This window comes from Chitinophaga filiformis (assembly GCF_900102545.1).
GTDB lineage: Bacteria > Bacteroidota > Bacteroidia > Chitinophagales > Chitinophagaceae > Chitinophaga > Chitinophaga filiformis.
On record NZ_FNBN01000001.1, the window covers coordinates 898,802 to 956,472 of the forward strand.

Consider the following 57,671-nt stretch of genomic DNA (forward strand, 5'->3'; position numbering starts at 1 on the left):
ATCATCGCAAGACCAGCAACTTTTTTGGTAAGCGGCTTCGCCTGCTGAATGCCGGGCAACAAATCCCGGAACATGAGCAGGAAACAGGCCAGGGCAATCGACAGTAAAATACTTCCCAGGACAGCGATGATATGAAATAAGCTGCTGATGTCATGCCAGAGGTAGCATAGAAACATGGAGGGTAATACAGACGCTGTTAAAGACCATGTAAAACACTTTGTATATCTGTTATCTATCTTCAGATAGTATAATAGCAGAGCGAAGACAGACAAAGAGAAGAAACCATTATATTGTAGGTGTAGATAACTATATATAGCATCCCGGTATAAATATGTCTGCTGCGATTTTGTTGCCATCAGGAATGCCAGCGTAAAAGCACCTGCTGAAGAAAGACACATATAAACGACCGCTCCAATAGAAAGTACTTTTACTGAACTATTCACGGCAGACTTCCTGATGTCTTTAATAAAAATAACAGCGAATGCGTAAGAGGAAAAAATAAACAGGTTTGAAAATAAAATACTATACAACCCATATCCCTGAAACGGAAAGGTAAACAACATGCCATAAGAGGTAATAAGAATAGCCGCCAGCATCCATTTATATACCGTTTTCCCTGCGTGTTCAGATGGTAAAATGGTATAGGCCATCAGTGATAACAGCGCAAGTGTAATCCAACCTCCAAAAGCAAAATGTGAATGGGCATGCAGCAGGTGCCTGAAATCAAAGAAAGGGACGCTGAAAAGGATCTTGCTCCGCAGTATCAATCCCAGTAAGGCCACTACCGCCAGATTTGCTAAGGCTATTTGTATCCAGCATGCAAGGCTGGTATTCGCTACCCGCTGGTTAAGACCGGCTGCTATCTTCCACCACAAACCCGGTTTAAGGTCCGCAGATAACGGCCCCAGCTTCTCATCTCTCGTTCCTGACTTCCTTGATTCCATAGCGATATCAAAATTAGCAAAGTTGTCAATAAAAGACAAATTTATCCTTTTTTATACTCCTTCCGATTTTCTATAAAGTTCTGATGGTAGGTCTGTGTCGTCTAGGCGAAATTTGAAGTTAAGCACAAGCTTCCTTATTTTGCGGTCAAACTTTAAACAACCCACTCCATTCCTATGACATCTCTTAAAATGATCGAAAAGGTCTTTAACACAACGCTTCCCAAATCCTTTACTGAATCCTGGGAAGGTTTGTTGGAAGATAAACTATGCAAATTAAAAGTATATAATTTCGGAGAATTCTACCTCCTGAATGAGGCTGCCATTACAGCATTGAATACAAAAAAGGAACCAGGCGTTACGCTTAGCAGCGCACTGAAAGATGCACGCAAGTTGATTGACAAGTGGCCTTTGCTACATGACTATGTTCCTATAGCTATAGAACATCTGTATATTGATATCTATTGTTTCATTGCTTTTAAGAAAACTAAAGGGGTAATTGCGGATGAAAGCCTGTACTTCGTGTATTCCCTCACAACCGGCATCCCTGAAAATTTCCATTTCAAACAAATCGCTTCAAAATATACTGACATATTAGGAGACGGCCGCTACGCCGAGCTTGCAGCTATTGCTCACGCAAAGGATAGCCAGTTGACTATCACGGCAACCGATCATATTTATAGTCACCTTTTTGAAAGGTATACTTTCTTTGATGGTTACCTGGACACCATTGCTAAACAGTTAAATAAGCTGTTCAGCACTTTTGATGATGTGAAATTTTTTGATGAAGGAGGTCATACTTTGTACTGTGAATCCGGGCGAGTAAAATCAGTCATCTTTGACACAGGAGATAAGGTAATGCAACCTATTGAAAACACCAATATACAGGATCCTGAAAAGGTAATATACAACAATCTGAAACGTGTACTGGCTGGCAAATTGGGACCATACATGTTGTATATATTCCAATGGAGGTTTTTTTCGCGGGAAATCGCAGAAACCGGACTTGGCCTCTCCAAGAATAATAACATTGATCCTTTGATTAGTCAATATGGAATGATGTTAAGATTTTTTGAATAAAAAAGAAGTCTGTACGCTGACGGCGTACAGACTTCTTTACCATCCGCTCTTAATGCGCAACTACTAGCTTCTGTGTCACACTGTTTCCGTGCTGTTCAACCTTCAAAAAATACATCCCTGAACGCAGATCATCTATCGGTAAACTTGCCTTTCCTCCTTCAATATTGATCATCCGCTGTCCGGCAGCCACTCCATTCACATTGAGGATAGTCACCAGGCCATTTCCCTTCCATCCATTTCTGAATTTCAGGATAGCCGTATTAACAGCCGGTTGTGGGTATACCTGTAACAAACCGGACAACTTGCTTTCATCTACCGGCATTGGTGTAATATGCTCCGCTACACCGGGCATTCTCAGCGGACTATTTACAGTGATCGTATCACTGATGATAATATCTTCTATATAGGTTTTAAAATTACCGGTTTCCACCCCATGATCATAAGCGATCATGATACGGTCAACGGTCTTTCCATTCAGCCAGTTTCCAATATTGCAGAAGATACGGCGCCAGTTATTAGCTACTCCATGACCCGCGCCGGGATGCATGGAAATCCCGTTCTGGTCTGTAGCACCTATATCGCGCAGGGTGGTACCATCTGTCATTAGGAGATCTACTGTTACGTAACGGGAAAGGTTGTTGGTAGGATAGGTCCAGAAACTCAGTTTAGTAGCCGCGTTCACCGGGATGTTCACATCAAATGCCCGGAAGTAATAGTAACTACTGCCAGCTGAATTATCTGTGCCACTTACCCGGATGGATGAAGGGCCGGTATGACTGGTCTCTCCGCTCACAACTCCGCACAAAGGTGCACTCACATTTTGTGGAACGGAACTCGGATCGGCGCTGTTTGTCCAGCTTAACATAGCGTCATATCCGTTTTCCACACTGGTACGGAACCAGAGGGGGGCTACGGAATAAGGAATGGTTACATTGGTGGTCAGTGGCTGGGTTCCTTTCAGTACTTGCGTGGCCCTACCGGCAAGGCGCAGGTAAAAGTCAGAACCGATATAGGTACCATCTGCACTACTGGTCAGAAAGTACTGGTTATTGGGCACTGCAAAATAACTGTCGGCCATTTTCACAATGTTGGTGCCTTCATCATATTCATCAAACATAGCGATATAAGCCGTGCTCATTCCCAGGTTCTTGATGTTGTATAACTGGCGCCAGAAGAATTCACCCTTATTACGGGGAATTTCGTTCACAGGGCCTCCGTTCCAGTTGCTCCAGGCAAAACCGGAGAAGATGACAGGCTGATAGTCAATGCTGTGTGAATTACAATAAGCCAGATCAGGCACGAGCTGGTTATTCTTGAAATTATCCGCGCCGGCAAAATCCTTGAAGCGGCCTACCGACCAGGGAGAGATCATATCGAATGCGTCATATACCGTACTATAACCAGCATAGGAGTCATCAGTACCGGTGCGCCAGTGGGTAGGTACCCCTCCGATTACATAATAGCCTTTCCCTTTTAACCAGTTAATAATTGCCAGGCTGTTGCCGGGTGCATTCGGGCGACCGGTCAGGCCAAAGCCCCAGATACAGATCACCGGTTTACCCTCCTGGTGGGCGTAATAAGGCGAATTTTGCACCTGCAGGTCGTTCTCAATATGCAGCCAGTCGCTCTTAAAATAAGTAGTATCATCGGCGCTCATGTCGTACATGATGTAGAAAATGCGCTGGTATTTCTCAGCCGCACGACGAAGACGGGTCGTTACGCTGTCGCGGTTGGTCCGGAATACGCCATCCTTCGTCTCTCCGAGGAAACGTTGCAGAGCTGCACCGTCAATGCCATTATCCTGCATCCATTTAAAATGGCGGTCGATTACTTCCGGAAACCAGGAGGAGAATAACTTCGAAGACTGTCCGTTGTTCAGGTTACCGAGATTAGTCTGAAACAATTGCCCTGCACCATATTCAGTGACGTCAGGGTATGCCTCAAAGGTAATGGCTCCGGGAGCAGGTGAGCCGTTGTTGGTTTGGTACTGTCCGGCGGACCAGTGCCGCCAGCGGGCCACTGGCGAACCATCACCAAACGCGTTAAACCAGGCCTGGTAACCACAGATCACCTTGCCTGTAACAGATTGGGCGGCAGGCGCCACCTGGGCCAACGAAAATAAAGGGCTGCAGCATAGAGCTGCCATCAATAGGAATTGTAACAACATTTTCCGCATATACGTGGAGTTTGGTTGACTACAATTTAATAGGGAGACTCTTAATAAATGGGTTAATAATCCGCTTAATCACGTATTAACTTTTATGATTGCCTGAAAATGTTGTACCGGCGTCATTACTCTCTTATTTTAAATACTTCTATTAAGACTACTCATCATATAAGTGGCTAGTTGCAAAAAATAATTCTAAAGCGAATGAATATTCGTTTATATTTGCACCATGAGAGTTAAAGATGAGAATAAGGAGTTGGCCATCCGGGAAAAGGCGATCGAAATGATTGTAAAGGAAGGATTTGATGGTCTGAGCATGCAGAAACTGGCCAAAGAGGCTAATATTTCTGCTTCAACTATTTACATCTATTTCAAAAACCGCGAGGACTTACTGAACCAGCTTTTCCTGAGCGTCCGGGAGAAATTTGAAAAGGATGCCCTGACCAATTTTTCCCCTGATATGCCGTTTGAGGAGGGGTTATGGCTTCAATGGAAGAACCGTTTCAAAAACATCTGTCTGAATCCACTGGAATACCAGTTTCATGAGCAATTCCGTAATTCTCCGCTTATTAACCACAAAGACATAAAACCGAGTGTTTTCAGAAAGGTGATGAATGACTTTTTTGACAATGCGGTTAAGAGAGGAGAGCTTGTAGATATACCTGCGGAGCAGTACTGGGCTATTGCCTATGGTCCGTTTTATACCCTGGTGAAGTTCCATCTTGAAAGCACTATGGCTGGTAAGCCCTTTACCCTAACAGAACAGAAATTGAAACAAGTGTTCGGCCTGGTAATAAAATCCTTACGTCCATAAAATTTTTTGCCCTCATTAAAGAACGAACATTCATTTATTATTAACATTAACTTTAGAGAAAATGACGATTAACCACCTCAACTTACCTGTATCGAATGTAGCGGAAGCCACCACATTCTTTGAATCTCACTTTGATTTTAAATGCCTGGAGACAAAAGGAGACAATATGATTGCAGTATTGAGAAATCCGGCAGATTTCACCCTTGTGCTGATGTCTTCAAAAATGAACAGGAATGAGAATACAACCTATCCTGATGCATTTCACATTGGATTTATACTTGATAGTACTGAAAAAGTGAATGAAACTTTCTCGAAGTTAAAAGCCGGCGGGATACAACTTGAGCGGGAGCCTCAGAAAATAAGGGATAGCTTTGGTTTCTATTTTTATTTTGGCGAATTATTTATCGAGGTGGCACATTACCTGGATTAATATGCGTCTGTAAGCTGTTATATCTTTCCAAAGAGCCGCCTGAAAAAGGCGCTTAAGATAAGCACCTGTTCAGGCTGCCCACCTGCCATGCGGGCCAAAAATGGCCCACGATACTACGCTTTAAGCATGCCTTTACTATGCCTTTACCATGCCTTTGCTATGCCTTTAGGGTGGAGTTGAAACCAATGTTCAATCTTTATCCATGCACCAATAGCGTACGACTATACTCCGACTATAGTGCGGTTCTATACTTATAGGTTCTTTAGTCCTGCATTACGCCTACCGTTCTATAGCCATCGCTATAGAACAGTGCCTGTAATGCTATAGTACAGAGCCTATAGGTTATAGATCACACACTATTTGTACCGAACTGGTACCGAATACATACCCGGTTAATTATCTGGCTTATAATATACCTGACTGAGACGCTGGCTTATTATGGCAGGCAGTAAACGGCCTTTATAAGGCGATTTAAGGCCATTACAGTAACATAGGCACTTAGTATACATTACTCAATAACTGCGTTAAAATCGCCTCTAAAATAGTATTATGGAGCAGGGGAACCTCAAAATATGCCCACTCCGGCTGCGAATCTTTGCCGCGAGAATCTATAAAAAGCACAAGGAAAGCCTGTCGTCCTGACACCTCTATACATACAGTAGGTTCCCTCTGTATAATGGGCATAAGAACGGATAAACCGTTTTAGCTAAAACGGTCAATTATTAATATTCCGGTAGCGTGCCAGGTTTAATTTTCCCGTGTACTTCTCCTTATGATCAATCGTCTGGTACATTACATTACTATTCGGTAATGACTCAATAAACCGGATAATTTCCTCAATAGTGAATGGAGATTCCAAATGCACTTCCACTGCGGAAGATCCTTCTTTAACGGGTGATATCTCATAATCACCTCCCAGAATGCGCTGTAACTTCAAGACATCCTGTTTGCTGTTGGCTCTAAAGCGATATGTATTTTTCATTGTCCCATCATTGTCCCAGGTATAAGAATATCTGTTTGCAATCGTTACCAAATATAAGGAAACACAAGAAATTGGGAATCAGACTCTGCCATAAGAAAAAGACCTCTGAGACTGCCTTTTAGGGCCAGATACGGTGCTGCCTGAAAGGTGAAAAACCGTTTTAGCAGTATATTGTGGGATATATACTTTTTTCACATGATATCTATTAAGAATATTAGGATTTCGTGTATATCTAAATAAAGTGTGAAATTGACAGGAATATGATAATGTATCGCGAACTGGAAGATTATATTTATGAATATTGCGAGAAATTCCAGACGAAAAATGAATTAATGGCCCGTAAGACGCTTATGTATACGTCCAGCACAACGTCCAGCTCAATGCTTTCTGCAATGCGATCAAGAGGATGGATCAGCGAAGACCCGTTGATTCTTAATATGATAGCAGATGGTCCACATGAACTGAAACGCAGAGTAGTAGAAAGGATCTGGCGGGAGCACAAAGATGAATTACCACTGAATCTCTGCCCTAAATGTAACCTGATTGCCCGGACACCGCTGGCACGCCAGTGCCGTTTTTGCAAACATGACTGGCATTCCAGCGATACAGCAGCAAAATAGTTCATTAATATAATTCCAGTATCCGCTCCACATTGATCTGCTCCAGGAAATACTCATCATGGGACACCACTATAAGTGTGCCTTTATACTCATTCACGGCCACCGTGAGGATCTCTATGTTCTGGATATCCAGATTATTGGTCGGCTCGTCTAATACAATAATATCGGGCGTCTTATCGCTGATAGTCAGACAGCAAAGCATTAAGCGCATTTTCTCGCCACCGCTGAGCGCACTGCAGGGCTTATCCCAGTAATCCCTGGTAAACAGAAAGCGCGTGAGACGGGTCTTTACCTCATGCTCCTGTAAAGCTGCATCATTGAATCGCTGCGCCTGTTCATACACCTGGAGACTATTATCGATCAATGAATAATCCTGGTCAATATATACCGTCCTGTTATCAGCCCTGCTAACCGTTCCTGACATAGGTTCAAAATTCCCCAGAATGATATTGATTAAAGTAGTTTTACCGGAACCGTTCAAACCTTTCAAGGCAATCCGTTCTCCACTGGTAATCTGAAAAGTCAGGGCTTCTTTCCAGAGTAAGCGTTCGCCATACTGGTAATTAATATTATTCGCAGTAAACAATATCTTCCCTTTATGAAGCGTAGAATTATCAAAGCCTAACTTCATTTTATCCATATCTGGCAGCTCCTTTCGCAGCTCGTTCAGCCCCTGGGAAATAGCATCTACCTTTTCTGCATGAACGCCCTTCATACGTGCGGTACTCTTCTCTGCGTTATTCCTGAAAGTGTTCATAGATATAGTAGGAAGACCTGCTTTCTCCTGCTTTTTCTTACCACGGGCATCCAGCTTTTGTTGTCGCTCGGCGGTTTCCCGCTCCGTATCTCTGGCTTTCCGTAATGCTTTTTCCTTGCTTCTGATATCCTGGTCCAGTGCATTACTCTCGATCATTTTCTGTTCACGGTAGAAATCATAGTTGCCGCCGTAAACAGTTATTCCACGCTTACTCAATTCGCAAACAGTATCCAGCAGGTTTAACAATTTCCTGTCATGGCTGACTACAATTAAAGTACAGGAAGTAGATTCAATAAATTCATACAGCAGTGCTCTGCCTGCTCTGTCCAGGTGATTACTTGGCTCGTCCAGCAACACTATCTCAGGCTGATGAATGGCAATCCCTGCCAGGAAGACCTTTGTTTTCTGTCCGCCGCTAAGCGTTTCCATTTTCCGGTAAAGATCCCCTTCTTCCAATCCCCAATGGATCAGGGCATCCTTACTTCTTTCTTCGATAGTCCAGTCGTCATTCAGCATTGTCAGATTCCCGTCTGTTACATTACCATCAAGAATATCCTGTAAGGCCCTCAGTTTATCCTCAATCTGCAAGGCCTGCGCAATGGTGATATCATTGAACTGACCAAAGAGCTGTGGTATGTAATAAGGCACCGTATCAGCTTGCATAGTGCCAGCTGAAGGCTGCAGCACGCCGGCCATAATTTTCAGCAGGGTAGACTTACCTGCACCGTTATTGCCGATAAGGGCAATCTTATCTTGCCTGTTAACAGTCAGATTGATATTGTCGAATAGTAAATCCTTATTGAGATGGGTATACGTGAGATTTTGCAGAAATAACATAATTCCTTTCTTTTTAAAGCCAATAAATCCAGCTCCTCCCTCTGCGGGAAGCACTATTTATCTTTTTTGAAAGAAATTATATCTCACATTGATGGGTATCTTCGTTGATCTCTGCAAACTTAAATACTTTTTTTTATTTTTTTTTATTTCGCGTAAGGGTAATCCATTCTCTGCATTGTCTACCTTCGACTACTAATTTATAAGCGCGAGGCATTTGGAAGCGGTAAAAGCGTCAAAAAAAGACACCAGGCTACTGGAACAGTACTTCTTTGAGTATTTTGAAGTATTGCATACCTATGCCTATACCATACTGAAAGACAATGACGAAGCTAAAGATGTGGTGCAATCTGTCTTTATGCAATTATGGCAGAAAAGAGAGGTACTGACCATCAAACAGTCTGTCCGTTCTTACCTGTATGTCGCTACACACAACCATTGCCTGAATCATATCAAAAGCAGGAAAATACGGCAAAAACATTATGATCAGTTTGCCTCCGACGGCAAGGAGGGCTCAAGCACACAGGAAGAACATATAGAACTGGCAGACCTGAAAAAGGAAGTCCTGGCAGCTATGAAAACGCTACCGGACAAATGCCGGGAAGTATTCTACAAGAGCAGATTTGAAGAGAAAAGCTATGCCGAAATCGCTAAGGAACTCAATATATCTGTTAAAACCGTCGAAGCACAAATGGGCAAAGCACTGCGTATTTTACGGACTATCCTATCCGGCAAGACGTTCTTCTGGCTCATGATAAGCTGTCACTTATTGACTGGAATAAATAAACTTATTCAATAGTTATGGCACAGGGAGCAGAAAATATTATCGTAAACGACGACTTACTGTCAAAATATTTTTCCGGAGAGGCTTCTCCGGAAGAAGCTATCGCCATTGATGAATGGAAGCTCAGCAATGAGATCAATCAGCAGGAGTTTAGCTCACTATGGTCCGTCTGGAATCACGCATCACTGCGCACTCATAAAGTAGGCGACATACAATCTGCATGGCAGGAATTGCAGCCACTCCCCAAAAGGCTGCCATCCAGACGTATTACATTACTCAGATGGGCAGCTGCCGCATCTGTACTCTTCACTGTAGTTATTTCAGCTGCTTTATTATTTAAGATAAACAATAAGACACCTCAGCAAAAGACAGTCACTGCCTCACTACATAAAACAACACAGCAGGTGCTTGCTTGTGGATCGCGGGTGACCATTTTTCCAGGTAGTAGTCTCACTTACCCGCTATCATCTGAAGGGGATGAAAGACATGTAATACTGAATGGCAGTGGTTATTTCGATGTAAAAACTTTGGCTAATAAGCCCTTCATTGTTACTGCGGGTCCTGTAAGGATCAAAGTATTGGGTACGGCTTTTCATGTGTCAGAGACAGATACTGCGATCACGATAAAGGTGGTCAGCGGTAAAATACTCACGTCAGCTGCAGGCCAACAGCTAATCATTTCCGGTGGTGAAACTGGCAAATATCTGAAGAATGAGAAACAGCTGGTGCAGGTACAGGAACAGTACACCTTCCATTTCGATAATGAAAACCTCGCAGTAGTGATCGCGGCATTATCCAGGGCCTATCATAAGAAAATAATCATCAGGGATCCTGAGATTGCCACTCTCAAGATCTCTAGCAATTTTGAAAACAAATCACTTGACTATATACTGGAAGTAATTGCCATCACACTTAATGTAAAATATACTCCCAATCCAAACAATGATGAGATCTATTTCGATAATGCGAATTAACCTTCTTTTGTTCTGTATCCTTTTGTCAGCATTCACCAGTAGCCTATATGCACAACAGTATGAAAAAAACATTGTAAAAATATCACAGACACCCATCGACATTACATCCCTGGCAAAGACAATTGCGAAACAAACCGGATTGCAGTATTCTCTGAATATGCAAAATTCATCGCTGAAAAAGCGTATTACATTAAAAACAGGCAACTGGCTGCTATCCGATATATTAAAGCAGGTGCAACAACAGGCAGGACTTAATCACAGGATTCTTGGCGATCATATCCTTTTCATGGATTATCTGCCACCTGTTAACAAAAGCACCATCACTAATACCGCCACTCCTTTGCCATTACCATCAACCGTTGGCCCACACACATTAAAAGCAGGTAATAATAAGGCTCCTGATGCAATGACGCCATCAATATCAACTGCCAGGCAATTAAAGAGCATTGCTGGTGCTACGGTAAAAAGTGCTACAAAAAATACAGTCGCAGAAAAAATTACAGTCTCAAAAATTCCCTCAACGGTTAAAACAGAAACAGGGACAAACGCAAAGGCGAATCAGATAACAGACAATTACGATACCAGCGTTACCAACAATACGACTAACCCTGCCATAAAGCAGGACTCTACTTATTTTCTGTTACCCGGAAGGAGCGTCACGGGTAGTATGGTCATTGATACTACAGAGAGTTTATTACCACTATCACCCGCATATACAGTTTCCGGCTATACCCAGAAAATGTTTTCATTAACATTGTTTGACAACACAGATAATACCGGCAATAAAACAATGCCAGTTATCAGGAACACCGTTCAACCGCTGATGAAAAAAATCGCCATTACAAAAGAGAAAAGACAAAAGGAAAGTAATGGCCGACAGAGAAACAAATCATTCCGGCCGTCAAAGCTAAGCCCTGATGACGTGGAATGGTATCAGCCAGTCGTCAAAACGGGACTGAGCACAGATGAGATATTATATCTCAACGCGTCGCTAATGGCAGGCATAAAATATGTGTATGGTATCATTTCTTACGGCTATGCCTTTCCCGGAGGCCGTTTTCGCTGGGGTGCAGGTGTTCCCATCAGACTAAATGAAACACAAGAGCTGCATTTCAGTTTTACCACGGGTACATTGAAACGCGGCACCTCACCTGATTCATCCATCGTCTATGGAGTGAAGGAACGGCTAACACGTTATGGCGCAGGATGGTCTACAACAGTCAGTTCACGTATCACTTTCCAGGCACAGCTCCATTACAACATACTCAAAAAAACATCTGATTCCACTTCCATATATGCTCAAACCGCGGCAGGCGACTCTAAGCACTTCAGTTATGGTAAAGTACCCTATACGCTTAGCGAAAGCTACGGCGCTTATTCGTATGGACAAAACTACAGCACAGCCGGCGACTTCAAGCGATGGATCGGTATACAGCTTTCATTATTCTACAAATTATTCTAAGCAATCTTTAATGCCGGAAATGACTTTATAAGGTCATTATCCGGCATGACTACAGGTATTGTCAGGATTTTAGTTTGTTATAGGCATGCATCAGCACCGGCGGCACGAAATCTTTCAGGCCTAATTTTATGCCCTTCTTAAAATCTTCTGTCCGGTGCCTTCTCATCTTAAACAGTGTTGTATGATTTCCTAATGCAGGATCTATTTCCTCTTCCGGCCGGCCATTTGTGTAATAATATAGTGCAATGGATTTTCTTGTGCGGTCTTCAGGACAATTCAATGGATCCGGATGTCCGTGATAAGAATAGGATGTAGTAGAGAAAATGGCCATCCTGTTAAACAGCGGCAATATCTTTACTTCTGCCTTTTCCATATTTCTATCCCACAGTTCAAAATGACCACCATAACTTTCCTCCCAATCCTTATTCAGATATATCAGTACATTTAAACGGCGGTCAAGGTTCGTGATGGGATGCTTGTTGAAATCGGCATGTATCTTCAGTAATCCACCTCTGACAATCTGATGTAAGCCTCCACCTTCCAGGTAAGGATCTGGTATTAAACCTTTTATACCTGTAAGCTCTTCCAGGAAATTAAGGAAAGGGCGGGAGTTCAAAGAATAGATAAAATGTCGCGTGAATGCGCCATAATTACTTTCATCTTTTAATGCCAGCTTCAATTCCTGTGCATTACTGTATCTCTGCCAGTGTGCACCATTCGCTCCGGGAAATTCCTCCAGTACATTATTGAGCGCTTCTTCCGGGAAAACATTGTCCAGGTATATATGCGGAAAAGGATTTCCTTCGGCGTATCTATTCTTGTTGCTACTGGCAAGTGTCTGCAGTTTAGGAACATCTGGTATATAGTAATTCATAGAATGATAGGTTACATTGGTTAGAACAATGTAACCTATACGACAATTCAATTTATCAACCACCCTTACTCAGATGAAATATTTTTTATTTACCTTCGTCAGACTATTTAAAATCCCCATGGCATACAAGAGACGAGGACATCTTACTGTGATAGTAGAATATTGCGTACATCTGCGCAGGTTCATGCATAGAAAATACTGGAAAGCAGAAAGAAAGGCTGGGAAGAAATTGATAAGAAAGGAGCTAACGGAATACAAAAGACCGGCAGCTTAGCTCAACCACTTCCTCAAGGCATTTGATTTCTCCCTGCTCACCACTACTTCTTCTGTTGGAGGAAACAAATCCAGTTTCAGCTTACCATTAAATACCTGGTGGATCTTTTGTATAGAACCGGCAGATACAATGTATTGCCTGGTTGCCCTGAAAAAATCCCTGGGATTCAATTCCTGTTCCAGCTCTTCCAGGGTCTGATCTATCGTATAACGTTCTCCCTGGTTGGTAACGAGATATACCAGTTTGTGCTCGGAAAAGAAATAAGCGATATTAGGCACCATCACCGGTATCAGCATATCCCGGTAAGACACCAGGAAGCGGGAACGATATACCACTTCCCTGTGCTGCATCTTCTTAATCACCTCCAGCAAGTCAGGACCATTTGATTGGTTGACCAGTCCTTTTATTCTTGTAATGCTCTTTTCAAGTTGGGCTTCTTCCAATGGTTTCAACAAATAGTCAATACCATTCACTTCAAAAGCCTTCAGTGCATATTCATCATAAGCTGTAATAAAAATAACATGCGACCGGATCTGCACATGATCAAAGATCTCGAAGCTCAATCCATCTGTCAGTTTAATGTCCATACAGATGATATCAGGATGTTCATGCTTTTCCAGCCATTCTATGCTTGCCTGCACTGTTTGCAGCTCACCAATAATCTCAATATTCCTGTCGATCTGCGATAACATTTTTTTTAATCTCGCCGCATTAGGTAACTCGTCTTCAATGATCAGTATGCTCAGCATGTTCCTTTGCATTTTTTTTCATCAATGGTATCTTCACTTCAAAATAATTGCCGGTGTTGCTAATAACAGGCTTATTGCCGCTTAGCAGTAGATAACGCTGGGTAATATTCTTTAATCCCAACTGTGCCCCTGGTTCCTGTATACGCTTCGGGTTCTTATTGTTACGAACAACAAGCCACTTATTATCTGCAATGTAAATATCGATAATCAGCGGCGAATCATTCGTAAACTGATTATGCTTAATTGCATTTTCAATGAGTAATTGTAAAGTCAGCGGGGCTATATCACTTTGCAGATGATCTACTTCGGGCGATATATTAATGCGGATAGCCTGGCCATACCTGATCTGGTGAAGGAATAGTATGTTCTTGATAAAATCGAGTTCTACCGCTATGGAGATAGTGTTCTGCGTCCGGTTGGTCAGCATATAACGGTAGATGGAAGACAACTTCACCACATAGCTAACAGACAGGGAAGGATTTTCCTCTATCAGGGAAGTGAGCGCGCTTAGGTTATTAAACAGGAAATGCGGGTCCAGTTGCAGCTTCAGTGCGTCCAGCTGTGCCTGTACAGCCAGTTCATTCAATTTAAATGCTTCCAGGCGGGCATTATTCAATTTATTGATAAGATGTTCTGCGGCAAAGATGGAGGTGATCACGAGGCAATAGATCATCCCGGTGATGGAAGACTGGCGGTAAAGCAGCTGGTTAAAAGCGAACTTCTCCGGGAAAGGGACATGGAAAAAGAGGTAAAGCACCAGCAGTATGATACCCATATGGGCAATCAGCTGTGCAATGAAGCGCATTCTCATGTTCCGTTCCCATGGTAACCTGCGGTGTAACAGATAGGTCAGCCATATGCCGGTTTCTATCACCAGCAGGGGGAACAACCATGATACCAGTGTGTTGACAATAAAATCAAATACGGTAAATTGTCTCCAGGCGTTGAAGGTACGCTCGTAGGGGTTAATCAGGAAGAAAATGAGATTGGTAAGCAAACAAAAAATAGGATAGCCATAAAGTCTTAAGAATTTATAGTTGGATGTAGCCATAATATGTGAGACTTTTTATCAGGCTACACTATCCTATTGGTACAATATGTTTATTTGTAAGACACGCGGCGAACAGGTCTTGTCAGCAAATCCCATATTATATATAGTATGCCTAATGATAAAACAGATAAAACGATTTTAATAATACTCAGCAATTTACCTATTTTATACAGCTGTGACGCGTAGTGTAATGTATTTGTCATGACTGTTTCCGTTATTTGACAGCAATTTGGGGCAAATACCAGAAAATTACCGGTCAATCTGACTGAACTTACAAAAATCCCGACTGAACTTAAATTATCGCATACTGAAGTGAAAGCCTCAGTTCAGCATATTATTCCGGTAGGGCGAAAGCCACATATGTATCTCCTGATTTACTGCCTATTTTTCCACCGCCACAAGCAATGACCACATACTGCCTGCCTTTCAGGGAATAAACAGCCGGGGTAGCATACCCTGCAGCCGGCAACTGCCCCTCCCACAACTGGCGACCGGTCTTTTTGTCGAAAACCCTGATCTTTTCGTCCTGCGTAGAGGCGACGAATATCAGCCCACCCTTGGTAACGACCGGCCCACCATACACTTGCGTCCCTGTTGGAGGAATTCCCCTCTTTTTAAGGGCTTCAAACTCGCCCAGGGGTACTTTCCACAATAGCTTACCGGAATTCAGGTCTACGGCATTTAAAGTGCCCCAGGGTGGTTTTATACCGGGGTAACCATCCTTATCCAGGAAACGGACATAGCCCGTCATGGTATAGGGCACCTCATCCAGGATGCTTTTCTTTCCGGAGGTATTGGCGCTTGCCCGGGCACCCGGTTCTTCCTTACCGGCGGTTGCTGTGTGTAACAGGAAGTCAATCAGTGCGGCCCTCTCCTCATCCGGGATCTGTTTAAACGATGGCATCATGTTCCTCCCGCCTGTTATTATTTTCCTGATCTGATCCGCCTGATATTTCCTGCCGATATTTACCAGGGAGGGATAGGAGCTACCATTCCCTTTCAGTTCAGGGCCATGACAACTGATACAGTATTTATTATAGGTATTGTGCCCGGCGGCCTCATTTTTACCTGCTTTAGGTACATCGATCATGGTCAGCGACCAGGGTAGTTCGGTGCTGTTCACATACAGGATCTGCGTTTCAGGGTCAACAGCAGCGCCGCCCCATTCGCCACCGCCATCAAAACCGGGAAATATCCAACTACCTTCCTTTGAAGGTGGCGTAAACATGGTGGCATACTTTACTTTCCGGAACTTCTCCAGCATCTCCTGGTGTGCTTCCGGGCTCAGATCGGTCAGATCTTCCTCACTGAACTGCTGCCGGGCAAAGGGCTCCGGTAATACAGGAACCGGCTGCGTGGGCCAGGGAGTTTCCCCCGGCAACGCTTCCTGGGGAACAGCTCTTTCTTCTATCGGGAAGATAGGTTTGCCATTGGTTCTGTCAAACAGGAATATATAACCGTGTTTTGTGATCTGTGCTACCGCATCAATCGTCTTTCCGTCTTTATGCAGGGTGATCAGGTTCGGATTGGCCGCCAGGTCGCGATCCCAGAGGTCGTGGTGCACCACCTGGTAATGCCATAGATATTTCCCGGTGGCAGCATCCAGGGCTATCAGTGAGTTGGCGAACAGGTTCGTACCCTTGCGGAAACCGCCGTAAAAGTCACCACCTACACTGCCTGTAGGGACATATACGATGCCTCTTTCCTCATCCAGGGACATGCCCGCCCAGCTATTGGCGCCCCCTAATTTCTTCCAGGCATCCTTGTCTGGCCAGGTATCATACCCGGTTTCGCCGGGGTGAGGAATAGTATGAAAAATCCAGCGGCGCTCGCCGGTGTGTACGTCAAAAGCACGGATATGCCCGGGAGCTGCGTCAGCCGATTCCGCAACCCTGACACCAACGATCAGCAGATCTTTATAGATAATACCGGGTGTATTACCCGATACATAGGCGTCTCCATCAGTCATCCTGTCGAGGTGCTCTGACAGATCAATATATCCTCCTTTTCCAAAACTTCTGACAGGCTTTCCGTCCAGGGCATTAATGGCATAAGTACGGTTACCCGCATTGTAAAAGATCCGTTGATCCTTTCCATCTTCACTCTGCCAGTATACCACACCACGGCTGACTTTCATCAGGGCAGCAGGATCGTTTTTAGCAGCAGTATCTTCAGAAGCAGGGTCGAACAGCCAGTGTTGCTGCCCGGTGGCTGCATCCAGGGCAAATAGTTTTAAGCGGGGAGAAAGGCCGTATAAAACACCATCTACCATTACAGGATTACACTGATTCTGAGAACGGCCTGCAGTATCCTTGTCATGCGTGCTATATGTCCAGGCTACCTGTAGCCGGGATACATTATCCGGATTGATCTGGGTATTGGCAGAGTAGCGGATACCGTCTTTGGAGCCGGCATAGGTCGCCCAGCTATTATAATCATTTGTGGCAGCAGGATTTTTACAGGACGCTAATAGCAATAACGTGGACAACAGTATTGACCAAACAATGTTTGTCATTCAACAACTGGTTTATGTATCTCCAAGATAATAAAACAGCTTGTTCTCTTTTTTACAATTTTAGTTTCAAGGGGTATACTTTCTTTGCTATTAGTAAACGGGGGAATAAATACCGCCATTCTAAACTAAGGGGCAACCGGCTTCAATGCCAGCTGCCCCTTCCCCAATTTATACCGGATAAGGGCCATCTTCGAATGCTTCTGCATGATAGCCCTTGGATCCTACGGTTTTAGCGAGCGGACTACGTAATTCTTCCCCGGCCTTCAGGCGTTCAATCACATACCTGAAATCATACACCGGTTGCCAGCCTAACTCTTTCCTGGCTTTCTCATTCACATATATCCTGTCAATTCCCTGGAACATTTTCCAGCCTCTCCGCTCATATTCTTCCACATATTCCGGCACGAGCCCCTGTACTACCCACAATGCATTATTCCGGAGGTAAGTAGCATGTCCGCGCATAAAAGGAGTGGTAGCGCTGATAATGTATTTACCAAAACCGATCTCCTTTGCCTTTTTAGCAGCCAGTATGTGAGCATTCACAGCGTCTTCCAGTTCCACACGACGGAACAGGAATTCATTTGCCTTCAGGTTCTCATCAACATAGGCATTTCTTGCGTTGCGGTTGTCGTCTTCTTCCGGGAAAAAGCGGGAAGTTCTCAGCACTATACAAGGCAGACCATGGTTCCTGAAGAACAACTGGCACAGATCTTCTGCCGCAGCTTTTGTAACACCATAGATATTCTTGGGTACCGGTATCACATCTTCTGTGATCCATGCCGCCGGCGATCCTGCTTTGGGTTCCAGTGCATCTCCGAAAACGCTGGTTGTACTGGTGAATATAAAAGCGCCCACACCTGCGGCAACAGATTCCTGCAGCAGGTTCAGTGTGCCGGTAATGTTAGTATCAACAAACTCCTGCATGCTATGCGTAGCCACATGCGGCTTATGTAAGGTGGCGGTATGAAATACTGCCTTCACACCATCAAGACAACTTTTTACAAAGTCCCTGTCTATGATGGACCCTACATGTGTTGTAAACGAAGAGGCAAGTATATCTATGCCAATCACTTCATAACGCTGCGCCTTCAGTATACGGGCCAGCCCTTCACCAAGATGTCCGGCGCTTCCGGTAACTAAAACTTTCATATGTTAGAGGTATCTTAATGTTCTGTCACCCCGAAGGTAAGGGGTGTTAACTCAAATTTCGGGACATTTGTCCCACTTACAGGTATGATCACAACAAATCTGCAACTGCGGAATTTAATGGAAGAGCTGACAGGCAACGATAGCACCAGCAGTGCTATCACACTGCGAACCCTTCAGCCTAAACAAAGACTGATTGTACAGGATCAGGCGCTTCAGAGTGTATATATTATCAGGTCAGGTGTAACCAAGTGTTTTATTACAGAAAACAATGAGAAAGATTATATCCTGGATTTCCTGGGAGAAGGTGAGATCCTTGGCGAGATTGAAGCGATCAGGCATACCAGGGCAACATGCACAATAGAGGCTATCACGCCAACGACTGTTTATACCATGAGCAGCACACAGTTTCATCATTTTTTCAGAACACTGCCTGCCTTTGGCAGCGTTGTGCTGGAACTGATAGCTGCCCGGCTGGCCAGGATCTCCGAGAAAGCAGCAAGGCAACAGCTGTATACCTTATCAGAAATGTTACCCCAGCTGTTGTCCGCACTCGAATCTCAGCAGATCACCTTTACCAAACAGGACCTTTCCGAATACCTGGGTATTTCCGTCAGAAGTCTGAACAGGTTACTGAAAGATGCCGGTAATACTACTCTTTGAGTGCAGCCATAAATTGCTTCGTTTCTTCCCTATAAATGGCAATCAGGTGTGTACGCATGGAATCCGGCGTAGGACTGGTTTGCCCGTTCGTCAGCATAGTAATGCTCCTGGAAGGTAATGCCGGCATATGACAGTCAATACAATTCTTCGAAAGCGTCGCTGCCGGCAGCGCAGTCATTTTACAGAAAGTGTGATCTTCCGTTTTATGACAATTCATACAGCGTTGGGAAAAGGCCTGGAACTGCTCTCTTTCATTATTATGCGGATTATGGCAGGATGAACAGTTCATCCCCTCGCTTTTTATAAAACACTTACTGGCAGTAAATAACTGGTATTGCTTTCCATGTACGTCAATCTCTGCCGTCTTCTCCGGACGGGTAAAATCAGGGAAGAAATAATCCGATAGATGATCCCCCGGTTTGAAATCAAAAGCAGGCTTTTGCGGAGTACCCAATCCGGAGTGACAAAGTGCACACATATCCAGCTTCTGCTGGTTCTTCAGGGAGCCGATCTTAGTAATGTGCATCGCATTTTTTTCCTGCGGATGATCTTTGTGAAAAGCTACATGTTCCGCCGCAGGACCATGGCATCGCTCACAATCAATACCATACACCAGCTGATTCTTTTCAAACTCCTCAGACAACTGCAGGCCCTCCATATTGACACGCTTAATACCCACCGCAGAACTATGACAACCGAAACAGGTACTGGGTATCATCCTGTCAAATTTGGGATAGGAAGGCGGGAAACCGGGACTATTGGCCCAGCTATGCGCAGAGATAAAATAAGACAGCGGCAACTGGAAATACTTCCCGTTTTGCCAGGAAAGGAAGGTCTGTGCCTTTCTGCCTGATCCTATACTGATATTAAACCGGTGTAATTCCTCTAAAGTGCTGTCCGATAAGGCCACCTGGAAAAGACCACTATCCCGGGCCTCCATTATGACCTTCGTTCCATTGCTGTAGGAAAAGACATTATGAGGACTTACAAAACTACCTTTAATAGCTGCCTGGGAGGCCGGACCGGAAGTTTTATAATGCCCGGTAGTGACATAGTTATCGTAGATATTCTTATGACAGCTGATACAGGCTGCTGCTCCTGCAAATTGCTTTCCCCGCAGGTCCTTTTCTTCCTTAGACCGTTTATTGATACATTGTGAAAAGATGATAATACAGGAAATGATCAGCAGGGATATGCATAGCAGTCGTTTGTTCATAACGTTGGAATAATGGCCGAATATATAAAAATTTAATCACCCGCCTGCGCCTGCGGCCTTTTCGGATGCTAATATATAGTCAGCTATTCCCTCAATTTCGGCAGGCGTTAATACACCCTGCCAGGCAGGCATACCTTTGGTAACAATGCCTTGCATGATCGTTTTCCTGATATCCCCTTTAGAGCCTCCGTTGATCCATTTTCCGTCTATCAGGCTGGCCACTTTATCCCTGCCTTCCAGGTTATTGCCATGGCAACTGGCACATAACTGTATATATAAATCTCTGGTGCTACGGCCTTTCGCAGTAGAAGCAGGAGCAGCAGCAACTGCAGATGTATTAATGGCCGTGGTCAGCGCAGCAGTTGGCGGTGTGCCGCCTTTGGCGGGTTTGATACGCAACACCAGATCATATCCTTTTTCTGTAGGTGTCATATTACTTTCCGGTGGATCAACCTGTGAGGTGGAGATATATAAATATCCGTCAGGTCCTTCTGCTAAGGCACGGATACGGCCAAATGCGTTTTTGAGCAGGAAATTATAGGACGCTATTTTATTGTCCCGGAATGTTACATCGAGGATAGCTTCGCCACGCATACAGGCCACCAACAGATGTCCTTTCAAAGAGGGGAATGCCTTACCGCTATAAAACAATTAAAGTTCTGAAATTAGTGCTAAAAAACACGTCTGTCCTCCTTCATTATTACGTATCTTTTTGCAACCATGAAACAAAAGATCGCCCATATCACGCTCGTCGTTGACAATTACGACGATGCCATCCGGTTCTATACCGAAAAGCTTCATTTTACCCTCGTGGAAGATACTCCGCTGGGCGAAGGCAAAAGATGGGTGCTGATAGCCCCGCCGGGATCGGAGGGAAGCTGCCTGTTGTTAGCCCAGGCGGTTGGTGAAGAACAGCAAAGCAGGATAGGTAATCAGACAGGAGGAAGGGTATTCCTGTTTCTTTATACAGACGATTTTGAAAGAGACTTCCGGAACCTGCTGGATAAAGGGGTAAAGATTGTCAGACAACCTCTTGAACAGCCTTACGGAATAGTAGCTGTTTTTGAAGATCTGTATGGCAATATGTGGGATCTGATACAACCTGCCGGACGTTAATAAATCTTTTGTTAAAAGGGCAGGGGGAAACATTTACTATTGCTTTTTTCTCTAACTTCAATAGACTTTCCCCTGTTATATGCCTTACCTTAAAGCATTGCTGCTACTACTGCTCCCCTTGTACTTTTCATGTAATACCCATACATCAAAAGCAGAACATTCATTTTACTACTGGAAATCAAGCTATGACTGGGGCGACAACTGGGACCTGGGTTGGAACGCGCGGCCGGACAGTGTAAGAAAAGCGCTTGGTGTACAGCATTTTTACCTGCACTATTTTGATGTGGACTGGAGCGAGAATTTATCCATGCCTGTTCCAGAAGCGGAATTCGCCTCTTTGGAATCTATCGGCAGGCTGCTTGAGGATTGCCGCTACACGCCTGTTGTTTTTATTACCAACCGCACTTTTGAACAATTGCCAGACAGTTCCTGCGAATGGCTGGCTAAACGTGTAGCAGACAAGATCAACGCTTTCTCAGATAAGCTGGAAATAAGCGTCATTGATAGAAAGACAGCACGTATCTATGATCAATTGCCGTCTCCGATATATACTCAACAAGATTCTATTAAAAAAATAATAACTGCAGCCAGAGAAAGGTTAAATACCGAAATCCAGATAGATTGCGACTGGACAGCGGGCACCCGGGAAAAATATTTTCATTTTCTGAAGGCGCTCCGACATTACTATCCTGATAAGATACTTTCTGCCACCATCAGATTATATCCTTATAAGTATACTAAAAAAATGGGTGTACCACCCGTAGACAGGGGTATGCTGATGTGTTATAACCTGGGCGATATTAAAGATGCCAGTACCAACATTCCGTTTTTGATTTAAAGACGCTGCAACAATACTTTAATGGTCCTTCTTATCCTTTACAGCTGGACATTGCCTTTCCCGTTTTTGGGTGGTATGTATGGTTCAGAGGAAATGACTTTAAAGGTATTATTCACGACGGCCCTTCGCTCGTGAATGACACCATTACATTTGCCCATCTGGAGAAAAATCGCTACCGCGTGATGACGGATACCGTGCTTGGCGACAACTACTACCGATCGGGCGACATACTACGTATGGAATACCCCGACTCCAATATGCTTAATACAGCAATTGATATCGTAAAAGAAAACGTGCCCAGCTACCATCGCATTGCATTCTATCACTGGAACGAGTCTTCAATAATGACATATGAAAAAGTTATCCAAAAGGCTTTTACTGCTCGTTAACACTTCGCTGTTATTGGTCTTCCCATACATGCATACCCGAAGCTGTGGTCCGCAACTCCCTGTTGACCTGCGCTTTACATTATTTCAACCCGACCTCTCAGGGCGTAATAACCTGGCGCCTTTGTACTATCGTTTGCCTGCAAGCGGCTACTTTTATTCTGACCCGCAAAAAAAAGACTATCTCCGCAACTGCCGGGAATGGCAGAAAATAACAGGAAATACAGTTGCATTGAAAGATATCTACATGATACAGTATGATGAATCTCCGGGTGATTTTGTATATGCCTATCGTCATGGCGACTGGGAACACCTAAAAGACAACTCGTTTGTACAATGGCTAAAAATGCCTGCACATAAAAAGGAACTGGATTATATGGCTTTTGCCAAACACGTCGAGTACAGCCTGTTTGGTAATGCTGATCCCTGGGGAGCTCAGGCGCTTCCTGTAAATATGGAGGCCCTGATCAATACGGCAGCTCATAATTGCAGAAGTATAACATCCAGATTTCTGCAGCAACGCTATGCTTTCCAGATCGTAAAACTACATTTCTATAACAGGAATAAAGATGCGGGTGCTAACAACAATTTGATCGGTTATTACGATGCCTATCTGAAAGACAAACCAACCATTGTGTCCGACTGGGGTCTCTACTATTACGGGCTGGTACAGCGTGATCCCAACGTGCACCTGAAATATATGCTGGAAAGCTTTGACAGATGTGAAGAGAAAAAAGGCCCTGTATTTGGCAATATTACCCGACAGGACCTGGACGACTTTTCGACAGTTAAGTCAGACAAACATACTATTGCACTTGTTCAGGTATTGAAAGCATTGAAGCAACCCGGTAGGTCATTGCCAACATTGCAGCAATTGTACAATATTGAACCTAACTGCTCATATTTCCCTTTACTGATATGCAGAGAAGTTAATAAACTGGAAGACTGGATATCCACTCCTGAAATACTCGACTTCAATTCATCCATAAGGGAAAGCCTATTTTTTGCATCAAGGAACTACGAAATTAATACGGATGAACATCAACCAGATACTGCCTATGCATACTATGCAGCCAAAAATATTGAAAGCGACCGGCAATATCTACGCTCATTCAGGAACTTCCTTATCGGTATGCTGGAAAGGAAAAATATGAATAAGGATATGATCCATCTGGCTATTGCACATCTTGACAACATGGATGGACGTTATACTGACGCAGCATTTCATCTTGGTAAATTAGATCCTTTAAAAGATACACTTTATCAGCGGCAAGCCATTGTTGAGAAACTGATCGCTGCCTTTTACAGCAGGAACGTTACTGACCCTCGTGTTAAACAGTATCTGTACGGTCAGTTTCAGGTACTTGAGCAGCTTGGCTACGAACTGAGGGATACCCAGACAGGTGTGCCGAAAGACCAGGAAGGCGAAAACAAAGATATGCGTGCTTCCCTATTGTTAATGCTAAGTCAACGTTATAAACAGGCAGGAGATATGGTGACAGCTGGATTGTTATTTCAGAAAGCCAATCTGCTTGTAAACGAATATACTGGTGGTTATTATGGGAAGGAGAGTCCTGCAGTAAGCTATCGCAGGATCGCTTATTTCGATAAATACGCTACACCTGAAGATGTGGAGAAGCTGATACGGTTTAAACATCAATCCCGTAAAACACTATTCGAAAAAATGATTGTACCGGCAGTATGGGCTCCGGATGATTTCTACAGAGATGTAAAAGGAACATTACTCATCCGTCAGCAACGCTTCAGAGAAGCAGCTATGGAGATGGAAAAAATAGCTGACGACTTCTGGGAAAAGAACTGGGAGTACAAAAGCTATCTGACACGCATGTATATTGGTAGCCCCGGCATACTTGTGCCAGGTGAAGACCGCCGGAAACGTTATTCAATAACAAGCAAAAAAACAATACTAAGAGATATCCTGTCATTACAGGATAGCCTGTCTCAGGCTAGCACAATGGCGGCAAAAGCGCGCTTCCACTATCTGCTGGGAAATGCCTATTTCAATATATCCTATTATGGTAGGGAGTGGATGATGAGCGCCTACGGCCAATCATACTCAGAAACATCAACAGGGGTTCCGTTTAATTATAAATGGGCGTGGTTCTCCTTTTACCCGAATGAAAACATTTACAAAAGTGACTACTACCAGTGCACGCATGCTTTCAACATGTATGAAAAGGCATTACGCCTATGTGGGAAGGACAAGGAGTTACATGCGAAGATCCTGTTAATGCTGAACATCTGTGATAAGTCCAGATATACCTTCTTCACAGAGAAAGGAAAATATAACAAAGGTATTATAGACTACCGGCGTAAAACTGCAGCTTATAGATTTCCTTATCTGAAACAGTTAAAAGAACAGGACGGAGATACAAAAGTATTCGCAGACAGCCGTACTGAATGCCCCGATGTAGCAGCATTTAAATGATATCAGGCCTATTATTCCGAACAATATCCAAATATTTATACACATCCCCAAACCAGATGATTATCAAACACTAACAAGAGGTTCTTGCAGTTTATTTTATTACTATTCTTCCGAATCTTTTTTGGAATTCAGAAAATTGTTATAACCTTTGTATGGTAATTCAATTTACAATGGACACTGATCCCTACATGCGTGCTGATATGCACTTTTTACACTTCACCATTCTTAACACTTCTCCCCCCGGAATTTAGTTAGACGAGCGACGGAAAGTTTTTAAAAGGGCTTTTGTCTGCACACGTTTTTACTACAGCTACAACTGTAAAAGCAACGCTATACACATTTGTACGGCTTTGTACAATCTATTCGCGTATATACACATATACGCGGCCACAGCATTCTATTATCTATATCAAATAAACACAGCACAATTATGCAAACTCCTGAAGTAATCAGATGGCTGATGATTATCGGCCTGCCCCTACTATGCCTTATTCTCTACAAGTTCATCCTTCGAGTCTTCTTTGGTCTGGTTATCGTACCGGAAGATAAGATCGGTCTTGTAACAAAGAAATTCGTTCTTGTCGGTAAACAATCCTTACCGGAAGGCCGTATCATCGCCACCAATGGCGAAGCGGGTTTCCAGGCACAGACCCTGGCGCCCGGCGTTTATTTCGGGAAATGGTTCTGGCAATACGAAGTGACCTTTCAGTCATTTACCATTATCCCAACCGGCAAGATCGGTCTTGTACTGGCAAAAGATGGTACAGAACTGCAGCCGGGTGCTATTATGGCCCGTCGTGTGGATTGTGATGCATACCAGAATGCAGAATCATTCCTGAATAACGGCGGACAAAAAGGACGGCAGACCGCTATCATGACGCCGGGTTCTTATCGTATCAACACCTTTCTGTTTGACGTGGAGATCACTGATATGACCACAGTCCCTGATAACGCGGTAGGTATCGTTACCACACTGGAAGGCCAGGCTATCGAAACAGGCCAGATCGCGGGTAAGATCATCACTAACCACAACAACTTCCAGGATGCTGACGCTTTCCTTGCCAACGGCGGTTATAAAGGTCTGCAGGAACAGGTGATCCTCTCGGGTTCTTACTTCCTGAACCCATGGTTTGCCAAAGTGGAAATGCGACAGATGACGGAAATTCCGATCAGCCATGTGGGCGTTGTAATCTCTTACGTAGGTAGCGACGGTGAAGACCTCAGCGGTGCAGAGTTCAAACATGGTAACATCGTTGCAAAGAACCACAAGGGTGTATGGGCCGACCCACTGGGACCAGGTAAGTATCCTATCAACCCATACATCATGAAAGTAGAGTATGTACCTACGACCAACCTGGTACTGAACTGGGCCTCTGCACGGAGCGAAGCGCACCAGCTGGACAAGAACCTGTCTACCATCACGGTACGTAGTAAGGACGGTTTTACCTTTAACCTGGACGTGGCACAGATCATTCATATCCCATCTACCGAAGCACCTAAGGTAATTGCCCGTTTCGGTAATATGAGCAACCTGGTTACACAGGTACTGGAGCCAACCATCGGTAACTATTTCCGTAACTCCGCACAGGATGCTGAGGTGATCGACTTCCTGAAGAGCCGTAAGGAAAGACAGGATTCTGCTAAACAACATATCGGCAGAGTACTGGAGCAATACAACGTATTCGGTGTGGATACACTGATCGGCGACATCGTACCTCCTGAAAGCCTGATGAAAACACTGACAGACCGTAAACTGGCGGAAGAACAAAAGGTAACCTACGATACGCAGATGCGTGCACAGGAAACCAGGCAGGCACTCGAAAAAGAAACAGCTATCGCTGAAATCCAGAAAGAGATCGTAAAGGCTGACCAGGGTGTATTGATCGCAGAAAGGATCGCGGATGCTGCCGTTAAAAAGGCAACCGGTGATGCAAACAGCGTACGTCTGCAAGCCAATGCGGAAGCTGACAGGATGAAACTGCTGGCAAGCGGTGAAGCCGAAAAAGTACGTGTACTGGCGAAGGCAGAAGCTGAAAGAACAGAGCTGATCGCAAAAGCCGATGCGGAAAAGATCTCCCTGACTGGTAATGCGGAAGCTGAAAAGATCCTTGCTATCGGTAAATCCAGTGCCGAATCTTATAAACTGGCGGTGGAAGCGATGGGTGGTAACAACTTTACCCAGCTGAAAGTAATGGAAGCTATCGGTGAGCAGCATATCAAGATCATGCCTGACATCCTCATCGGAGGCGGAGATGGCACTAACGGCTCTATCAGCGGGTTACTGGGCCTGAAACTGCTGGAGCAGCTGGGCAACAAACAGGAAGGATCCAAAGAAGAGAATAAATAACCCTTTCATCCATTCTTATATAGCAGAAATGGCTGGTCTTCCTGACCGGCCATTTTTCATTATTTTATGGCAGTCCTATTCACCGCACAATCTGCGGAGAATAAGGCATCTAATCTCCGCAAACCCTGTCCGGCAAAATTCTTTATGAAATTCCTCTCAGTACTGTTATTTTTACTGACGTAGCTAATAAACTAATGATTGTCAATTATCTTAACATAATAGAATCTTATCAACAGGTCCAATGAGAACAAAAAACATCGCCATTAGCCGGAGTTATCTTATGATTTTCATAATGATACTAGGGTTAGGCTCGCCAGCCCTGGGGCAGGTCAAAAAAGGAAATACCAGCACTGTCCTCTACAAAAATCCCTCAGCACCGGTTGACGCCCGAGTAAAAGACCTGCTGAAACGCATGACGCTGGAGGAAAAGGTAGGGCAATTATGCACCCTGCTGGGATGGGATATGTATGACAAGCAAGGTGATTCCGTAGGTGTCAGTGAAGCATTTAAAACAGTGATCTCCAAACGGTACATCGGTAGTTTTTGGGCTACTTTAAGGGCCGATCCGTGGACTAAGAAGACACTGGTGACTGGTTTGACGCCAAAACTGTCTGCAAAGGCTACCAATGCCCTGCAGAAGTATATGATGGAAAATACCCGCCTGGGCATCCCTCTTTTGCTTGCAGAAGAGTGTCCGCATGGGCATATGGCCATCGGAACCACTGTTTTCTCCACATCCATTGGTCAGGCCAGCACATGGGACCCGGCTCTGATTCAGGAGATGGCAGCAACCATAGCGAAAGAAGCCCGTTTACAGGGTGCACATATAGGTTATGGCCCGGTATTGGACCTTGTGCGTGAGCCCCGCTGGTCCAGACTGGAAGAAACCTATGGAGAAGATCCCTACCTGATCAGCCAGATGGGTGTCTCTATGGTAAAAGGCTTTCAGGGTAGTAATATCAATTCCGGCCGCAACGTCATCTCTACATTAAAACATTTTACGGCATATGGCTCTCCTGAAGGCGGGCATAACGGAGGTATCGCACTTACCGGCCTGAGAGACCTGTATTCATCTTACCTGCCTCCCTTCCAGGCAGCTATCAAAGCGGGCGCCTTGTCTATTATGGCGTCTTACAACTCTATTGATGGCATACCATGCAGCTCCAACAGCTTCCTGCTGAAAGATGTACTGGTGAAACAGTGGGGCTTTAAGGGCTTCACGGTTTCTGACCTGGGCGGCATCCCAGGTGTACGCTCTAACCACCACGTAGCTGCCACCATAGAAGAAGCAGCCACACTGTCTATCAATGCCGGTCTGGATGCAGACCTTGGAGGGGAAGCCTATGGCGATGCTTTAATAAAAGCAGTGAATGAGAAGAAAGTAACCTTGGCTACTCTCGATACAGCGGTGGCCCATGTCCTGAGACTGAAATTTGCAATGGGATTATTTGAGCATCCTTATGTTGATGCAGATGTGGCGGAAAAATCAGTAGGTACGGCTGAGAACAAAGCACTGGCAAAACGCGTGGCAGCTGAATCCATTGTGCTGATGAAGAATGAAAACGGATTGCTGCCCTTAAATAAGACCATTAAGCACCTCGCAGTGATCGGGCCTAACGCTGATAACATTTACAATCAACTGGGCGATTATACCGCTCCGCAGCCCCAGGAAAAGATAGTCACCGTACTGGAAGGCATTAAAGCCAAAGTATCTCCCGATACAAAGGTGACCTATGTAAAAGGTTGCGCCATCCGCGACACTGCTCATGCCAGCATCAATGAAGCTGTAGCAGCGGCCCAGCAGGCAGATGCAGTAGTGATGGTACTGGGTGGTTCCAGCGCACGTGATTTCGAAACGTCTTACCAGAGCACTGGCGCTGCAGAAGTTAAATCAGCAGAAGTGGCTGTAAGCGATATGGAAAGCGGAGAAGGATATGACAGGGTAAGCCTTGACCTGATGGGTTTACAATCCCGTTTGCTGGAGCGTATCGTGGCCACCGGCAAACCGGTAGTGCTGGTACTGATTGAAGGCCGTCCGTTGAATATCAACTGGGCAGCACAGCATGTACCTGCCATTGTAAATGCATGGTATCCTGGTCAGGAAGGTGGTAATGCTGTTGCAGATGTACTCTTTGGCGACTACAATCCTGCCGGCCGTTTACCGGTTTCCATCCCTAAGTCAGTAGGACAATTGCCAGTGTATTACAACTACAAAAATGCCTCAAGACATGACTATGTGGAAATGGACGCGAAACCTTTATACAGCTTCGGCCATGGTTTAAGCTATTCTACTTTCGACTATCAGAACCTGAAAACCAATGTACAGGCAGCAGGTAATAATCTGAAAGTGTCTGTTACTTTCACATTAAAGAATACCAGCAAGGTTGCCGGCGATGAAGTAGCGCAGTTGTATGTCCGTGATGATGCCAGCTCTGTTGTTACTGCGGTAAAACAACTGAAGAAATTCAGACGTATACACCTGGCAGCAGGCGAACAGCAGGAGGTTACTTTTGAGCTGTTACCTGAAGATCTGAGATTGCTGAATGTTGATATGAAATGGGTAGTGGAACCAGGCACCTTTAGCGTAATGGTTGGCGCTTCCTCTGAAGATATCCGCGTAAAAGGCAGCTTTGAGGTAAAGCAACAGGTATTGTGTAAGTATTGATCTATCGTATATAAAATAAAAATGGCCATCACGCACAAACGCGATGGCCATTTTTATTTTATAAGTATTTCTAAGTTATGCTGAGGTTCATTGGCAGTAACTGCTTCTCCGGAATACCGATTATAAAAGTAGCGCCGTTATCGATCTCACTCGTTGCTGTAATAAATCCATTATGTTGTTCCATGATCTTCTTGCAGATAGATAACCCGATACCTGTACCTTCTATCTCATGATAACTGTGCAATCTCTTAAATACAACGAAAATATCTTCCACGTACTGGCTTTCAAAACCAATACCATTATCCGTTACAAAGATTTTGTAATACTTGCCATTCTCTCTCTCACTCATATATTGATGATCCGGTGAAGTCACCATCTCTGCATAAATATGCACTTCTGGTGCCACTTCCTTTTTCCGGAACTTCAATGCATTGCTGATAAGGTTATAGAACACCTGTCGCATCAGGGTAGGAATTACCTGTAAAGAAGGCAAGGAGTCGATCTGTATCCGGGCATTGGTTTGTTGTATCTTGATCTCCAATTCTGTCAACGCTTCTTTTACCAGATCATTCAGATCACACTGCATAAAGTCGCCTCCCTGTATGGAATGACGGGAAAACCGCAACAGATCACTCACCAGTTGCTGCATGCGAATAGTCGCATTGGTGATCTTTTGTACATATTTATCAACCTCCGCTTCACCGCTTTTCTTTTGCAGGATCATATCACTGAAGACCCTGATCTTACGCAAAGGTTCCTGCAGGTCATGAGAAGCAATGTAGGCAAACCTGTCCAACTCTTCGTTCACCGCCTTCAGATGTATGTTATTCTGCAGCAGCTGCTGGTTCAGCTCACGCACTCTGAGTTCGGAAGCCTCTCTCTCTACTATTTCCCTTTGCAGGGAAGCATTTGCCAGCAGCAGCTTCTGTTCCTGAGCGATGAGAGATTGTGTTTTACGGTACAGCTCTACGAACAGTCCCACTTTTACGCGCAACAATTCAGGATTAACAGGTTTATAGATAAAGTCGACTGCTCCTACTCTATATCCTTTAAAAATGGCCTCCTCTTCATGACTGTGTGCTGTAATAAAGATGATAGGGATGTCTTTCAGTTTCTCCCGCTGATAAATAAGGGCTGCTGTTTCAAAACCATTCATATCGGGCATCTGCACATCCATCAGTATCAGTGAGAAATCGAATTCCTTTAACAGTATTTTCAACGCAGCCCTTCCCGAATTGGCTTTTATGATCGTATAGCTTTCCCTCTCCAGGATGGATTCTATAGACAATAAATTATCCTGCCGGTCATCAACAACCAATATTTTAATTAAGCCCTGGTCCTGCAAAATTGTTCGATTTTCAAAATGAATACTTTAATCTTATCTGTACAGCCAAACACGCATCAGCGACAGCAATTGATCAATTTTTAGTGGCTTGGTGATATAATCAGAAGCTCCTGCTTCCAGGCATTTCTCCCTATCCCCCTTCATAGCTTTCGCAGTTACAGCAATAATAGGCAAGGCACTGTTTTTATGCTCTCTTCTGATCTTTTGCATCGTTTCATAGCCATCCATTTCAGGCATCATGATATCCATCAATACGATGTCTATGTCACTGTTTTCACTGAGAATGTTCATTGCCTCCTTACCACTTTCCGCTGTGATCGTATTGATATGGAATCTTTCAAATGCCGTGGTCAGTGCAAACAGATTACGAACGTCATCATCTACTACCAGTACATTCTTATGGATCAACACATCCTTCTGGGAACGGAGATCTTCAATCAGCTTTCTCTTTTCCGGCAACAGAGACTGGTGATTAATATGCAACTGCATCACCGTTTCTTCCAATAACAGGTCAAGGGAATTAACGCCTTTCAGTAATATTTTATTGGCATACTGCTTCAACTTTGACTTTTCACTATTGGAAAAATCTTTCGCGGAATATACAATGACCGGTGTCGCATTGTGCCGGTTCACCGTATTCATATTGGCAACGAATTCTGCGCCGTCAATGTCCGGCAGCATATAATCTGCAATGATACAATCATATACTGTATTATTTACACGTTCGATTGCTGCTTTTCCGTTTTCTACGAATTCCATTTCGATCAGATCACCATTGTCCAGTATTCTGGCAATCTGGGATGCATCCGGCTCATTATCTTCCACAACCAATACCTTTTTCGTTCTCCGGACATCATGTTCTAATATATTGGCAAACAACACATTCAATGCTTCCGCTTTCAATGGCTTCAGGCTAAAGCTTCTGGCGCCACGGTGCATTGCCAGTAAACGGTTCTCTTCTCCGGAGATCAGGTGAATAGGAATATGCCGGAGATTAATATCGTTCTTAAAGAGATCCAATACTCTCCATCCGCTGGCATCCGGCAGTTTTACATCCAGCGTCACTGCGATCGGATTGTATTTATTTGTCAGGTCGAATACATCTCCGAAACTGGTTGCTACCACTACCTTCAGGCCCATTTCATGTGCCTTTTCCAGCATAATTTTGGCAAAGCGCACATCATCTTCCACAATCAACACTACTTTATCGGTATCGATAACGTGTGTCCGGTCGTCACCTATTTCATTGATGATCTCATTCAATCCTTCCAGGTCTTTTATTTCAGGAAGTTTTACTCCCGGGATAGACGGTATGATAGTAGCTTCATATCCTTCAGGTAACTGGTATTGTCCTACCGTCAGGCTGCTTTGTTTCTCCCGTTTAATAGTCGCAGGATTATACTGCAGTGGCAGGAACAATGTAAAAGTGCTACCGCGGCCAACCTCACTCACCAGTTCAATGGAGCCACCCAGCAGGTCTGCCAGACCACGGCTGATAGACAGTCCCAGACCAGTACCTCCGTACTTACGGCTGGTAGAGCCTTCTGCCTGCTGGAAGGCTTCGAAGATAATGTTCTGCTTATCTTTCGAAATACCTATCCCCGTATCCCTGATCTCGAATGCCACTACTCTGGCTGCACTTTCCAGGCTTTCATTTATCATACGCCAGCTGCGTTTTGCTTCATAGATACGGAGCCTTACTTCTCCTTTTTCTGTGAACTTAAACGCATTGGAAAGCAGATTTTTCAGGATCTGGTTCAGACGCTGTACATCCGTTTCCAGGGAGGCCGGTAACTGATCGTCCATATCAATACGGAAGCGCAGGTTCTTACTTTCTGAGACGTGTTTAAAGGTTGTCTCCACAAAGGATACTACCTCGTTGAAACGTACCTTGATAAAGTCTGTAGAAATATAACCGGATTCGATCTTAGACAGGTCGAGAATATCATTGATCAGCTGGATGAGGTCATCACCACAACTATGAATCGTTTTAGCGTAACGCACCTGTTTTTCATTCAGGTTGCCATCATGGTTCTCATACAGTTGTTGTGCAAGGATCAACAGGGAGTTCAACGGCGTACGCAACTCGTGCGACATGTTGGCAAGGAACTCTGATTTATACTTGGAAGTAAGCTGTAACTGTTCCGCTTTTTCTTCCAGTGATTTCCTTGCTTCTTCCACCTCCTTATTCTTCTCTTCCACCTCCTCTTTCTGTTTCACCAGCAGGTGGGCTTTATCCTGCAATTCTTCGTTCGTACGTCTTAATTCATCTGCCAGTGACTGAGACTGTTCCAGCAGGTCTTCCGTCCTGGAGTTCGCTTCGATCGTATTCAACACGATACCGATACTTTCTGTCAGCTGACTGAGGAAGTCAAGGTGTGTCTGGCTGAACATGTCAAAGGAGGCCAGTTCTATCACCGCCTTGATCTGCGTCTCAAACAGTACCGGCAGCACGATCAGGTTCACTGGTGTAGCTTCTCCCAAACCGGAGCTGATCTTAATATAGTTGGAAGGTACGTTTGTCAGCAGGATACGTTCTTTCTCCACGGCGCATTGTCCTACCAGACCCTGTCCGAGTGCAAATTCACGGGAGATGCCTACCTCGCTGCCATAAGCGTATGCTGCAAATAATTTCAGTTTTGGATTTTCCAGGTTCTCTTCCTGTTCCAGGATGTAGAACATACCTTTCTGCGCGTTCACCACCTGTGCCAGCTCTGAGAGGATACGACGGGTTACTGTATTCAGATCTTTCTGTCCCTGCAGCATCTGCGTGAACTTGGCCAGGTTGGATTTCAACCAGTCCTGTTCCTGGTTACGCAGGGTTGTCTGTTTCAGGTTGGCGATCATCTGGTTAATGGTATCCTTCAGCTCTTCTACCTCACCTTTCGCTTCCACACGGATCATCTGGGTGAGATCACCTTTCGTTACCGCCGAAGCTACCGCAGAGATAGCACGTACCTGCGTAGTAAGGTTTTCCGCCAGCTGGTTCACGTTTTCTGTCAGGTTCTTCCAGATACCGGAAGCACCAGGCACGCTCGCCTGGCCACCCAGTCGTCCTTCCACACCCACTTCACGGGCCACCGTCGTCACCTGGTCAGCAAACAAGGCCAGTGTATCGATCATTTCATTAATCGTCTCTGTCAACTGTGCCACCTCACCGCGTGATACGATGGATAATTTCTGTTTCAGGTTACCGGTAGCCACGGCAGTTACCACTTTAGCGATACCACACACCTGGTTGGTCAGGTTGGACGCCATCATGTTTACAGAGTCTGTCAGGTCTTTCCAGGTACCACCCACACCCTGTACTTCTGCCTGGCCACCCAGCTTACCTTCCGTACCCACCTCACGGGCCACACGGGTCACCTCAAAGGCGAAGGAGTTCAGCTGGTCCACCATCGTGTTGATGGTATTTTTCAGATCGAGGATTTCCCCTTTTACGTCTATTGTTACCTTCTTGGACAAGTCACCGGAGGCCACCGCTTTCGTTACCTCAGCGATGTTACGCACCTGTGATGTCAGGTTACCCGTCATCTGGTTTACGGAATCCGTCAGGTCTTTCCAGGTACCAGCTACACCCGGTACGAATGCCTGACCACCCAGTTTACCATCAGTACCCACCTCACGGGCCACACGCGTTACCTCAGAGGCAAATGCACGCAACTGGTCCACCATCGTATTCAGCGTTTCTTTCAACTGCAGGATCTCTCCGCGTACGTCCACCGTAATCTTACGGGACATGTCTCCATTTGCCACCGCGATGGCCACATCGGCGATGTTACGCACCTGGGCTGTCAGGTTACCCGCCATCTGGTTTACAGAGTCCGTCAGGTCTTTCCAGGTACCGCCTACGCCCGGTACGAACGCCTGACCACCCAGTTTACCGTCGGTACCTACCTCACGCGCTACACGCGTTACCTCAGAGGCAAATGCGCGCAGCTGTTCCACCATGGTATTGATGGTATTTTTCAGTTCAAGGATCTCTCCTTTAACGTCTACTTCAATTTTACGTGACAAGTCACCATTTGCCACCGCTGTTGTTACCTCAGCGATGTTACGTACCTGCGATGTCAGATTGGACGCCATGATATTCACGGAGTCCGTCAGGTCTTTCCATAAGCCTTCTACACCAGGTACATCTGCCTGTCCGCCGAGTTTACCTTCAGAACCTACCTCACGCGCCACACGGAACACTTCCGAACCAAAAGAGTTCAGCTGGTCCACCATCGTGTTGATCGTATTTTTCAGCTCAAGGATCTCTCCCTTTACGTCCACCGTGATCTTACGTGACAGGTCTCCTTTCGCTACCGCTGTCGTCACCTCGGCGATGTTACGCACCTGTGCCGTCAGGTTAGATCCCATCTGGTTCACTGATTCTGTCAGGTCTTTCCAGGTACCACCCACACCCTGCACTTTTGCCTGGCCACCCAGCTTACCTTCCGTACCTACTTCCAGTGCCACACGGGTCACCTCAGAGGCAAAAGAGTTCAGCTGGTCCACCATCGTATTGATGGTCTTTTTCAGCTCGAGGATCTCTCCCTCTACGTTCACGGTGATCTTTTTGGACAAGTCACCATTCGCCACCGCTGTTGTTACTTCCGCGATGTTACGCACCTGCGCTGTCAGGTTAGACCCCATCTGGTTCACAGAGTCCGTCAGGTCTTTCCAGGTACCACCCACGCCCTGCACTTTCGCCTGACCACCCAACTTACCTTCTGTACCTACTTCGAGTGCCACACGGGTCACCTCAGAAGCGAAGGAGTTCAGCTGATCCACCATGGTGTTGATGGTATTTTTCAGTTCAAGGATCTCTCCCTTTACATCCACCGTGATCTTACGCGACAGGTCACCTTTCGCCACTGCCGTTGTTACGTCTGCAATGTTACGTACCTGTGCGGTCAGGTTGCCCGCCATCTGGTTTACGGAATCGGTCAGGTCTTTCCACACACCACCTACGCCTTTTACCGTTGCCTGACCACCCAGTTTACCTTCGGAACCTACCTCACGGGCCACACGCGTCACCTCTACCGAGAAGGAGTTCAGCTGGTCCACCATCGTATTCATCGTGTTTTTCAGCTCCAGGATCTCCCCACGTACATCCACGGTGATCTTGCGCGACAGGTCACCTCTCGCTACCGCCGTCGTTACCTCTGCGATATTACGTACCTGGCCTGTCAGGTTGGACGCCATCTGGTTCACGGAGTCTGTCAGGTCCTTCCAGGTACCTGCCACCCCTTTAACCTCTGCCTGGCCTCCCAGTTTACCATCCGTACCCACCTCACGCGCCACACGCGTTACCTCAGATGAGAAGGAGTTCAGCTGGTCCACCATGGTGTTGATCGTATCTTTCAGTTCAAGGATCTCTCCCTGTACGTCTACTGTAATTTTCTTGGAAAGGTCACCCTTCGCTACCGCAGTGGTCACTTCTGCGATATTACGCACCTGTGCCGTCAGATTACCTGCCATCTGGTTTACGGAGTCGGTAAGGTCCTTCCATACCCCCGCCACATCTTTTACTTTCGCCTGTCCGCCGAGTTTACCCTCGGAACCTACTTCACGGGCCACACGCGTCACCTCGCGGGAGAAGAGATTCAGCTGTTTCACCATCCCGTTCACTTCAGTGGCAATACGTGCAAATTCGCCCTGCAGTACGTGGTCTTCTATCTGTAGCGGCATTTCCTGGGAAAGATTTCCTTTCGCCACAGAGCTGATTACATGTGCTATCTCGATAGTAGGATGTACCAGATCAGAGATCAATGTATTAATAGAGAACACTGCTGTGTCCCAGGATCCCTTTGCGGTACGTGGCATCACCACGCGGTGGTTCAGGCGTCCCATTTTCCCGATGGTATTCCGGGCCAGGGTTAACTCTTCTACCAATGTTTCGTTCAGGGAGATGATCTCATTGACGGTATCACAGATCTTACCACTTAATCCAATGCTGTCTGCCGGCATCCTGGCTGAAAAATTACCGCTTCTAACTTCAGACAATACTTGTAAAAGTTGGCGTAAATCTAATTCATCAGCTACTGGCGCATGGACCTGTTTCGTTTGTTTTTTGCGCTTGGTTGTGGAAGTCTGTGGAGTTTTTTCCACAACCTTTTCAGGCAAGGCAGTATTATCGGGACTTTTTCTCCGCGTGTTCATGATAAAGGTGTTAGCTTGAAGCTATATATATAAATCAATTCTTTCTTTAAGTTGTGTTTCCTGTTCTTAAGAACTTAATTCTATACCATATAGATGCTATTGTATTATGTGGTTTGAAGTAAGTACTTTTGTTTCCATAAAAACAACTTAACAGATGCAACTTTTAGGCCATTCGAAGAGGCTGATCCTGTTGGCAGAAGATGATATTGATGACCAGGAGCTGCTAGAAAATGCGATTGAAGAAATAGATCCTACCTGGCAACTCGTATGCATTCCCAACGGCAGAAAGTTTGTCAAATACCTGGATAGTATCGGAGAAGAAGAATTGCCAGCGCTCATGATCCTGGATTATAACATTCCGGAGCTAACCGGAGTAGAAGTTGTTAAAGAACTGAATGATCAGGGACGTTTTATGGACATTCCGAAAATTATCTGGAGCACTTCCACTTCACCTATATTCAAAGCTAAAAGCATCGAACTGGGGGTTAAGGACTATATTACCAAACCCAGTGACCTGGCCTCTTTCCGGACTACTGCACAGTATATGCTTTCTTTTGTCAAATAATGAACGGCGGATAAAATGTAGATTGCACCAACGATGGTGAATCTTTCCTTTTACAAAGAACAATATCAGTCCCTGGATGCCGACACAAGGATCGTCATTGACGTGCTATCCGTCTATCTCTATCCATTGGAGCGGTATACGTTCATTGATGCCGTGAACCGCGTCAGGGAAATGCCACAAGACAGGATTATCGATATACTGGAACTGTTGAAAGAAAAAGGCCTGGGCAACTACAACCTGGCCGGTAACTATTCACTGATACCAGAACTGGCGTTTCTCCTGTTTCCCGACAATATCCGCCAGCCGCAATACCTCCGCCTGCTTGATCACGCGAAACCATACTCTTTTTACAGTACCAGCGCCCGCCTACAGGAACTACAGCAGTTACTGACGGCTTTCTTCACCGGAGAAAAATCCTTATTGCTCCCCCCGGTAAGAAAGATCTCTTTTGAATTGCAGGAATACTTTCCGCACCTGTGTTATCTGTTATATTATCCAGAATATGAGGGTTTACTACGTTTGTTTGATACAGATAGTGTCATAAAAATATATACTGCAGCTGTAAGACAACATTTGCTGGCTCTGGCGCCCCTGGAGGCATTACATGCGTTCAGACAACAAATGGCGGCATTTATCCGGGTGGAGGCATCTGCACTTGCCCATGCAGAAGTTTCACTACAGGAAGGCTATATTAAAGAAGATATTAGTGGTACTGATGCGCTGTATGCAGGAGCTGTCGTACAGCTGTATGAAGGCCAGCCAGACAAAGCGCTGGCACTATTTGAACAAGGGATCAAGCAACAGCGGCAGCAGGATAAAAAGAACAGTATCCCTGTGTCACCGCTTTTTGCCTTTTTATATACCTATACACTCACTGTATTACCGGAGGAAAAAACATACACCGTCATCAATAAAATCCTGGCGGCATATGACAAAAAACTATTCCAGGATATTACACCGGCTATCAGCCTTTTACACTTTCATAATGGCAGAAAAGAGCGTGCCGAACATATGTTGCAGATCCTGCTGGAAACAACTTTCCGGCAACCGGAAAAACACCTGCTCAGTTATCTGTCGCTATTATGTCTGCAGGCCTTCTATCCTAAAAGCAAGCTCCTGAAAACATATGGCTCTTTCATTAAGGAATTGCTTTATAAGGGCATCCATCATCACTACCGCCTGCTCACATATGAACTGCTCTACCTTTTCCGGGAACACGCCTATCTGGGTACAGAAAAAACTTTCCGTGAGCTTGCAGCGCTTATGGGCAAACAGCCCATATTTTCCCGTATGCAGGCCGTACCTGAATGGGAACGGCTGCTGAATACCCTGATCCTGCCATCTGTCAATAAACCATTGAAAGAAAAGACACCAGCCATTACCCGTATTGCCTACCTGATAGATGTAAGCAGATCGGAGATACTGCCGGTTATACAAACACACCAGGGAGATAGCGGCTGGAGCCGAGGCAGACCAACAGACCTGAAAAAACTCAAGGAAGGGCAGCTGGAAAACATGACAGAGCATGATTTGAGGATAGCAGGCACCATCCTGAAAGAGAGCTATCATACCTATGGTACAGAGTCATATATTTTTGGGGAAAGGGTCTGGCAGGAGATAACCGGCCATCCCTATCTTTTTACGTTGGACGATCCCACGGTCCCTGTAGAAGTGACCAGGGGGCAGCCGGAACTGATCGTAAATGGGACGGGCAAAGGCTATATATTCAGCACCAATATCAGCGATCACACGCGGGAAATAATGCTGATAAAAGAGACGCCTACCCGTTTAAGGGTGATCAGGCTGACGCAACAGCAACGATCTGTTCTGCAAACATTGAAACAGATAGGTACTGTGCCTGCAGAAGGCAAGGACAAACTATTAGAGGCACTGCGGAATATTGGGGCACATATCACCGTCCATTCCAATTTAGACGATACAGCTACTTTAAATATAAAACAACGTGCAGCCGATGCACGTATACGGGTACAACTACAACCCACCGGAGATGCGCTTAAAGCTTCTTTCTTCGTAAAACCGTTTGCGGTTGATCCTCCTTACTGTAAACCGGGAGAAGGGGCCCGGCATCTTATCGGTGTTACCAATGGGGAAAGATGCCAGGCTATCAGGGACCTGGAAGCAGAGAAAAGCAATCTGGCCAGACTGATGATCCTCATACAGGAATCTGTTGCACAGGAAGTAGTGGATGATACCATTATCTTCGATGATCCACTGGACTGCCTGCAACTACTTGAAATAATATACCGGCATCCTGAACTGGCAGTAGCTGAATGGCCGGAAGGGCAAAAACTGAAAGTCAGGGGAGTAGCACATCAGACGCAGCTACGCGTAACGATCCGTAAAGTGGATGGTAAATGGTTTGCCTGCAACGGAGAGCTGAAAATAGATGAAGACACTGTCTTGTCTTTAAAGGAACTGCTGGATGCAGTGAAGCTAAGCCCTACACGATTCATCACATTAAGAAACGGCGAATTCCTTTCACTCACTACAAAACTGCACAGGCAACTCAATGAACTGGCCAGCACGGCATTGACCGAACACGAGCAGATACATATCCGTCCGCTGGCAGCACACATGCTGGATGAATTGCTGGAAGGTGCCGGCAACGTGGATACAGATGAACACTGGAAGGCATTGCGCGCCAGGCAGGCGACAGCTGAAGATATTCATCCGGAAATACCGGCTACTTTACAAACACAGTTACGTCCTTACCAGGAAGAAGGTTTCCGTTGGATGGCACGTCTTGCAGAATGGGGGGCAGGCGCCTGCCTTGCGGATGATATGGGCCTGGGTAAAACCATACAGGCTATTGCCATGTTGCTATACCGGGCCAGTGAAGGACCTGCACTGGTCGTATGTCCGGCTTCGGTATTGCCTAACTGGGCCAATGAACTCTACAGGTTTGCACCTTCCCTGCAGGTAAAACAGATCAGTAATGGTAGCCGGTCGGCTGTACTGAAAGTAGCAGGCCCTTTTGATGTAGTCCTGATCACTTATGGCATACTGCAATCAGAAGATAAACTACTGGCAGGCGTCCATTGGAATACCGTGGTACTCGATGAAGCCCATACCATCAAAAATTACCAGACTAAAACTTCCAGGGCAGCCATGGCATTGCAGGCCGGATTCAAACTGATCCTGACGGGTACACCGGTACAAAATCATCTGACGGAAATATGGAACCTTTTTAACTTCATTAATCCGGGACTGCTCGGCAACCTGCAACACTTCAATAAACAATTTGCCACACCGGTCATTTATAATACGGAAAGCAGTGTCACCAAACATCTCAGGAAATTAATCGGCCCATTCATGTTGCGCCGCACGAAAACAGCGGTGCTGGATGAACTGCCAGAGAAAACCGAGATCGTAAAAATGGTGTCCCTCTCACCGGATGAAGCGGCGTTTTATGAAGCGATGCGCCGGAATGCAGTGGAGAACATCAAAAAATATAGTCAGGAAAAGAATAGCAAACAGCATCTGAACACATTGACCGAAATAGGTAAACTGCGGATGGCGGCATGTAATGCCCGGATGATAGATCCGGAGATAGATATACACTCGTCCAAACTGGCGGTATTCCTTGAAATAGTAAAAGAACTGATCGACAACAACCATCGCGCGCTGGTATTCAGTCAGTATGTGCGTCACCTGGAGCTGGTACGGCAGGCATTGGATGAATTGTGCATATCCTATTGTTATCTGGATGGCAGTACACCTATACCTGCAAGAGAAAAAGTAGTGCAACAATTTCAGTCAGGTGAAGGATCACTATTCCTGATTAGTCTGAAAGCGGGAGGAACTGGACTGAATCTGACTGCTGCTGATTATGTAATACATCTTGATCCCTGGTGGAATCCTGCTATCGAAGAACAAGCTTCCGACAGGGCTTACCGTATCGGCCAGACAAGGCCTGTTACCATTTACCGGCTGGTAGCAAAACATACCATTGAAGAAAAGATCATTGCCCTTCATCATAGTAAAAGAGACCTGGCCGACAGGCTGCTTGAAGGAAGTGATATCAGCGGCAAATTATCAACTGAAGAATTACTTTCGCTGATCGCTAAAAACTGATAATAGTAGTTTAAATAAAAATCCTTATACCATGCCATCTCTGTTGCCCTATAGGCAAATCACTATCAAAAGTCACTTACAACCTAACGATGTTATAAGGAGGCTGTCAGAAAAAGTCGAGTATGCCCCCGATAAAGAAGTCTTGTTCCTGAAGTATTGGGAAATGTCTTCCTCATATTTCACGAAAGAGGTTATCGGCGATCAGTTTACCCTTTCTTATATCGACGCGAGAGGGAGACAGGGTATGGCCGATACCAGAGGAACGATCAGTCGTAATGAAAACGGCACTACTATCAGCATGCGTATCCGTATATTACCAATATACCTGCTGTTTCTGGCGGTTTCCGCTATGTTACCTGTATCGTACTTCCTTGAGGAATTCGGAATGATCATAATCTCTGCCGATTATGCATTTTCAGGTAAGGCACAGCCCTGGGCCTTTATTCCACTGTCTATACCACTGGTAATTATATATAGCCTATTGATACTCGTTTTTAATACGGCATGCTCCCGCCTGAAGAAATTTATGATCAGTATCACTGAAGGGACAGAAGTAATCGTTGAGAGCAATCATCCCTAAAACAACCGATAGATTTTTAATAATTTATCGATCAAAAAATGCGGAATTTTTATTCCATAACGTCTTTTTTTACATTTTAATATTAAATATTTCAAAAAGAGAAGAAATAATTTCCTGATATCAAAATTTGATTATCTTTAGCGTATACTATCCTATGAAACACCTTTTTTACTTCGGCTCGAATCCCGCTACAGCGTGGACTTTGAGCCGAAGCTTGAAAATCTTAAAGATAATTTTTACTATCCTATGAATTACCTGCCTTTGTTGTAAAAGGCGTCAGAAAACCTTAATTAAATCCAACCCCATCTTATTAATTATGATTACTTTCAGGACCGGCTGGTATCCTGTTGTGATTTTTTGTTCCCCGCTGCGAATAATAAGGTAAAATATCTTATTCGTGACCTTAATTACACCCTTATATGACCTCTTCAAAAGAAGATAATGTCTTTCTATCGGTAATAGAACAGCATAAAGGAATTATCTATAAAATAGCGAACTCCTATTGCAAAAATACTGAGGACAGAAAAGACCTTATCCAGGAGATCGTCTTCCAGTTATGGCGATCGTTCGGCAGGTACAATGATCAGTATAAGTACTCCACCTGGCTATACAGAATAGCCCTGAATGTGGCTATCTCCTTTTACCGCAAAGACAGCAAAAGAACAGACCGTACTTCCGGACTTACAGCTGATATCATAATAGTAGCAGAAGAAAAAGAAGATACCGGACCGCAGCTTCAGCTCCTTCAACGCTTCATCAGTGAATTACCGGAACTGGACAGGGCTATCATGATCCTCTACCTGGAAGAAAAAAGCTACAGGGAAATTGCAGACATACTCGGACTCTCGGAAACAAACATTGCAACGAAGATCAGCCGCATCAAAAACAAACTAAAAAACAAATTCTCCACTATTCATAGTTAATTAATATGGAAGACATCGCATTAAAAGAAATGTGGGCAAATTATGATAAGAAGCTGGAAAAATCACTGGCTCTTAATCACCGTCTCCTTACTGAAATACAAACACAAAAAGCGCGGACGGCATTACGCCCATTGAAAACAATCAAGATCATTGCAGTTATTTTAGGGATATTATGGTCCTTATTGCTGCTTGTACTTGTATGCCTGGCATTATCCGCCATGACATATTACCGGCACTTCTTTGTCATCTCAGCACTGGCCATTACCACTGCCACAGTAACCGCTATCGTTGTTTATATCAGGCAGGTAATGCTTATTCAACAGATCGACAACAGTATGAATGTGGTGGAAACACAGCGTAAACTGGCTTCGCTTCAATCTTCCACTATCAACATTGCCCGGATACTATTCCTCTCTGCTCCTTTTTATACTACTTTTTACATTAATAAAAGTATGTTTGAACATGGAACCATCGGGTTGTGGGTACTGCAGCTAACCGTTACCACCGTATTCACAGCCGTGTCCATCTGGATATACCGTAATGCCCGGATGGAGAACGCTGATAAACGCTGGTTTAAGTTTATATTTGGTAGCAGTGAATGGACCTCCGTTATAAAGGCGATGAATTTCATGAAAGAGATCGACGCTTACGAAAAAGAATAAATCTGCAACATGTCAAAGAAAGTAACTTTTGATGCTGTAATAATACAACATGGCAATATGAATGCCGGCTATGTTAAGTTTCCCTACGATGTGCAGGAGCTATATGGCGTAAAAGGTCAGGTGAAAGTAAAGGCATTAATAGATGGTAAAGTGACCTACAGAGGCAGCCTGGCAAAAATGGCTACTCCCTTTCACGTCCTTGGTATTACCCAGGCCATCCGGAAAGAATTGGGCAAGGAATTGGGAGATACTATCCATATTGTATTGGAACAAGACAAGGAACCCAGGGAAGTAATATTACCTCAAGAAGTAATAGCGCTTTTCTCTAAACATCCTAAAGCGAAGGCTTTTTTCGATAAACTGTCTTATACCGACAGGAAGGAATATATTGTCTGGATCACTTCTGCCAAACGGGAAGAGACCAAACAGAACAGGCTCAACCTTTTGATCGAAAAACTGGAAAATGGCAGAAAATTAAACGACAAGTAAATATTCAACTGATTTATTAACTTGTAGCAGCTACTGTATGCCAAGAGAAAATGAGTGAATTGTCAAGACCTGATAAATCAATTCCGAGGGACCAGGAATTACAGATAAAATTTGCATTACATGCTGCCGGGATCGGTACGTGGGATGTAGATATCCTTAACCGTCAAGTTGTTCTGGATGACCGGTGCAGGGCACTTCTCTGTCTGGGTGAAGCCGAAGAGCCTACTTTTGAGTCCGTCATGGGACACATTTATCCTGCGGACCAACCAACTGTTATAGCAGCAGTCGAACAGGCTATACAGCCAGATGCTGATCATCTGTTCAATGTGCGCTTCAGAAGCATTGCCGAAGGCAACCAGAACGTTGTTTGGCTAAATGTAAAAGGACAGGCATACTTCAACGTTGAAGGAATAGCTACCCGCCTCTCAGGTATCAGCCAGGATATTACCGCCGAAGTTACTGCGAACGCAAAAGCACAGGCTGCAGAGAAGATGGCAGCGCTTGCCGTTGAGGCATCAGATGCAGGCATCTTTGCAATAGATCTCATTAATAATACCATCGATTTTTCCCCGAATCTATATTATATCATAACCGGCAACAGGGATACCGTTGTTAAAGACCGTGATGTGTTGATCAGTCATGTTCACCCCGATGACAGACTGGTAAGAGAACAGGCTTATAAAGAAGCCGAAAATACCGGCTCCCTCCACTATGAAGCCCGCTTCGTCTGGGACGACGGTTCCATCCATTGGGGGAAGTTGCGTGGTAAATACGAATATGATGCATACGGCACCGCTATTTCTTTCTCCGGCATCTGTCTGGACATTACTGCTCAGAAAGAGCAGGACAGGCTCTTAAAAGAGGTAGAACAGCGTTTTTCTCTTTCGTTTAATAATGCGGCCATCGGAATGGCCTTCCTGGATGGAAAAGGCAGGTTTCGGATGCTGAACAAGGCATTTGCCGGTCTATTGGGATATCAGGCAGAGGAACTGACCGGCAAATCCTATCTCAATATCATACATTCAGATCACCGGCGGGAAAACAACCAGCTCTTCGAAGAACTCCTGCAGGGAAAACGGGACGTCTTTAATCAGATAAAACGCTATCAGCGGAAAAATGGTACTACCCGCTGGGTACAGGTAAATATTGCAGGTATCAATGACCAGGACAACAGTAAAGAGAATATACTGGTGATCGCCTTTGATATCAGCAATGAGGTGACGGCAAGGAAAGAACAGCAAAAACTACTGACACTTATAGAAAACAGCAGTGACCTTATTGCTGTTGCCAACATGGATGGCACCATCACCTATATAAACGATGCTGGTGTGAAATTGCTCGGGATGGGCAGCAAAGTATCTGCCACCACCCGCAATATCAGGGACGTATTCACACTTGAACACCTGGTAGAACTGGAAAAGGAGATCTTACCCGCTATTGTCAATACTGGTAAATGGATGGGAAGGCAATATTACACCAACCTGGAAACGGGCGAACAGATGCCTTTTCATACCAATGCGTTCAGACTGGATAGCCCCATGAGCGGAGAACCTATCGCGCTTGCCTGTGTGGCACGCGACCTGAGAGCGGAACTGGATGTACAACAGGCCTTACTCGAAAGTGAAGCCCGTTTCCGTTCGCTGGTAGAAGAAGCCCCGGTGGCAACTGCGCTCTTCGTAGGTCCTCAGTTTATTATAGAAGTAGCCAACGATCCAATGATCGGGTTCTGGGGGAAAGGTTACTCCGTATTAGGTAAACCATTGGGAATAGCCGTACCTGAACTGAATGATCAACCCTTCATAAAGATCCTCAACAATGTATATACATCTGGTATGGCCCATCATGAAAAAGAGGCCAAAGCAGTGTTGATCATTGACGGCAAACCTGAAACTTTCTACTTCAATTTCACCTATAAGCCCTTGCTGAACGCAGCAGGAGAAGTATATGCCATTGTGGATATGGCCATCGATGTAACAGAACAGGTGCTGGCGCGGAATAAACTACTGGCATATCAGAACACACTGGAACTGGAAGTGGCAGAAAGAACAGAAGAACTGGCCGCATCCAATGAAGAACTGGCGGCGATGAACGAAGAACTGCAGGACGCCAATCTTAACCTGATACGTTCCAACCAGGAACTGGAACAATATGCATACGTTGCCAGCCATGACCTGCAGGAACCATTGCGCAAGATCCGCATTTATGCCGATCTGTTGAATCACAAGGACGATCTCCCTATACATCATAAACGGCTGGTGGAAAAGATCAACCAGTCGTCAGAGCGAATGTCCATGCTCATCAAAGATCTGCTGGAATTTTCCCGCCTGCTGGAAAAAGGGAATATGATGCGGGAAATAGATCTCACCATTATGCTGCAAAGTGTGATCAGCGATTTTGAATTGATCATAGAAGAAAAGCAGGCACAGATTATCATAGGCCCCTTACCGGTTGTGCAAGGCATCCCTTTACAGATCAACCAGCTATTTTATAACTTGATGAGCAATGCCCTGAAATTTACGCAGGCAGACATCCGCCCGGTGATCAAAATTACCTCCCGTCCTATTCCGGGAGAGCTGGTGGGTAACTATCTCGGTAAGCCGGATCGCCATAAACAATACTTCGATATCTCTTTCAGCGACAATGGTATTGGCTTTGATCCAAAATATGCAGACCAGATCTTTGAAGTTTTCAAACGACTGCACAATCGTTCCGACTATCCCGGTTCCGGTATAGGGCTATCCTTATGCAGGCGTATCATGGCCAACCATTCAGGCCATCTGCACGTAGAGTCTTCACCAGGTAAAGGCACCACTTTCCATATCATCATAGCAGGTGTATAACACCTCGTATAAACGAAAATCAAACTCGGGATATCAAATTTCAAAGCATTGAATTATTTTTACTGCCTGTAATTACTCCTGTACCTAACCTAAAACGCCATGTTACCTTTCTGGAATGATTATTACTACCTGATACTCATTGCACAACTTGTCTGTATTGTGCATGCTATGAAAAATGGGAAGAAAGACTGGATCTACATCCTGCTTTTCCTGCCAGGCATTGGCGCCATCGCCTATTTCATCAGGGAAATCTGGCCGACTATTAACGGGGGACAAGTGACCAGCAATCTCCAGGAATTATTTGTACCAGGACATAATATCAAGGAGCTGGAACGTAAAGTAAGGCTCTCTGATACCGTTGCTAACAAACTGGCATTGGCCAACGCATATGCACACCGCCAGGAATACCAGCGGGCGATAGAGCTGGCCCAATCCTGCCTCAATGCCCATCATGCAAACGATCAGGGTATTCTGCTGTTACTGGCAAGACTATATTTTTATAATGAACAGTACTTTGAGAGTGTATCCTTCTATAACCGGCTGCTGGGCATGCGTAATTTCCGGATGACCAAACAGGAAGATGAACTGCTGTATGCAAGGGCATTAGAAGGCAGTACTGACTATGTAAAAGCGGAAGAAGAATACAAAAAGGTGATCCGTGTACATCATTCAATGGAAGCCATGTACTATTACGGAATGATGCTGAAGAAACAACAACGTACGCAGGATGCAAAAGCACAGTTCCAGGCTGTAAAAGATGAAATAGAACTCCATCCCGGATATGTACGCAGGTTGAATACCCAATGGGTGAGACGCTCCAGACGGGAAATGGCCGATTTATAATAAACAAGCCTCCAAAGCTTTTTACAAAGACTCTGGAGGCTTTTCTTTTGTATGTTATCAGTTAGTACTGATCCTGTGCACTTTCAGGTTATCATAATAGATGTATCCATCTGTAGCAGACTCCCAATAATCCTGGCTACCTCCACGGAAAGTATGGAAAGTTAAGCCTTTAATCAGTCGTTTGCTGTCGTTTGTTGTCCACCGGATATCCTGGTCAAGTACTACCGTACCATCAATCACATATTGTACATGACCGTTGGTATTGCTGCCGGTATTACTTTTCACATACAGATGTACATGATAGGTTTGCCCTTTATTCAGACTGCCCGAAGAAGGATAGGACTTACCAAAGGTTTCTCCATACTGGCCTGACTGGTCCTTGAAATAAACATAAGGCTGGAAAAATACCCGGCCCGCGTCAGTCTGATACCACATCAGGCGCGCAGAACCACCGTTACCGTCCCAACCCGGATCGCCACCGGTATTACCATCACCGATAGAGAAGCCGAAACCTAACTTTCCGCCCCTGCTCCAGTCAAACTGGCTGTGGAACCTGATGTCATAATCAACCTCATAGGCAGTACCGTCTGAGATATCAATGTTGGCTACCACACCACCTGCACCGGATAATGCATTCTTTAATAAGGTTATACGCAGATTGCCGTTAGAGATCATTCCCCGGCTATCCACCCAGCCGGTTACGTTACCGAAATCGGTAGCAGCGTTGTTTGCTGTATAAGTACTGCCATGGGCATAGTTATCCCAGTTTACACTCCAGTTGTTCAGGATAGTACTGCCCACTGCCTGGGTTTCCAGGCTACTGCCTGCAGCAAGGCGTTCCTCTTTAACGTTTTCTTTCGTACAGGCTGATAGTAATGTGATCATGGAGAGTGCGGCGCACCTGGTGACATTGACAATTTGATGTCTGTTCATTTTTGTAATGGTTTTTTAAGGGAAAATGAAAAAAGATATGCTCAATTATTGCGCTGTTTCGTCATTTGGCCATTAATACAATCGGTTGCATGCATGTACATAACGGTTCTTCTGGTTTTCAGACGTGGATTTCCATAGATGTCGGGCGAAGCTTGTATCAGTACTACCCGAATAAATAAAAAAGTTCCGGTCCGCCTGCGGCGGCCGGAACTACTATATAAGTTACAACACCGGTTAACGGGAAGTATTGCTTACTACTATCTTCTCTTGCTGGATCACCTGTTTATTGTCCCTCACGGTAACAATGTACACACCGTCTGGCAGAGAGGAAATGTTCAGGTTATTATAATTTCCCTTTATCCGCTGTGACAGTCGTCTTACACCAGCAATGCTGTATACATCTACTGTATACACTTTATTATCTGCAGGCAGGGAAAGGTTTAACGTATTGCTGGCAGGATTAGGCCAGATATGCAATACTGACTTTTCCTTCACCGGAGCAACTGCTGTTGTGTTAATATTAAGTGGCTGCGGATAAGTAAAAGGAAAGTCAATCTGTGCCTGTTTAAACTGCATTTCCACATCTGTTGACCAACCGAAAGCAGTATCAGCCTGTGCTTCAAGACTGAATTGTGCAGCGCCGCTCCAGAAGTGTATGAATTCGCCCAGATTGAGATCACGGGTATATTCACCATTATGCTGTGGGAAATATTGCGCCAGCAGGTCAAAATAGCGGTTTAAGGCTGCACTGGAATCTGCCCTGTCATAGATAGGGAAGAACCAGTCACGGAACCAATGCGTACCGGGTTTAGGGAAACTTTCCTCCTTCACCACAAAATCATTGTAAGCCTGCTGTGCATCGCCTTCCCAACCGAGGCGTTTCATGACGTCGTAGATGAATATTTCCGCCCATTTGCTATCTCCCCAGATAGGGAATGAAGGCGAGTTATGAATGCCCTTGCTGCCGCCTTCCACTATATGTCCTACTTCATGAATAGAAGCATGCAGGTTCCAGCCTTCTCTCGTTTCCCAGCTGCCACCCAGGTCGCCGGAATTCTTATAGTCATGGTCAGCATCAAATACTACCGAAGGATGTCCGCCGGAATACCCTGACTTACTATGGAAGATCATGTTTAATTTAGGATCGCTGAAAGAGCCATAGTTCTGCTTTACATACTCCCATACATCTGTGAAGTCCTGGTTCATCCAGGTAGCAGAACGGCTTACTGCATCATCAAACCAGATATTTACGCTGCTGTTGCTATATACCCGCGACAATAATTCTGTATGACCAGCCCAGTGTTCCTGCCATGTCGCAGGTACTGCATCGGTCAGGGTGGTATTACTGCCGGTTATCCATGCAGACACACCATTGGCATTTTCAGCTCTCACCCTGTAATAATAAGTAGTCAGTGGTGACAAGTCCAGCGAGAAATAGCGGCTTGTATTTGCTGCCAGCACAAACGCATCATCCCAGTTCAAAGTATCTGTCGTTCTCTCCAGGCGATAGCTGGTCTCTGTAGCAGCATTATCCTGCCAGTTCAGGATAATCTGGTTGCTGGAAACCGCCTGTGTTGTAAATCCGCTCGGTGCGGCAGGAGCAAATGTATCTACTGTACCTGTGCCTGTACCAAATATTTCGAGTTCTGCCAGCTGTGTAATACCAGCACCATTATTAGCCGTAATATTCAAACGGTAATACTTATAGGAAGTGGTATTAGGCACTACATAAGTACGTTTCTTAAACCTGGTTGTAAACAACTGATTACCCTGTACCTGCAGGTCTGTCCAGGTGCTACCATTGTTGGAACCCTGAAATACCCAGTTCTTCGGATCTCTGTCTACCGCATCATTGGCAGATGTAATGCTATACATGGTAGCAACAGCGCCACCAGGTAAGTAATAACGGATCCAGGTCACAGGCGCCCACGCCAGGTACTTGCTGTAAGTATTGTTATCTACCACTTTCGCCAGTCCTTCCGCACCGGTAGTATTGTACTGATCTGTTACCACGGCATCTGTAAAGTTGGTGATATCGTTACCCGTAGGCACATTAGCAGTAGTTACCACCTCAGAAGTATCTGCAACAGATACGCCGGTAGCATTCACTGCTCTTACACGGTAAACGAAGTTGGTACCAATGCTCAGTGAAGAATCCGTATAAGACGTCACGTTAGCACCTACCGTTGCACGTGGCAGAAAGGTAACCGCGTCCAGCGAACTTTCAATACGGTAGCCTGTCTCATTGGTCGCATTGTCAGACCAGCTGAGACTTGCTTTATAGCCCGGCTGCAGTGTAGCGGTCAATCCACTCGGCCCGGCAGCAGGTCCGCCTAAAGTACCTAGCAGCTCCCATTCAGCAAACTGAATAGCGCCAGCCCCATTATTAGCCGTAATATTTAAGCGGTAATAGAGATAAGGAGTGGTGTTGGTAAATGAATAAGTTTTTGTCTGGAAACGGGCAGTGAAAGACTGACCTGTCTGGGTGTTTAATGTAGTCCATGTCCTGCCATCGTCTGAGGCCTGCAGGTTCCAGTCTTTCGGATCCCTGGTATCAAAATCATTGGCAGAGGTGATGGAATACTGGTTAACGATAGCAGATCTGGCAGCTTCAAACTGCACCCAGATCGCTGTTTTGGCAATGTAATACTTCGTATTCACATTGTTGTCTATCAGCTTCGGATAGTTCTCTGCGGCATTAGAGTTGGAATACTGAGCTGTCAGTACACCTGCGGAAGATGTTATGTCAGTCTGTGCGAGAACCGGCACAGCACTACATAACAGGGCCACATACAAAGATAACTTTGTAAAATTACGCATACGCATAGTAATTGGTCATTTTAAGGTTTGTGAATAAAGGCGCTATTGATTTTTATAAAACATAGGTTGAACGTGAAGTTTTCGCGTGGTCTGACCTGGTTGATATTGAGTGCTCACAAAACGGGTTACACACGTACAGTATACGATCATACTAATATAGCAAGCAATTACAGGCAAAGCTGTCAATGGATATCAAATGGAATGTTAACAGAACTTAAAGCATTGATCATTTAATCATGATACCAAAAACATCTTTCAATGCCTTCTTTGCTGCATGATAACCGCACATGCCATGAATACCTCCCCCCGGAGGTGTGGAGGAAGAACATACGTAAATGCCCTTAGCCGGCGTAGTATAAGGCGACCATCGCATGGCTGGTCTTGTGTATAATTGTGTGATATCGAGAATACCACCATTAATATCTCCGCCGATATAATTGGGGTTATAGGTTTCCATATCTGCTGTATTCATCACATGCCTGCCAATGATGAGATCTTTAAACCCCGGTGCAAAACGCTCCACCTGGTTTTCAATAGCGGCTGTCATATCTTTCGTAGAACCATTGGGCACATGACAATAAGCCCATGCAGTATGCTTTCCTTTCGGGGCACGTGTATCATCAAAGACACTCGTTTGTACAAACAAGGTATAAGGCTGGTCAGGATGATGGCCGTCTGCTGTGCGTTGTTCATTCGCAGCAATTTCTTCAATGGTATTACCGAGATGCACAGTGCCTGCTTCCCTGCAGGCAGCGGCTGTAAAGGGTGTTGGTCCATCCAGTGCCCAGTCTACCTTGAACACGCCCATGCCATAACGGTAACGTTGTAACTGCCATTTGTAGAAAGAGGAGAATCTGTCTCCCGCGATCTTCATTAACTGACGTGGTGTTACATCCAGCAACACGGCTCTTGAAGGTGGTAATTCCTTCAATGCGTTCACATAAGTACCGGTCACAATCTCACCACCCAGTGAAACAAAATAATCGCCTAAAGCGTTGGCCAACGACTTAGCACCGCCACGTGGGGTTGGCCATCCGCCGGCATGACTGTTCGCCATCAGCACCAGACCAATCGCTGCGGTGGCGATATTTGTCAATGGTTGTATAGCATGTGCAGCCACACCACCAAACAATCCGCGGGCTTCTTTGGTTTTAAAACGTTTAGCTAAGTGCATTGCTGATGGTAATGCTTTCAACCCGAATTTTGCCAGTGTCAGCGGATGTTTTGGAAATTGTAATGGCCCCAGTATATCTTCCGTCAATCCTTTGAAATCTTTCAGTAAAGGCTGGAACAACTGTGTATAAGCATGGCTGTCGCCCCCAAGTAACTGCGCTGTTTTTTCCAGTGAAGGATATAAGGCGGCAGCAGTACCTCCATCAAAAGGATGTGCAGCATCTACAGTAGGGTATAAGTAAGACAATCCAAACTGCTCAAGTGGTAACTGACTAAAGAAAGGCGAAGTAACCGCCATAGGATGAATAGTAGAACAGATATCATGCATAAAACCGGGCTGTGTCAGCTCTTTTGAACGCAGGCCACCGCCGATCTCATTTCTGCCTTCTATCAGCAAGACAGCAAGTCCATGCTGTTGCATTGCAATGGCTGCTGCCAATCCATTAGGTCCTGATCCGATGACGATTGCGTCATATTCGTTTTTATGCATTTGGTTCTTTTGAAAATCAGGGACCAATGATCTACGTTTCGGGTTGGTATCCCGCGCGGGGAATCACCCAACCAGGTTATCATCCAACCCGGGGGGATCCCTGGCCGGGGGTATCGTCCTACCCGGAGTTATCACCCCGGGCTACAAACACTGAGACTCCTGACGGAGTCTATTGGTGTTTTGTTTCCCGGTGGATTGTTGAACCCAGGGTTACCACCCGTTCCCGGAGTTATCACCCCGGGCTACAAACACTGAGACTCCTGACGGAGTCTATTGGTGTTTTGTTTCCCGGTGGATTGTTGAACCCAGGGTTACCACCCGTTCCCGGGGTTATCACCCCGGGCTACAAACACTGAGACTCCTGAGGAGTCTATTGGTGTTTTGTTTCCCGGTTATTGAACTACGCTACAGGCATTGTGGCTGACAGCGCAGTACAACCATAGATTTCTGGTCCCTGATCGAATATTTTTAATACTGCCCTGCTTCCAGCTTGCTGGGCGATAGCAGGTATTGTTTATCTACCTTGTCTAAAATTACGTAAATCGAATCTTTATTCTGAGTTAAGCCATAAAGAATAATCCGTGTATCACTGGGTCTTTCGTAATGCAGAACAAAGGGCGCATCTTTCTTCTTTGTTGTATTCGGGCGGTCGGTAGCATTACGTCTTTGCCGTTCACGGCCCTGATTAGTGGCGCTTCTGTTCTTATCCCGCAGTGAAAGCTCCTGCTTCACAGTGTCTGCTTCATAGTAGAAGAATCTCCTTCCACCTGCCACACCTGCCAGTTCAAAGTTACGGTCTACATCATTTTTCGGAGAACCACCACCATTACTGAGATCCAGCCACACTGATTTATTCACCTGGTAAGTAATGGTAGACCACTTTTCAAAAGTAACGTTCTGCCAGCGTGTAGAGTCCAGCGGTGAATAAGGGATCACCTTGTTATTCAGCCGGAATTCCGTTACGTTGTAATACCCACGTGTACCGGCCAATCCTTTTTCGACAGGTTGCTTATATGGATCGTACAGATAGTTCCACATCTGCAGGTAAAATAGTATAAATACAAATAAAAGAAAAGTACCGGCCTTCAACGCCAGTCGTCCATATTTCTGCCACGCTTTTGTGAAGGATGGATAATAATGTACCGGCACCGTATAACGTTCCAATACTAACAAATTGTAAATCTTCGGCACATCATACGCCAGTACGAAGGCGCCCAGCAATACAAAGTATGCGGCGTATACATGCACTCCTCCATCATAAGCAAGGTTCACAAAGGTGATATTGGCCAGTGCTCCTGCCAGCAGTACGGCTCCGATAGCAGCTGTACCACGGAAGAACAACAGGATACCTGCGCCTACTTCCACGATACCCGCAAATACCTGGTACCATGGCACGATGCCGATAGATAACCAGTAGATCTTCTGTGCAGTAAAATCGCCGAAATTAGTATGCAGGTTAGAGATAGACGGATAGGGCATCTGTACCGGGAATAACTTGGTATAACCAAACCCTATAATACCTATACCGGCGCGGTAGCGCACAATCACACGCAGCCAGTAATACAGCAGATTATACTCCAGTCTCTTACGGTCAAATAAACTCCAGATCACAGCACCTACAACGGCAATACCCAGCGCTGCCGCCCAGCTGGCATAACTGGCTATACCCCAGCGACCGCTTTCCGAATCGACATTCCAGAGATTGGGCTGAAACCTCGCGATATCATATACATCCCGATACTTCAGATGGATCCAGTCCATCGTAAAGAGATGAGTATACCAGTTCCAGCTGGTAGGAATACTCATGATCACGAAAAAGATAAAGGCAATACGGAATGCCCACTTTTGATATACCTTCCAGGGCTTTGGCTGCGCAGCGGAAGTCTGGCTGGTAGTATCCGGTGCTGTTGGTGCTGCCTGCTCTATTACAGGTGAATTAGCTATATCAGACATAACGTTGATTTTAAAGTTTAAGCGGTTTACGGCGACCTTCAATCAATGGGTATTTCTTATTGATCTTGTTCAGCACCACATACACAGAATCCTGTTTTTCATTGATGCCGGAAAGAATAATGCGATTGCTGTCAGGTCTCGTATAATGCAGCTCCAGTTTCTCCTGCTGATGGTATTTGTTTTTATTCTGCAGGAACAATACCTGGCGGGATTCATCAATACCATAACTGTAATAGTGCCTGCTCACCGCACCTGCCAGCTCATAATTGCGCTCTGCATCTTTTGCATAGATCTCTTCCGTATTTGCCAGATCAGGATGTACATAGCGATTAGACCGGATGCTAAGCGTAGCCCATTTCTCAAACACCACATCTTTCCAGCGCACGGTATCTGTCAGTGAATAAGGCAGCTCCTGGTTATTGATACGGAACTCCGTTACATTGTAAATACCCGCTGCATTATCCAGACCGGGAGCAGTCGGATACTGATAACCATTCTGTTTATAGCTGGCATAGGTCTTATATCCATAAAGGCCTACAAAGAAAAAGATGAACAGGGTTTTCAGTACGATCCTTGCACTGCGGTGCCATGGCCTGGCCAGATAAGGTCGCACTGTATTAGGAGCAGTAGGCTGCTCCAGTGTCAGCAATGTAACAATACGCACAGCATCATATGCCAGTAAGAACAGCGCCAGTATTACCAGATAAAAACTATATACATATTCACCACCTTCATAAGCGAGGTTAGACATGAATACATTGCCGGTAAAAGTAATGATGATACCAGCTCCGATGGTGGCCGTTCTTCTGCTGAACAACAAAAGACCTGCGGTTGTTTCTACCAGTCCCAGGAAGGTTTCCATAGAAGGTACTACACCTGTACTCATGGCGAAGATCTTCCAGTCCGACAGATCGCCGTACTGTGTATTCAGCTGACTGATGGAAGGATACGGCAACTGCTGCGGGAACAGTTTCAACAAGCCATAGGCTATTACACCTATTGCCAGCCGGTAACGCACAATAACGCGCAACCAGTAGTACAACTGGTTATACTCCTTCCGCTGCTTATCGAGGAAAGACCAGATCAGTGTGCCGGTCAAAGCAATGAAAGCAATAATACCCCAGTCTGCAAATCCGCCGAAAGGACTATCAGATGGCAGGAACTTAGGAGTATATCGCGCGAGATAGAAAATATCTCTGAAACTCAGTTCTCCCCATTGAATGTGGAATAAGGTGCTGAAATACTTCAGGTCCAGCGGAATACACTGAATGATGAAATAGATGAAAAAGAAGCGGAAAAGGATCTTCCAGGATGTTTTCCACGTTTGCGGTGGTAATAGATTTGCCGGATGTGTCATACCTGCAATGTTTATGTGGTGAAATATCAATAACCGGGATTAGGGTCCAAAGCACCATCAGCGCTCAGCTCCACGGCAGGAATAGGCATTAGGTACCTGCGTGCGTCTGTTACGCCCAGCACGGTTGCAGCGCGGTTGGTCCTTACCAGATCATACCAGCGATGTGGTTCAAAAGCAAACTCCAGCCTTCTCTCATTCTCTATAGCCACCAGGATATCGCCCTGTGATGTGGCAGTGCTGGCTGTCAATCCTGCCCTGTCGCGAACGGCATCCAGGTCTGTCAGCGCGCCTTCCAGCTCACCCAGTTGCGCCCTTGCTTCTG

The 57,671-nt window shown here is 45.2% G+C and carries 40 protein-coding genes (2 of these 40 running past the window's edge); 21 read left to right on the plus strand and 19 right to left on the minus strand.

The genetic code is table 11. The features are described from left to right. Positions 1 to 944: the 5' portion of a hypothetical protein gene (locus BLR32_RS03740; protein ID WP_143011351.1), read on the minus strand. Its footprint begins 430 nt before the window's first position; only the first 944 of its 1,374 coding nucleotides appear in the window; the start codon lies at positions 942 to 944; its stop codon lies off the left edge, out of view. A gap of 174 nt (positions 945 to 1,118) precedes the next feature. Between BLR32_RS03740 and BLR32_RS03745 the strand changes: the two genes are divergently transcribed. Continuing rightward, on the plus strand, positions 1,119 to 2,021 hold the full coding sequence (locus BLR32_RS03745) for a hypothetical protein (protein ID WP_143011352.1): 903 nt from the start codon (positions 1,119 to 1,121) through the stop codon (positions 2,019 to 2,021). Between the two features lie 49 nt (positions 2,022 to 2,070). Here the strand turns inward: BLR32_RS03745 and BLR32_RS03750 are convergent, their stop codons facing one another. After that, entirely contained in the window at positions 2,071 to 4,197 is a 2,127-nt protein-coding gene (locus BLR32_RS03750) for a T9SS type A sorting domain-containing protein (protein WP_089828889.1), read from the minus strand. A 220-nt stretch (positions 4,198 to 4,417) separates the two neighbouring features. Here BLR32_RS03750 and BLR32_RS03755 point away from each other — a divergent pair, with 220 nt between their 5' ends. Together BLR32_RS03755 and BLR32_RS03760 are read left to right on the plus strand one after the other, a co-directional pair. After that, positions 4,418 to 5,002, plus strand: coding sequence for a TetR/AcrR family transcriptional regulator (locus tag BLR32_RS03755; protein WP_089828890.1), 585 nt, complete (start codon positions 4,418 to 4,420; stop codon positions 5,000 to 5,002). Positions 5,003 to 5,063: 61 nt separating this feature from the next. Next, a complete protein-coding gene (locus BLR32_RS03760) occupies positions 5,064 to 5,432 on the plus strand; it encodes a VOC family protein (RefSeq protein WP_089828891.1) in 369 nt (122 codons plus the stop codon). Positions 5,433 to 6,147: 715 nt separating this feature from the next. Here the strand turns inward: BLR32_RS03760 and BLR32_RS03765 are convergent. Further along, positions 6,148 to 6,414, minus strand: a complete 267-nt coding sequence (locus tag BLR32_RS03765; protein ID WP_143011353.1) for a hypothetical protein — start codon at positions 6,412 to 6,414, stop codon at positions 6,148 to 6,150. A 260-nt stretch (positions 6,415 to 6,674) separates the two neighbouring features. Here BLR32_RS03765 and BLR32_RS03770 point away from each other — a divergent pair, with 260 nt between their 5' ends. Beyond that, positions 6,675 to 7,034: a hypothetical protein gene (locus tag BLR32_RS03770; protein WP_089828893.1), complete on the plus strand. Its 360-nt coding sequence runs from the start codon at positions 6,675 to 6,677 to the stop codon at positions 7,032 to 7,034. 4 nt (positions 7,035 to 7,038) lie between these two features. Here BLR32_RS03770 and abc-f read toward each other — a convergent pair whose 3' ends face one another. After that, positions 7,039 to 8,628 (minus strand): ribosomal protection-like ABC-F family protein, encoded by a 1,590-nt coding sequence (gene abc-f, locus BLR32_RS03775; protein WP_089828894.1) that lies wholly within the window; start codon positions 8,626 to 8,628, stop codon positions 7,039 to 7,041. Between the two features lie 214 nt (positions 8,629 to 8,842). On the opposite strand from abc-f, the gene BLR32_RS03780 reads away from it, so the two are divergent. From BLR32_RS03780 to BLR32_RS03790, 3 genes are read left to right on the plus strand one after another with little or no spacing between them, the layout of a single operon-like run. After that, positions 8,843 to 9,424, plus strand: a complete 582-nt coding sequence (locus tag BLR32_RS03780) for an RNA polymerase sigma-70 factor (RefSeq protein WP_176842156.1) — start codon at positions 8,843 to 8,845, stop codon at positions 9,422 to 9,424. Positions 9,425 to 9,426: 2 nt separating this feature from the next. Next, the gene (locus tag BLR32_RS03785; RefSeq protein WP_089828896.1) at positions 9,427 to 10,383 is read left to right on the plus strand and encodes a FecR family protein; all 957 of its coding nucleotides are present in this window, start codon (positions 9,427 to 9,429) and stop codon (positions 10,381 to 10,383) included. A 22-nt stretch (positions 10,384 to 10,405) separates the two neighbouring features. Further along, positions 10,406 to 11,845, plus strand: a complete 1,440-nt coding sequence (locus tag BLR32_RS03790; RefSeq protein ID WP_089828897.1) for a hypothetical protein — start codon at positions 10,406 to 10,408, stop codon at positions 11,843 to 11,845. A 61-nt stretch (positions 11,846 to 11,906) separates the two neighbouring features. Here the strand turns inward: BLR32_RS03790 and BLR32_RS03795 are convergent, their stop codons facing one another. The 5 genes from BLR32_RS03795 to BLR32_RS03820 all read right to left on the minus strand — a co-directional run bounded on the left by BLR32_RS03795 (position 11,907) and on the right by BLR32_RS03820 (position 18,457). Next, positions 11,907 to 12,719 (minus strand): 2OG-Fe(II) oxygenase, encoded by an 813-nt coding sequence (locus tag BLR32_RS03795; RefSeq protein WP_089828898.1) that lies wholly within the window; start codon positions 12,717 to 12,719, stop codon positions 11,907 to 11,909. A gap of 270 nt (positions 12,720 to 12,989) precedes the next feature. Beyond that, positions 12,990 to 13,742 carry a LytR/AlgR family response regulator transcription factor gene (locus BLR32_RS03805; RefSeq protein ID WP_089828900.1) on the minus strand — a complete coding sequence of 251 codons (753 nt, stop codon included), beginning with the start codon at positions 13,740 to 13,742 and terminating at the stop codon, positions 12,990 to 12,992. Then, positions 13,720 to 14,793: a sensor histidine kinase gene (locus BLR32_RS03810; RefSeq protein WP_089828901.1), complete on the minus strand. Its 1,074-nt coding sequence runs from the start codon at positions 14,791 to 14,793 to the stop codon at positions 13,720 to 13,722. The genes BLR32_RS03805 and BLR32_RS03810 overlap by 23 nt, the downstream gene beginning before the upstream one ends. Positions 14,794 to 15,127: 334 nt before the next feature. Continuing rightward, positions 15,128 to 17,308, minus strand: coding sequence for an outer membrane protein assembly factor BamB family protein (locus BLR32_RS03815; RefSeq protein WP_089828902.1), 2,181 nt, complete (start codon positions 17,306 to 17,308; stop codon positions 15,128 to 15,130). A gap of 168 nt (positions 17,309 to 17,476) precedes the next feature. After that, on the minus strand, positions 17,477 to 18,457 hold the full coding sequence (locus tag BLR32_RS03820) for an NAD-dependent epimerase/dehydratase family protein (protein WP_089828903.1): 981 nt from the start codon (positions 18,455 to 18,457) through the stop codon (positions 17,477 to 17,479). Between the two features lie 84 nt (positions 18,458 to 18,541). On the opposite strand from BLR32_RS03820, the gene BLR32_RS03825 reads away from it, so the two are divergent. After that, positions 18,542 to 19,117, plus strand: coding sequence for a Crp/Fnr family transcriptional regulator (locus BLR32_RS03825; RefSeq protein WP_089828904.1), 576 nt, complete (start codon positions 18,542 to 18,544; stop codon positions 19,115 to 19,117). Here the strand turns inward: BLR32_RS03825 and BLR32_RS03830 are convergent. Both BLR32_RS03830 and BLR32_RS03835 read right to left on the minus strand, forming a co-directional pair. Next, a complete protein-coding gene (locus BLR32_RS03830; protein WP_089828905.1) occupies positions 19,107 to 20,333 on the minus strand; it encodes a cytochrome c3 family protein in 1,227 nt (408 codons plus the stop codon). The genes BLR32_RS03825 and BLR32_RS03830 overlap by 11 nt on opposite strands. 36 nt (positions 20,334 to 20,369) lie before the next feature. Further along, positions 20,370 to 20,984, minus strand: coding sequence for a c-type cytochrome (locus BLR32_RS03835; protein WP_089828906.1), 615 nt, complete (start codon positions 20,982 to 20,984; stop codon positions 20,370 to 20,372). Positions 20,985 to 21,053: 69 nt separating this feature from the next. On the opposite strand from BLR32_RS03835, the gene BLR32_RS03840 reads away from it, so the two are divergent. The 5 genes from BLR32_RS03840 (at position 21,054) to BLR32_RS03865 (ending at position 30,134) form a co-directional block, all read left to right on the plus strand. Then, entirely contained in the window at positions 21,054 to 21,449 is a 396-nt protein-coding gene (locus BLR32_RS03840; RefSeq protein WP_089828907.1) for a VOC family protein, read from the plus strand. A gap of 79 nt (positions 21,450 to 21,528) precedes the next feature. Continuing rightward, positions 21,529 to 22,287 (plus strand): hypothetical protein, encoded by a 759-nt coding sequence (locus BLR32_RS03845; protein WP_089828908.1) that lies wholly within the window; start codon positions 21,529 to 21,531, stop codon positions 22,285 to 22,287. A 351-nt stretch (positions 22,288 to 22,638) separates the two neighbouring features. Further along, entirely contained in the window at positions 22,639 to 25,122 is a 2,484-nt protein-coding gene (locus tag BLR32_RS03855) for a hypothetical protein (RefSeq protein WP_143011355.1), read from the plus strand. 430 nt (positions 25,123 to 25,552) lie between these two features. Then, entirely contained in the window at positions 25,553 to 27,469 is a 1,917-nt protein-coding gene (locus BLR32_RS03860; RefSeq protein ID WP_089828911.1) for an SPFH domain-containing protein, read from the plus strand. Positions 27,470 to 27,761: 292 nt separating this feature from the next. Continuing rightward, positions 27,762 to 30,134 carry a glycoside hydrolase family 3 N-terminal domain-containing protein gene (locus BLR32_RS03865; RefSeq protein WP_245705347.1) on the plus strand — a complete coding sequence of 791 codons (2,373 nt, stop codon included), beginning with the start codon at positions 27,762 to 27,764 and terminating at the stop codon, positions 30,132 to 30,134. 70 nt (positions 30,135 to 30,204) lie between these two features. Here the strand turns inward: BLR32_RS03865 and BLR32_RS03870 are convergent, their stop codons facing one another. Then, positions 30,205 to 31,479 carry a sensor histidine kinase gene (locus BLR32_RS03870; RefSeq protein ID WP_089828913.1) on the minus strand — a complete coding sequence of 425 codons (1,275 nt, stop codon included), beginning with the start codon at positions 31,477 to 31,479 and terminating at the stop codon, positions 30,205 to 30,207. A gap of 33 nt (positions 31,480 to 31,512) precedes the next feature. After that, positions 31,513 to 37,626, minus strand: coding sequence for a HAMP domain-containing protein (locus tag BLR32_RS03875; protein ID WP_218124147.1), 6,114 nt, complete (start codon positions 37,624 to 37,626; stop codon positions 31,513 to 31,515). Positions 37,627 to 37,780: 154 nt separating this feature from the next. On the opposite strand from BLR32_RS03875, the gene BLR32_RS03880 reads away from it, so the two are divergent. The 8 genes from BLR32_RS03880 to BLR32_RS03915 all read left to right on the plus strand — a co-directional run bounded on the left by BLR32_RS03880 (position 37,781) and on the right by BLR32_RS03915 (position 48,623). Further along, a complete protein-coding gene (locus BLR32_RS03880; RefSeq protein WP_089828914.1) occupies positions 37,781 to 38,191 on the plus strand; it encodes a response regulator in 411 nt (136 codons plus the stop codon). Positions 38,192 to 38,224: 33 nt separating this feature from the next. Continuing rightward, on the plus strand, positions 38,225 to 42,286 hold the full coding sequence (locus tag BLR32_RS03885; RefSeq protein WP_089828915.1) for a DEAD/DEAH box helicase: 4,062 nt from the start codon (positions 38,225 to 38,227) through the stop codon (positions 42,284 to 42,286). Positions 42,287 to 42,317: 31 nt separating this feature from the next. Continuing rightward, the gene (locus BLR32_RS03890; protein ID WP_143011356.1) at positions 42,318 to 42,866 is read left to right on the plus strand and encodes a hypothetical protein; all 549 of its coding nucleotides are present in this window, start codon (positions 42,318 to 42,320) and stop codon (positions 42,864 to 42,866) included. 419 nt (positions 42,867 to 43,285) lie between these two features. Next, complete coding sequence (locus BLR32_RS03895; RefSeq protein WP_089828917.1) at positions 43,286 to 43,789, plus strand: RNA polymerase sigma factor; 504 nt, start codon at positions 43,286 to 43,288, stop codon at positions 43,787 to 43,789. Between the two features lie 5 nt (positions 43,790 to 43,794). After that, complete coding sequence (locus BLR32_RS03900) at positions 43,795 to 44,451, plus strand: hypothetical protein (protein ID WP_089828918.1); 657 nt, start codon at positions 43,795 to 43,797, stop codon at positions 44,449 to 44,451. Positions 44,452 to 44,460: 9 nt separating this feature from the next. Then, a complete protein-coding gene (locus tag BLR32_RS03905) occupies positions 44,461 to 44,940 on the plus strand; it encodes a YdeI/OmpD-associated family protein (protein ID WP_089828919.1) in 480 nt (159 codons plus the stop codon). A 50-nt stretch (positions 44,941 to 44,990) separates the two neighbouring features. Continuing rightward, a complete protein-coding gene (locus BLR32_RS03910; protein WP_089828920.1) occupies positions 44,991 to 47,780 on the plus strand; it encodes a PAS domain S-box protein in 2,790 nt (929 codons plus the stop codon). Between the two features lie 99 nt (positions 47,781 to 47,879). Continuing rightward, positions 47,880 to 48,623, plus strand: a complete 744-nt coding sequence (locus BLR32_RS03915; protein ID WP_089828921.1) for a hypothetical protein — start codon at positions 47,880 to 47,882, stop codon at positions 48,621 to 48,623. Between the two features lie 57 nt (positions 48,624 to 48,680). Here BLR32_RS03915 and BLR32_RS03920 read toward each other — a convergent pair whose 3' ends face one another. From BLR32_RS03920 to BLR32_RS03945, 6 genes are all read right to left on the minus strand, one after another. Next, positions 48,681 to 49,556 (minus strand): polysaccharide lyase, encoded by an 876-nt coding sequence (locus BLR32_RS03920; protein ID WP_143011357.1) that lies wholly within the window; start codon positions 49,554 to 49,556, stop codon positions 48,681 to 48,683. A gap of 234 nt (positions 49,557 to 49,790) precedes the next feature. Then, positions 49,791 to 52,376 carry a fibronectin type III domain-containing protein gene (locus tag BLR32_RS03925; protein ID WP_176842158.1) on the minus strand — a complete coding sequence of 862 codons (2,586 nt, stop codon included), beginning with the start codon at positions 52,374 to 52,376 and terminating at the stop codon, positions 49,791 to 49,793. A 226-nt stretch (positions 52,377 to 52,602) separates the two neighbouring features. Continuing rightward, entirely contained in the window at positions 52,603 to 54,039 is a 1,437-nt protein-coding gene (locus tag BLR32_RS03930; RefSeq protein ID WP_089828924.1) for a phytoene desaturase family protein, read from the minus strand. 468 nt (positions 54,040 to 54,507) lie between these two features. Beyond that, positions 54,508 to 55,992 carry a hypothetical protein gene (locus BLR32_RS03935; RefSeq protein WP_089828925.1) on the minus strand — a complete coding sequence of 495 codons (1,485 nt, stop codon included), beginning with the start codon at positions 55,990 to 55,992 and terminating at the stop codon, positions 54,508 to 54,510. A gap of 10 nt (positions 55,993 to 56,002) precedes the next feature. Next, the gene (locus BLR32_RS03940; RefSeq protein ID WP_089828926.1) at positions 56,003 to 57,349 is read right to left on the minus strand and encodes a hypothetical protein; all 1,347 of its coding nucleotides are present in this window, start codon (positions 57,347 to 57,349) and stop codon (positions 56,003 to 56,005) included. Positions 57,350 to 57,375: 26 nt separating this feature from the next. Beyond that, positions 57,376 to 57,671 carry the 3' end of a RagB/SusD family nutrient uptake outer membrane protein gene (locus BLR32_RS03945; RefSeq protein WP_245705348.1) on the minus strand. Its footprint extends 1,036 nt past the window's final position, so 296 of the gene's 1,332 nt are visible here — the last part of the coding sequence; the start codon falls outside the window, past its right edge; it ends in the stop codon at positions 57,376 to 57,378.

Coding starts and splice junctions, on each gene's coding strand:
- BLR32_RS03745 (WP_143011352.1), top strand. CDS start 1,119: ATGACATCTCTTAAAATGATCGAAAAGGTCTTTAACACAACGCTTCCC.
- BLR32_RS03750 (WP_089828889.1), bottom strand. CDS start 4,197: ATGCGGAAAATGTTGTTACAATTCCTATTGATGGCAGCTCTATGCTGC.
- BLR32_RS03755 (WP_089828890.1), top strand. CDS start 4,418: ATGAGAGTTAAAGATGAGAATAAGGAGTTGGCCATCCGGGAAAAGGCG.
- BLR32_RS03760 (WP_089828891.1), top strand. CDS start 5,064: ATGACGATTAACCACCTCAACTTACCTGTATCGAATGTAGCGGAAGCC.
- BLR32_RS03765 (WP_143011353.1), bottom strand. CDS start 6,414: ATGAAAAATACATATCGCTTTAGAGCCAACAGCAAACAGGATGTCTTG.
- BLR32_RS03770 (WP_089828893.1), top strand. CDS start 6,675: ATGATAATGTATCGCGAACTGGAAGATTATATTTATGAATATTGCGAG.
- abc-f (WP_089828894.1), bottom strand. CDS start 8,628: ATGTTATTTCTGCAAAATCTCACGTATACCCATCTCAATAAGGATTTA.
- BLR32_RS03785 (WP_089828896.1), top strand. CDS start 9,427: ATGGCACAGGGAGCAGAAAATATTATCGTAAACGACGACTTACTGTCA.
- BLR32_RS03795 (WP_089828898.1), bottom strand. CDS start 12,719: ATGAATTACTATATACCAGATGTTCCTAAACTGCAGACACTTGCCAGT.
- BLR32_RS03805 (WP_089828900.1), bottom strand. CDS start 13,742: ATGCTGAGCATACTGATCATTGAAGACGAGTTACCTAATGCGGCGAGA.
- BLR32_RS03810 (WP_089828901.1), bottom strand. CDS start 14,793: ATGGCTACATCCAACTATAAATTCTTAAGACTTTATGGCTATCCTATT.
- BLR32_RS03815 (WP_089828902.1), bottom strand. CDS start 17,308: ATGACAAACATTGTTTGGTCAATACTGTTGTCCACGTTATTGCTATTA.
- BLR32_RS03820 (WP_089828903.1), bottom strand. CDS start 18,457: ATGAAAGTTTTAGTTACCGGAAGCGCCGGACATCTTGGTGAAGGGCTG.
- BLR32_RS03825 (WP_089828904.1), top strand. CDS start 18,542: ATGATCACAACAAATCTGCAACTGCGGAATTTAATGGAAGAGCTGACA.
- BLR32_RS03830 (WP_089828905.1), bottom strand. CDS start 20,333: ATGAACAAACGACTGCTATGCATATCCCTGCTGATCATTTCCTGTATT.
- BLR32_RS03840 (WP_089828907.1), top strand. CDS start 21,054: ATGAAACAAAAGATCGCCCATATCACGCTCGTCGTTGACAATTACGAC.
- BLR32_RS03845 (WP_089828908.1), top strand. CDS start 21,529: ATGCCTTACCTTAAAGCATTGCTGCTACTACTGCTCCCCTTGTACTTT.
- BLR32_RS03855 (WP_143011355.1), top strand. CDS start 22,639: ATGAAAAAGTTATCCAAAAGGCTTTTACTGCTCGTTAACACTTCGCTG.
- BLR32_RS03860 (WP_089828911.1), top strand. CDS start 25,553: ATGCAAACTCCTGAAGTAATCAGATGGCTGATGATTATCGGCCTGCCC.
- BLR32_RS03865 (WP_245705347.1), top strand. CDS start 27,762: ATGATACTAGGGTTAGGCTCGCCAGCCCTGGGGCAGGTCAAAAAAGGA.
- BLR32_RS03875 (WP_218124147.1), bottom strand. CDS start 37,626: ATGAACACGCGGAGAAAAAGTCCCGATAATACTGCCTTGCCTGAAAAG.
- BLR32_RS03880 (WP_089828914.1), top strand. CDS start 37,781: ATGCAACTTTTAGGCCATTCGAAGAGGCTGATCCTGTTGGCAGAAGAT.
- BLR32_RS03885 (WP_089828915.1), top strand. CDS start 38,225: ATGGTGAATCTTTCCTTTTACAAAGAACAATATCAGTCCCTGGATGCC.
- BLR32_RS03890 (WP_143011356.1), top strand. CDS start 42,318: ATGCCATCTCTGTTGCCCTATAGGCAAATCACTATCAAAAGTCACTTA.
- BLR32_RS03895 (WP_089828917.1), top strand. CDS start 43,286: ATGACCTCTTCAAAAGAAGATAATGTCTTTCTATCGGTAATAGAACAG.
- BLR32_RS03900 (WP_089828918.1), top strand. CDS start 43,795: ATGGAAGACATCGCATTAAAAGAAATGTGGGCAAATTATGATAAGAAG.
- BLR32_RS03905 (WP_089828919.1), top strand. CDS start 44,461: ATGTCAAAGAAAGTAACTTTTGATGCTGTAATAATACAACATGGCAAT.
- BLR32_RS03910 (WP_089828920.1), top strand. CDS start 44,991: ATGAGTGAATTGTCAAGACCTGATAAATCAATTCCGAGGGACCAGGAA.
- BLR32_RS03915 (WP_089828921.1), top strand. CDS start 47,880: ATGTTACCTTTCTGGAATGATTATTACTACCTGATACTCATTGCACAA.
- BLR32_RS03920 (WP_143011357.1), bottom strand. CDS start 49,556: ATGAACAGACATCAAATTGTCAATGTCACCAGGTGCGCCGCACTCTCC.
- BLR32_RS03925 (WP_176842158.1), bottom strand. CDS start 52,376: ATGCGTAATTTTACAAAGTTATCTTTGTATGTGGCCCTGTTATGTAGT.
- BLR32_RS03930 (WP_089828924.1), bottom strand. CDS start 54,039: ATGCATAAAAACGAATATGACGCAATCGTCATCGGATCAGGACCTAAT.
- BLR32_RS03935 (WP_089828925.1), bottom strand. CDS start 55,992: ATGTCTGATATAGCTAATTCACCTGTAATAGAGCAGGCAGCACCAACA.
- BLR32_RS03940 (WP_089828926.1), bottom strand. CDS start 57,349: ATGACACATCCGGCAAATCTATTACCACCGCAAACGTGGAAAACATCC.